Origin of the sequence: Pseudomonas sp. NFACC04-2, assembly GCF_900119265.1 — a bacterium.
GTDB classification, from domain to species: domain Bacteria; phylum Pseudomonadota; class Gammaproteobacteria; order Pseudomonadales; family Pseudomonadaceae; genus Aquipseudomonas; species Aquipseudomonas fluorescens_AA.
The window spans coordinates 1-57,671 of sequence record NZ_FPJC01000002.1; the positions used below are offsets into that span (position 1 = coordinate 1).

General features: G+C 61.4%; 52 protein-coding genes and 2 pseudogenes (1 of these 54 running past the window's edge). 28 read left to right on the forward strand and 26 right to left on the reverse strand.

The annotated features are described in order from the left end of the window. Positions 1-163: 163 nt before the first annotated feature. From BT125_RS02310 to BT125_RS02325, 4 genes are all read right to left on the reverse strand, one after another. On the reverse strand, positions 164-1,012 hold the full coding sequence (locus tag BT125_RS02310; RefSeq protein WP_072404988.1) for an ureidoglycolate lyase: 849 nt from the start codon (positions 1,010-1,012) through the stop codon (positions 164-166). Positions 1,013-1,042: 30 nt separating this feature from the next. Next, on the reverse strand, positions 1,043-1,783 hold the full coding sequence (locus tag BT125_RS02315) for an SDR family oxidoreductase (protein ID WP_072404990.1): 741 nt from the start codon (positions 1,781-1,783) through the stop codon (positions 1,043-1,045). Continuing rightward, positions 1,780-3,159, reverse strand: a complete 1,380-nt coding sequence (locus BT125_RS02320) for an MFS transporter (protein WP_072404992.1) — start codon at positions 3,157-3,159, stop codon at positions 1,780-1,782. The genes BT125_RS02315 and BT125_RS02320 overlap by 4 nt, the downstream gene beginning before the upstream one ends. Positions 3,160-3,484: 325 nt before the next feature. After that, complete coding sequence (locus tag BT125_RS02325) at positions 3,485-4,423, reverse strand: LysR family transcriptional regulator (protein WP_072404995.1); 939 nt, start codon at positions 4,421-4,423, stop codon at positions 3,485-3,487. 114 nt (positions 4,424-4,537) lie between these two features. Here BT125_RS02325 and BT125_RS02330 point away from each other — a divergent pair, with 114 nt between their 5' ends. The 3 genes from BT125_RS02330 to BT125_RS02340 all read left to right on the forward strand — a co-directional run bounded on the left by BT125_RS02330 (position 4,538) and on the right by BT125_RS02340 (position 7,907). Continuing rightward, positions 4,538-5,719 (forward strand): fumarylacetoacetate hydrolase family protein, encoded by a 1,182-nt coding sequence (locus tag BT125_RS02330; RefSeq protein ID WP_072404997.1) that lies wholly within the window; start codon positions 4,538-4,540, stop codon positions 5,717-5,719. 47 nt (positions 5,720-5,766) lie between these two features. After that, positions 5,767-7,551 (forward strand): IlvD/Edd family dehydratase, encoded by a 1,785-nt coding sequence (locus BT125_RS02335; protein WP_072404999.1) that lies wholly within the window; start codon positions 5,767-5,769, stop codon positions 7,549-7,551. 137 nt (positions 7,552-7,688) lie between these two features. Next, positions 7,689-7,907: a tautomerase family protein gene (locus BT125_RS02340; protein WP_003200762.1), complete on the forward strand. Its 219-nt coding sequence runs from the start codon at positions 7,689-7,691 to the stop codon at positions 7,905-7,907. Between the two features lie 134 nt (positions 7,908-8,041). Here the strand turns inward: BT125_RS02340 and BT125_RS02345 are convergent, their stop codons facing one another. The 3 genes from BT125_RS02345 to BT125_RS02355 form a co-directional block, all read right to left on the reverse strand. Next, positions 8,042-10,264: a TonB-dependent receptor gene (locus BT125_RS02345; protein ID WP_072405001.1), complete on the reverse strand. Its 2,223-nt coding sequence runs from the start codon at positions 10,262-10,264 to the stop codon at positions 8,042-8,044. A 111-nt stretch (positions 10,265-10,375) separates the two neighbouring features. Beyond that, on the reverse strand, positions 10,376-10,813 hold the full coding sequence (locus BT125_RS02350) for a ParB N-terminal domain-containing protein (protein WP_256573693.1): 438 nt from the start codon (positions 10,811-10,813) through the stop codon (positions 10,376-10,378). Further along, positions 10,807-11,697 (reverse strand): HpcH/HpaI aldolase/citrate lyase family protein, encoded by an 891-nt coding sequence (locus tag BT125_RS02355; RefSeq protein ID WP_072405005.1) that lies wholly within the window; start codon positions 11,695-11,697, stop codon positions 10,807-10,809. The genes BT125_RS02350 and BT125_RS02355 overlap by 7 nt, the downstream gene beginning before the upstream one ends. Positions 11,698-12,300: 603 nt before the next feature. Between BT125_RS02355 and BT125_RS02360 the strand changes: the two genes are divergently transcribed. The 12 genes from BT125_RS02360 (at position 12,301) to BT125_RS02415 (ending at position 27,538) form a co-directional block, all read left to right on the forward strand. Then, complete coding sequence (locus BT125_RS02360) at positions 12,301-13,695, forward strand: Y4yA family PLP-dependent enzyme (RefSeq protein WP_072405006.1); 1,395 nt, start codon at positions 12,301-12,303, stop codon at positions 13,693-13,695. 14 nt (positions 13,696-13,709) lie between these two features. Then, complete coding sequence (locus tag BT125_RS02365) at positions 13,710-14,753, forward strand: PLP-dependent cysteine synthase family protein (RefSeq protein ID WP_072405007.1); 1,044 nt, start codon at positions 13,710-13,712, stop codon at positions 14,751-14,753. Between the two features lie 28 nt (positions 14,754-14,781). Next, positions 14,782-15,930, forward strand: coding sequence for an NAD/NADP octopine/nopaline dehydrogenase family protein (locus tag BT125_RS02370; RefSeq protein ID WP_072405008.1), 1,149 nt, complete (start codon positions 14,782-14,784; stop codon positions 15,928-15,930). A gap of 45 nt (positions 15,931-15,975) precedes the next feature. Then, positions 15,976-17,823, forward strand: a complete 1,848-nt coding sequence (locus BT125_RS02375; protein WP_072405009.1) for an IucA/IucC family protein — start codon at positions 15,976-15,978, stop codon at positions 17,821-17,823. A 16-nt stretch (positions 17,824-17,839) separates the two neighbouring features. Next, the gene (locus BT125_RS02380) at positions 17,840-19,084 is read left to right on the forward strand and encodes an MFS transporter (RefSeq protein ID WP_072405010.1); all 1,245 of its coding nucleotides are present in this window, start codon (positions 17,840-17,842) and stop codon (positions 19,082-19,084) included. Positions 19,085-19,099: 15 nt separating this feature from the next. Further along, positions 19,100-20,284, forward strand: coding sequence for an aminotransferase class V-fold PLP-dependent enzyme (locus BT125_RS02385; RefSeq protein ID WP_072405011.1), 1,185 nt, complete (start codon positions 19,100-19,102; stop codon positions 20,282-20,284). Positions 20,285-20,474: 190 nt separating this feature from the next. Next, entirely contained in the window at positions 20,475-20,990 is a 516-nt protein-coding gene (locus tag BT125_RS02390) for a sigma-70 family RNA polymerase sigma factor (RefSeq protein ID WP_072405012.1), read from the forward strand. Next, entirely contained in the window at positions 20,991-21,968 is a 978-nt protein-coding gene (locus tag BT125_RS02395; RefSeq protein WP_072405013.1) for a FecR domain-containing protein, read from the forward strand. A gap of 99 nt (positions 21,969-22,067) precedes the next feature. After that, on the forward strand, positions 22,068-24,479 hold the full coding sequence (locus BT125_RS02400) for a TonB-dependent receptor (RefSeq protein ID WP_072405014.1): 2,412 nt from the start codon (positions 22,068-22,070) through the stop codon (positions 24,477-24,479). A gap of 64 nt (positions 24,480-24,543) precedes the next feature. Then, a complete protein-coding gene (locus BT125_RS02405) occupies positions 24,544-25,731 on the forward strand; it encodes an ABC transporter substrate-binding protein (protein ID WP_072405015.1) in 1,188 nt (395 codons plus the stop codon). Next, a complete protein-coding gene (locus BT125_RS02410) occupies positions 25,728-26,789 on the forward strand; it encodes a FecCD family ABC transporter permease (protein ID WP_063321700.1) in 1,062 nt (353 codons plus the stop codon). The genes BT125_RS02405 and BT125_RS02410 overlap by 4 nt, the downstream gene beginning before the upstream one ends. Then, positions 26,783-27,538: an ABC transporter ATP-binding protein gene (locus BT125_RS02415; protein WP_072405016.1), complete on the forward strand. Its 756-nt coding sequence runs from the start codon at positions 26,783-26,785 to the stop codon at positions 27,536-27,538. Before BT125_RS02410 ends, BT125_RS02415 begins: the two co-directional genes overlap by 7 nt. Positions 27,539-27,565: 27 nt before the next feature. On the opposite strand, the pseudogene BT125_RS29905 reads toward BT125_RS02415, so the two are convergent. Continuing rightward, positions 27,566-27,658 (reverse strand): annotated as a pseudogene (locus tag BT125_RS29905) (hypothetical protein); the annotation flags it as partial. A 97-nt stretch (positions 27,659-27,755) separates the two neighbouring features. Between BT125_RS29905 and BT125_RS02420 the strand changes: the two are divergent. From BT125_RS02420 to BT125_RS02430, 3 genes are read left to right on the forward strand one after another with little or no spacing between them, the layout of a single operon-like run. Next, positions 27,756-28,553, forward strand: a complete 798-nt coding sequence (locus tag BT125_RS02420; RefSeq protein WP_072405017.1) for a MipA/OmpV family protein — start codon at positions 27,756-27,758, stop codon at positions 28,551-28,553. Beyond that, positions 28,553-29,239 (forward strand): response regulator transcription factor, encoded by a 687-nt coding sequence (locus BT125_RS02425; RefSeq protein ID WP_072405018.1) that lies wholly within the window; start codon positions 28,553-28,555, stop codon positions 29,237-29,239. The genes BT125_RS02420 and BT125_RS02425 overlap by 1 nt, the downstream gene beginning before the upstream one ends. After that, complete coding sequence (locus tag BT125_RS02430; protein ID WP_256573694.1) at positions 29,232-30,602, forward strand: sensor histidine kinase; 1,371 nt, start codon at positions 29,232-29,234, stop codon at positions 30,600-30,602. The genes BT125_RS02425 and BT125_RS02430 overlap by 8 nt, the downstream gene beginning before the upstream one ends. Positions 30,603-30,635: 33 nt before the next feature. Here BT125_RS02430 and BT125_RS02435 read toward each other — a convergent pair whose 3' ends face one another. The 5 genes from BT125_RS02435 to BT125_RS02455 all read right to left on the reverse strand — a co-directional run bounded on the left by BT125_RS02435 (position 30,636) and on the right by BT125_RS02455 (position 37,402). Beyond that, positions 30,636-31,892, reverse strand: a complete 1,257-nt coding sequence (locus BT125_RS02435) for an MFS transporter (RefSeq protein WP_139271663.1) — start codon at positions 31,890-31,892, stop codon at positions 30,636-30,638. Positions 31,893-32,156: 264 nt separating this feature from the next. Continuing rightward, on the reverse strand, positions 32,157-33,410 hold the full coding sequence (locus BT125_RS02440) for an OprD family porin (protein WP_072405021.1): 1,254 nt from the start codon (positions 33,408-33,410) through the stop codon (positions 32,157-32,159). Positions 33,411-33,505: 95 nt separating this feature from the next. Then, complete coding sequence (locus BT125_RS02445) at positions 33,506-34,810, reverse strand: CitMHS family transporter (RefSeq protein WP_060742757.1); 1,305 nt, start codon at positions 34,808-34,810, stop codon at positions 33,506-33,508. 142 nt (positions 34,811-34,952) lie between these two features. Beyond that, entirely contained in the window at positions 34,953-36,278 is a 1,326-nt protein-coding gene (locus BT125_RS02450) for a dicarboxylate/amino acid:cation symporter (RefSeq protein ID WP_072405022.1), read from the reverse strand. A 41-nt stretch (positions 36,279-36,319) separates the two neighbouring features. Beyond that, complete coding sequence (locus BT125_RS02455) at positions 36,320-37,402, reverse strand: 4-oxalomesaconate tautomerase (protein ID WP_072405023.1); 1,083 nt, start codon at positions 37,400-37,402, stop codon at positions 36,320-36,322. 167 nt (positions 37,403-37,569) lie between these two features. Here BT125_RS02455 and BT125_RS02460 point away from each other — a divergent pair, with 167 nt between their 5' ends. Further along, positions 37,570-38,460 (forward strand): LysR family transcriptional regulator, encoded by an 891-nt coding sequence (locus BT125_RS02460; RefSeq protein WP_003200706.1) that lies wholly within the window; start codon positions 37,570-37,572, stop codon positions 38,458-38,460. Positions 38,461-38,487: 27 nt separating this feature from the next. On the opposite strand, the gene BT125_RS02465 is transcribed toward BT125_RS02460, so the two are convergent. Together BT125_RS02465 and BT125_RS02470 are read right to left on the reverse strand one after the other, a co-directional pair. Further along, on the reverse strand, positions 38,488-39,393 hold the full coding sequence (locus BT125_RS02465; RefSeq protein ID WP_072405024.1) for an EamA family transporter: 906 nt from the start codon (positions 39,391-39,393) through the stop codon (positions 38,488-38,490). Further along, positions 39,390-40,607, reverse strand: coding sequence for an MFS transporter (locus tag BT125_RS02470; protein ID WP_072405373.1), 1,218 nt, complete (start codon positions 40,605-40,607; stop codon positions 39,390-39,392). The genes BT125_RS02465 and BT125_RS02470 overlap by 4 nt, the downstream gene beginning before the upstream one ends. Before the next feature lie 275 nt (positions 40,608-40,882). Between BT125_RS02470 and BT125_RS02475 the strand changes: the two genes are divergently transcribed. Next, on the forward strand, positions 40,883-41,341 hold the full coding sequence (locus BT125_RS02475) for a winged helix-turn-helix transcriptional regulator (RefSeq protein ID WP_072405025.1): 459 nt from the start codon (positions 40,883-40,885) through the stop codon (positions 41,339-41,341). 6 nt (positions 41,342-41,347) lie between these two features. Here BT125_RS02475 and BT125_RS02480 read toward each other — a convergent pair whose 3' ends face one another. Continuing rightward, a complete protein-coding gene (locus BT125_RS02480) occupies positions 41,348-42,223 on the reverse strand; it encodes a LysR family transcriptional regulator (RefSeq protein WP_072405026.1) in 876 nt (291 codons plus the stop codon). Positions 42,224-42,365: 142 nt separating this feature from the next. Here BT125_RS02480 and BT125_RS02485 point away from each other — a divergent pair, with 142 nt between their 5' ends. Next, positions 42,366-43,235 carry an SDR family oxidoreductase gene (locus BT125_RS02485; protein WP_072405027.1) on the forward strand — a complete coding sequence of 290 codons (870 nt, stop codon included), beginning with the start codon at positions 42,366-42,368 and terminating at the stop codon, positions 43,233-43,235. A gap of 127 nt (positions 43,236-43,362) precedes the next feature. On the opposite strand, the gene BT125_RS02490 is transcribed toward BT125_RS02485, so the two are convergent. The 3 genes from BT125_RS02490 to BT125_RS02500 form a co-directional block, all read right to left on the reverse strand. Then, complete coding sequence (locus BT125_RS02490) at positions 43,363-43,617, reverse strand: creatininase family protein (RefSeq protein WP_256573695.1); 255 nt, start codon at positions 43,615-43,617, stop codon at positions 43,363-43,365. A gap of 207 nt (positions 43,618-43,824) precedes the next feature. Then, positions 43,825-44,376, reverse strand: a complete 552-nt coding sequence (locus tag BT125_RS02495; RefSeq protein ID WP_225613445.1) for a VOC family protein — start codon at positions 44,374-44,376, stop codon at positions 43,825-43,827. Positions 44,377-44,411: 35 nt separating this feature from the next. Beyond that, positions 44,412-45,842 (reverse strand): purine-cytosine permease family protein, encoded by a 1,431-nt coding sequence (locus BT125_RS02500; protein ID WP_072405028.1) that lies wholly within the window; start codon positions 45,840-45,842, stop codon positions 44,412-44,414. Between the two features lie 330 nt (positions 45,843-46,172). On the opposite strand from BT125_RS02500, the gene BT125_RS02505 reads away from it, so the two are divergent. Beyond that, positions 46,173-46,841, forward strand: a complete 669-nt coding sequence (locus BT125_RS02505; RefSeq protein ID WP_072405029.1) for an FMN-dependent NADH-azoreductase — start codon at positions 46,173-46,175, stop codon at positions 46,839-46,841. Between the two features lie 184 nt (positions 46,842-47,025). Here the strand turns inward: BT125_RS02505 and BT125_RS02515 are convergent, their stop codons facing one another. Together BT125_RS02515 and BT125_RS02520 are read right to left on the reverse strand one after the other, a co-directional pair. Continuing rightward, positions 47,026-47,967: a LysR family transcriptional regulator gene (locus BT125_RS02515; RefSeq protein WP_060742766.1), complete on the reverse strand. Its 942-nt coding sequence runs from the start codon at positions 47,965-47,967 to the stop codon at positions 47,026-47,028. A 41-nt stretch (positions 47,968-48,008) separates the two neighbouring features. After that, on the reverse strand, positions 48,009-48,623 hold the full coding sequence (locus BT125_RS02520) for a DUF1989 domain-containing protein (protein WP_072405030.1): 615 nt from the start codon (positions 48,621-48,623) through the stop codon (positions 48,009-48,011). Between the two features lie 127 nt (positions 48,624-48,750). Here BT125_RS02520 and BT125_RS02525 point away from each other — a divergent pair, with 127 nt between their 5' ends. Next, positions 48,751-49,641, forward strand: coding sequence for a LysR substrate-binding domain-containing protein (locus BT125_RS02525; protein ID WP_072405031.1), 891 nt, complete (start codon positions 48,751-48,753; stop codon positions 49,639-49,641). 28 nt (positions 49,642-49,669) lie between these two features. Here BT125_RS02525 and BT125_RS29600 read toward each other — a convergent pair. Together BT125_RS29600 and BT125_RS02530 are read right to left on the reverse strand one after the other, a co-directional pair. Beyond that, positions 49,670-49,844, reverse strand: a pseudogene (locus BT125_RS29600) (M42 family peptidase); the annotation flags it as partial. A 55-nt stretch (positions 49,845-49,899) separates the two neighbouring features. Next, positions 49,900-50,169 (reverse strand): YceK/YidQ family lipoprotein, encoded by a 270-nt coding sequence (locus BT125_RS02530; protein ID WP_072405032.1) that lies wholly within the window; start codon positions 50,167-50,169, stop codon positions 49,900-49,902. Between the two features lie 252 nt (positions 50,170-50,421). Here BT125_RS02530 and msuE point away from each other — a divergent pair, with 252 nt between their 5' ends. The 5 genes from msuE (at position 50,422) to BT125_RS02555 (ending at position 55,447) form a co-directional block, all read left to right on the forward strand. Further along, positions 50,422-50,985 (forward strand): FMN reductase, encoded by a 564-nt coding sequence (gene msuE, locus BT125_RS02535; protein WP_072405033.1) that lies wholly within the window; start codon positions 50,422-50,424, stop codon positions 50,983-50,985. Positions 50,986-51,044: 59 nt separating this feature from the next. After that, positions 51,045-52,232, forward strand: a complete 1,188-nt coding sequence (locus BT125_RS02540) for an acyl-CoA dehydrogenase family protein (protein ID WP_072405034.1) — start codon at positions 51,045-51,047, stop codon at positions 52,230-52,232. An 8-nt stretch (positions 52,233-52,240) separates the two neighbouring features. After that, entirely contained in the window at positions 52,241-53,344 is a 1,104-nt protein-coding gene (locus BT125_RS02545; RefSeq protein ID WP_072405035.1) for a sigma-54 interaction domain-containing protein, read from the forward strand. Positions 53,345-53,471: 127 nt separating this feature from the next. Further along, positions 53,472-54,602, forward strand: a complete 1,131-nt coding sequence (gene ssuD, locus BT125_RS02550; RefSeq protein WP_072405036.1) for an FMNH2-dependent alkanesulfonate monooxygenase — start codon at positions 53,472-53,474, stop codon at positions 54,600-54,602. Next, positions 54,599-55,447 (forward strand): amidohydrolase family protein, encoded by an 849-nt coding sequence (locus tag BT125_RS02555; protein WP_072405037.1) that lies wholly within the window; start codon positions 54,599-54,601, stop codon positions 55,445-55,447. The genes ssuD and BT125_RS02555 overlap by 4 nt, the downstream gene beginning before the upstream one ends. Before the next feature lie 131 nt (positions 55,448-55,578). Here BT125_RS02555 and BT125_RS02560 read toward each other — a convergent pair whose 3' ends face one another. The 3 genes from BT125_RS02560 to BT125_RS02570 form a co-directional block, all read right to left on the reverse strand. Then, positions 55,579-55,974: a hypothetical protein gene (locus BT125_RS02560; RefSeq protein WP_072405038.1), complete on the reverse strand. Its 396-nt coding sequence runs from the start codon at positions 55,972-55,974 to the stop codon at positions 55,579-55,581. 9 nt (positions 55,975-55,983) lie between these two features. After that, positions 55,984-57,216, reverse strand: a complete 1,233-nt coding sequence (locus BT125_RS02565; RefSeq protein ID WP_072405039.1) for an SfnB family sulfur acquisition oxidoreductase — start codon at positions 57,214-57,216, stop codon at positions 55,984-55,986. A gap of 159 nt (positions 57,217-57,375) precedes the next feature. Then, positions 57,376-57,671, reverse strand: the final stretch of a protein-coding gene (locus BT125_RS02570) for an ABC transporter ATP-binding protein (RefSeq protein ID WP_072405040.1). Its footprint extends 481 nt past the window's final position; the window shows 296 of its 777 coding nt (coding positions 482-777); its start codon lies beyond the right edge, outside the window; its stop codon occupies positions 57,376-57,378.

Consider the following 57,671-nt stretch of genomic DNA (forward strand, 5'->3'; position numbering starts at 1 on the left):
CCGCGTGCATCCGCAATCCTTCTGTTCTGTGGGAGCGGGCTTGCTCGCGAAGAGGCCAGCACATTCAATATCTTCATTGACTGTGACGCCGCCTTCGCGGGCAAGCCCGCTCCCACAGGGGCCTGAGGGGCCATTGATCAAACTGTGGGAGCGAGCCCAGCCATCAGTCCACCTGCACCGTGACCTGACGCTGTTCGCCCAAGCCTTCGATTCCCAGGCGAATGGTCTGGCCCGGTCGCAGGAATACCGGGTCGGGCTTGATGCCCAAGCCGACGCCGGGCGGCGTGCCGGTGGAGATCACATCCCCCGGTTGCAGGCTCATGCAGCGGCTCAAGTAGGCAATCAGTTGCGGCACGCTGAAGATCAGCGTTCGGGTATTGCCGTTCTGGTAGCGGTGTCCGTCAACCTCCAGCCACAGATCCAGCGTATGCGGGTCGGCGATTTCATCCCGGGTCACCAGCCAGGGGCCGAGAGGGCCGAAGGTGTCGAAACCCTTGCCTTTGTCCCAGGTGCCGCCGCGCTCCAGTTGCCACTCGCGCTCGGACACATCGTTGATGACGCAGTAACCGGCGACATGCTCCATGGCATTGGCTTCGTCGATGTAGCGCCCGCCTTTACCGATGACCACGCCCAGCTCGACTTCCCAATCGGTCTTGAGCGAGCCGCGCGGGATCTGAATGTCGTCGTTCGGCCCGCAGATGGCACTGGTCCATTTGTTGAAGATGATCGGCTCTTTCGGCACCTCCATGTTCGACTCGGCCGCGTGATCGGCGTAGTTCAGACCGATGCAGATGAACTTGCCGACCTGGCCGACGCAGGCACCGATGCGCGGCTGGCCGGCAACGAGCGGCAGGCTGCGCGGGTCGAGGGCGGCGAGCGCTGCCAGGCTATCCGCGCCCAGGACCTGCCCGGCGATGTCCGGCACATGGCCGGAGAGGTCGCGCAGCTGATTGTCGGTATCCAGCAGCCCGGGTTTTTCCGAACCCTTTTCGCCGTAGCGCAATAGTTTCATGTCGTGCTCCTGCTCAAGTGAAGACCGATTTCAGAGGCTCATGCCACCGTCGATGACGTGAATGGTACCCGTGGTATAGGCAGACGCATCGCTGCCCAGGTACACCGCCAACTGGGCGATCTCTTCAGTGCTGCCGATGCGCCCCATGGGCTGGCGGCCGAGGAACTGCCGATAGACCTGCGCCTCATCGACGCCCTGTTGCACGGCCTGGTCGGCGATGCGCTGGCGCAGCGAAGGCGAGTCCACGGTGCCCGGGCAGATCGCGTTGCAGCGGATGCCCTGACTGACGAAGTCGATGGCGACAGCCTTGGTCAGACCCACCACCGCCGCCTTGCTGGCGGCATAGGCGAAGCGATTGGGCACGCCCTTGACGCTGGAGGCCACCGACGACATGTTGATGATCGAGCCGCCGCCACGGGCCAGCATCCCCGGAAGGAAGGCGCGGATCATGCGGTACATGGCCGTGACATTGAGGTCCATCGAGCGTGTCCAGGCTGCTTCGTCGCATTGCAGTATGTTGCCACTGTGCACATAGCCTGCGCAGTTGAACAGCACGTCGAGCCCGCCGATGCGCTCGCAGGCGGCGCTAATGGCGACGCTCGAGGTGACATCCAGGGGCATGGCGGTGACCTCTTCGATCCCCGCCAGCGCATGGATATCGATGTCCGTGGCAAACACCTCGGCCCCGGCCCGGGCGAAGGCAATGGCGCTGGCCAAGCCAATGCCCTGCCCCGCTGCCGTTACCAGAACGCGCTTGTTCTGCAGGTTCATGCGGTCTCCAGTTGCGCTGACGTGGTGGCGTGCTTGGGGGTCCTGCCGAGCATCGAAGCGGGGATGGCCAGGATCAGCCCGCCGCTGACCAAAAGACACAAGGCCAGTACATAAGTGCCGTTGTTGATGTTACCCGTGAGGGTTTCGGCCACGGCGGTGATCATCGAGCCGGTGAAGCCCGACAGGTTGCCGATGGCATTGATCATGCCGATGCCGGCTGCCGCGGCGACCCCCGACAGCACGGTGCCTGGCAGGGTCCAGAAAATCGGCATCAGGCTGAGGATCCCCGAAGCGGAGACGCTGAGAAAGAGCACGGACAACACCAGGTTGTCAGCGAAGAAGGCACTGAGGATCAGGCCGACGCCGCCAATGAATGCCGGGATCGCCGCATGCAAGCGCCGCTCACCGGTGCGGTTGGAGTGCCGGGCGTTGAGCAGCATCGCCACCACCGCCACCGAATAAGGGATGGCGGTGAGCAAACCGATGTGCAAGCTGTTGGTGATGCCGGTGCTCTTGATGATCGAAGGCATCCAGAACGCCAGGCCATAGAAACCGGTATTGAAGGTCAGCAGGATCAATACCAGCAACCACACCCGCGGGTTGAAGAACACTTCGCTCAAGCGCGTGGCCTTGCCCTGGTTGTCGGTTTGCAGATTGGCCTTGAGCAGGGCTTTTTCCGCGACCGTCAGCCATTTGGCTTTGTCGATGTTATCGGCCAGGCAGACGATCACCACGAACGCCATGATGATCGACGGAATGCCTTCGATGAGCAGCATCCATTGCCAACCAGACAGGCCATGCACCCCTTGCATGCTGTTCATCAGCCAGCCGGAGAGTATGCCGCCCAGGGTCAGGCTGACGGGCAGCGCCAGCAGGAACCCGGACATCACCCGGCTCTGCCGGTGGGTCGGAAACCAGTAGTTGAGATAGAGGATCACGCCAGGGAAAAAGCCCGCTTCGCAGATGCCCAACAGGAAGCGCAGCACATAGAACATCGTGCTCGATTCGATGTGGAAGAACGCCGCCAGCGGCACGGTGTAGGCCACGGCCATGGAAATCACCGCCCAACTGAGCATGATCCGGGCGATCCAGAACCGTGCGCCAAAGCGATGCAGCAACAGGTTGCTGGGCACTTCGAAGAGGAAATAGCCCCAGAAAAACATACTGGCGCCCAAGGCATACACGGTGTTGCTGAATTGCAGCTCGTTGAGCATGTCGAGCTTGGCGAACCCGATGTTCACCCGATCGAGGTACGCTGCCATGTAGCACAACAGCAACACGGGCAGGATCCGCCAGATCACCTTGCGGTAGGTCCGGTCTTCGAAATCCGGTTCGCAAGCGGCCTGGGCGGGCAACGGCTCGGAGATGGTTTGCATGAGGTAACCCCTGATTGTTTTTATTGGGTCACGTCGAATGATTGACTCATCCGGCGATTGAACGAGGACTCTACTGTCGGGGATCGATTCTTCCCAATGGCATTTTTGGATTAGTCGATAACGTATTGTTATCGAGACTTGGGTTTGGCAAACGGGTTACTGCGTAGCCCAGCGGGAGCAAGCTCCCTCGCCACAGGGTTCAGTGCAAGCTGATCCGCCGCCATCGCGAGCATGCTCGCTCCCACAGGGGCGGGAGTGTGGCGAATCTTTCAGTCAACACCAAACAACTGTGGGAGCGAGCTTGCTCGCGATGGCGGCGGCACATTCAACCGCTCAGACGGGCGTTGTCCTTGAGAATCTCGGCGAACTCCAGCGCCGCACCTACCAGCGGTTCATCCTTTCGCGTGAGGATGCCGTAGTCCTGCGGCACCAGGTGCAGCGGGGTATCGAGGGTCTTGAGCTGGCCGCTTTCAAGCAACGGATCGACCATGGCATTGGGCAGCATGCCGATCATGGGCCCGCGTTGAAGCACCTGGAGAAAGGTCTGCATGGAAATGGTGTCGATGGTATTGCGCGGCATCCCCACCCCGGCCTCGGCGAAGGCCAGTTCCATGCGCGCACGGATCGGCGTGCCGACCGGGTAGAGAATCCACGGCAGGTCCACCAGTTGCTGCAGGGAAGTCGGCCCGGCGTTCGCCAGGGGATGGCGGTCATTGACCACGATGCAGAACGGTTCCGGGGCCAGGGGTTGGAAGTCGTAGCGCTGTTGCTGGCTTTGCTCGGTAAACCGGGCTACCGCCAGGTCGAGTTTTTTCTCTTCAAGCATCTTCATCAAATGGTTGCTGGTCTGCTCCACCACCTCGATGGACAGCAAGGGCCAGCGTTGCTTGATCTGCAGAATCGCCTCGGGCAAGGCCACTGCCGTGGCGGCAAAGATACCGCCGACCTTGAGGTAGCCATGACCGCCTTCGCGCAGGCTGCTGATTTGCTCGACGAACGAACGGGCATCGTTCAAGGCGATCTGCGCGTAACGCAGCACATGTTCGCCCAATGCGGTGGGCGGCATGCTCCGGGGGCGGCGCTCGAACAGAGCGAAGCCGAGCAGGCTTTCGATTTCCTTGAGCATCTTGCTCACGGCGGGCTGGCTGAGGTTCATCTGCTCGGCCGCCAAATGCATGTTGCAGGTGCGCCCCAAGGTATCGATCAACAACAGATGACGGAATTTGAGCCAGCCGCAGAAGCTGGAAAAAGACAGATCGGACATGGGCAATCCTCGGCGATGCAATAACCGGACGTTATCAGATACTGAATATATCTCATTGGAGTTCATCAACCGCGCGCCCTAGCTTGAAAGCTTTACGAACCAGGAAAACTGCCCATGTCGCTGATGCTTACTCCCGAGAACACCCTGCCCGTCGATGGCGTCGCCGGCACCCTCATCGGTCGTGCCTGGGTGCCTGGCCGTGTCGCCGGGCCTTCACCCGTCGTGCTGCGCAGTGATGGGGTGTTCGACCTGTCGGATCGTTTCGCGACCTTGAGCGATTTGCTGGAAACGTCCTCACCGTTGGCGGCGGTCAGGCAAACGCCCGGCACTTTCATCGCCAGCGTCGAAGCGCTGCTGGCCAACACCGGCATTCATGCCGACCCGGCCAAGCCGTTTCTGTTGCCGCCGCTGGACTTGCAAGTGATCAAGGCCGCCGGTGTGACCTTCGCCGCCAGCATGATCGAGCGGGTGATCGAGGAACAGGCAGGCGGCGACGCGGCAAGGGCCGAGGCGGTACGCGTCACCGTGCACAGTGTGATTGGCGATAACCTGCGGGCGATCGTGCCGGGTTCCGAGCAAGCCATGCGCCTGAAAGCCTTGCTCATCGACCAGGGCATGTGGTCGCAGTACCTGGAAGTTGGCATCGGCCCCGATGCGGAGATCTTCACCAAAGCACCGGTCCTGGCCGCCGTGGGCAGCGGCAGCCAAATTGGCATTCATCCGATATCGCAATGGAACAACCCGGAACCGGAAGTGGTGCTGGCAGTAAACAGCCGTGGCCAGATCCACGGCGCCACCCTGGGCAATGACGTCAACCTGCGAGACATCGAAGGTCGCAGCGCGCTGTTGCTGAGCAAGGCCAAGGACAACAATGCGTCCTGCGCCATCGGGCCGTTCATTCGCCTGTTCGACGAGCACTTCAGCCTGGATGACGTACGCGCCTGCGTGGTCGACCTCCAGGTGCAAGGCGAAGATGGCTACCGCCTGCACGGTGCGAGTTCCATGAGCCAGATCAGCCGTGACCCGCAGGACCTGGCAAGCCAGACACTCAACGCCAACCACCAATATCCAGATGGTTTTGTACTGTTTCTCGGTACCCTGTTCGCCCCCACCGAAGACCGCGACCATCCCGGCAGCGGTTTCACCCACAAACGCGGGGACCGGGTCAGCATCAGCAGCCCATTGCTCGGCAGCCTGCATAACCAAGTGACCCACAGCTGCGACGCCGCCCCCTGGACCTTTGGCGTCAGCGCCTTGTTGCGCAACCTCGCCGCCCGCGGACTGCTGGGCCGCTGACGCTACGACCGTGATCGATTCATCCAATTACAAGAGAGACATGAATCATGAGTGACACGCCTAAACGCCGCCTGCGCAGCGAGCAATGGTTCAATGACCCGGCTCACGCGGACATGACCGCCCTGTATGTCGAACGCTACATGAACTACGGCATGACCCGCGAAGAGCTGCAATCGGGACGCCCGATCATCGGCATCGCCCAGACCGGCAGCGACCTGACCCCCTGCAACCGTCATCACCTGGAACTGGCCCAACGGGTCAAGGCCGGCATCCGTGACGCCGGTGGCATCCCCATGGAATTCCCGGTGCACCCGATCGCCGAACAGTCGCGTCGGCCCACCGCTGCCCTGGACCGCAACCTGGCCTACCTGGGCCTGGTGGAAATCCTCCACGGCTACCCGTTGGACGGCGTGGTGCTCACCACCGGTTGCGACAAGACCACGCCCGCCTGCCTGATGGCGGCGGCGACCACCGACTTGCCCGCCATTGTCTTGTCCGGCGGGCCGATGCTCGACGGCCATCACAAAGGCGAGCTGATCGGCTCGGGCACCGTGCTCTGGCATGCGCGCAACCTGATGGCCGCCGGCGAGATCGATTACGAAGGCTTCATGGAAATGACCACCGCGGCATCGCCATCGGTGGGTCACTGCAACACCATGGGCACCGCCTTGTCGATGAACGCCCTGGCCGAAGCCTTGGGCATGTCGCTGCCCGGTTGCGCGAGCATTCCGGCGCCCTATCGCGAGCGCGGGCAAATGGCCTATGCCACCGGCAAGCGCATCTGCGAGTTGGTGCTGCAAGACATTCGTCCGTCACAGATCATGACCCGCCAGGCCTTCGAGAACGCCATCGCCGTCGCCTCGGCCCTGGGTGCTTCGAGTAACTGCCCGCCGCACCTGATCGCCATCGCTCGGCACATGGGCGTCGAACTGAGCCTGGATGACTGGCAACGGATTGGCGAGGACGTGCCGCTGCTGGTCAATTGCATGCCCGCGGGCAAATACCTGGGTGAAGGTTTCCATCGGGCCGGCGGTGTGCCCTCGGTCATGCACGAACTGCAAAAAGCCGGGCGCCTGCACGAAGACTGCGCCACGGTCAGCGGCAGGACCATCGGCGAAATCGTCAGCAGCAGCCTGACCAGCAACGCCGACGTGATCTATCCCTTCGATACCCCGCTCAAGCACCGTGCCGGCTTCATCGTGCTCAGCGGCAATTTCTTCGACAGCGCGATCATGAAGATGTCGGTGGTGGGCGAAGCGTTTCGCAAGACCTACCTGTCCGAGCCCGGTGCCGAGAACAGTTTCGAAGCCCGGGCCATCGTGTTCGAAGGACCGGAGGATTACCACGCCCGCATCGACGACCCGGCGCTGGACATCGACGAGCGCTGCATCCTCGTCATTCGCGGTGTCGGCACCGTGGGCTACCCCGGCAGTGCCGAGGTGGTGAACATGGCGCCACCGGCCGCGCTGATCAAACAAGGCATCGACTCCCTGCCCTGCCTGGGCGACGGTCGCCAGAGCGGCACCTCGGCGAGCCCATCGATCCTCAACATGTCTCCTGAAGCCGCCGTGGGCGGCGGCCTGGCGTTGCTGCAAACCAACGACCGGCTGAAAGTGGACCTGAATACACGCACCGTGAACCTGCTGATCGACGACGAAGAGATGGCCCGGCGCCGACTCGAATGGACACCGAACATCCCACCGTCGCAAACACCTTGGCAGGAACTGTACCGGCAACTGGTCGGGCAATTGTCCACCGGGGGCTGCCTGGAGCCTGCGACGCTGCATCTGCGCGTGATCGCCCGCAGTGGCGAGCCGCGTCATTCGCACTGAGTCCAAGCGGCCGATTGTTCACGTACGTTGAATTGAGATGCCAATCCAGAAGGGTTTATTCCACAGGCGTAAAGGAGAAAGATGCGCGCCAGGGGCCATCGCCCCTGGCGAATCTTTCACACCTACGGAGTCGATCCATGCCATTTGCCAACTACAAATTCCCCGAAGGAATCCTGGACCACGCCCGCAAGGAAGAGATCATCCATCGCACCACGGAAATGTTCGTCGAATACTTCGGCGAAGGGGTCCGTCCATTCACCATGGTCCTGGTCGAAGAGGTGGCAGACGGTGGCTGGGGACGCGCCGATGAAACGCTGACGCTGGCGAAGATGGGGCTGCCTGCCAAAGGCCAATAATGCTGTTCGCTTAAGGTTGGTCTGGCCACAGGCTCATCGTTTTTCTTAAGTGAACAGCATTACCTTATATAGAAGAGATCGGGAAAGAAAAGTGAGAGGGGTGACCCTGTGCTAGAGCCACCCCTCGCCATGCCTCAGAAATCCACCGTGGCCGACAATTGCAATGTGCGCGGAGAACCTGGGGAGAAGGCATCGTACGAGGCAACCCCCGACCAGTACTCGCGATCAAAGACGTTCTGAACCGTGGCTCGGAAAGTCGTCGGTCGACCTTCGATCTTGGTGGCGTAGCGAGCGCCCGCATCGAAACGGGTCCAGGCATCCAGCTCCTGGGTGTTGGCCTGGTTCACGTATTGGCTGCTGGTGTAGATCGCGCCACTGGTGAGGGTAAAGCCTTCCACCCACGGGGTGTCCCATTCGGCCCACAGGTTGGCTTGTACGTCTGGCACGCCCACCGGCTTATTGCCACGGTTGGCCGCTGTGGCTGAATCCGTCAGCTCACCGTCGAGCAGTGTCACGCCACCCATCAAGCGTGTACCGGGGGCCACTTCGCCGAACACGCTCAGCTCCACGCCACGGTTGCGCTGCTCAGCCTGTACAGAGAAAACATTGTTCGCACCGATTTCGCCACTGGGCTTCTCGATCTGAAACAGCGCCAGGGTGGTCATGAACGTGCCATGCTCGTACTTGACCCCTATCTCATGCTGCTTGGATTCATAAGGTGCAAACGTTTCGCCGGCATTGCTCGCGTTGCCTGGCGCGACGTCACCTTTACTCAGCCCCTCGACATAGTTGTAGTAGAGCGACACATCCTCCCAGGGCTTGACCACCATGCCGACCATCGGGGTCGTGGCGCTGTCGTCATAACGGGAACTGACCGAGCCGCTGGCATTGTAGTTGCGCGACTCGATATTTTGCCGACGCAGCCCCAGGGTCAGTTGAAGGCGGTCATCCAGTACCGACAAGGTGTCGGTCAAGGCGAAGCCGGACAGCTGCGACTCGGAAACCCGCAGCACCTTGGGCGCATTGATGGCCGGCTTGGGCACGTCCACCGGGTGATAGATATTCGAGCGGACCTCCGGCCCGTTGTTGATCCCCCGGGACAGTTCATCCTGGTAAGTCGTCGCCATCAGCGTGGTCGTGTGGCTGACAGGGCCGGTGTCGAACACCCCACGAACCCCCACATCGGCTGTCGAACGGTCTACGTTGAATTTGTAATACCCCGGCGTGTTGCTGATATCGCCGGCGTTGTTGAGGATTCTTGGTACTTGGTCGGACATCCGCTTGACGTCCGAGCGACCACCACCTGCGTGGGCAAACACCGTGACCGCGTCCGTCAGGTCGTATTCGCCACCCAACAAGGCCGACTGCTCCTTGGTGTCGGACCAGCCCCATTTCTGTGACGCATTGGTACGACCGTTGGGGGCCGATGGGATTTCAACGCCAGGCGCGACGGTGAAGGGTCGCGAGGCGCCGTCAAAGCTCTCTTTCTGGCTGATGAAGTCGAGATTCAAGCGCAAACGCTCGCCCCGATAATCCAGGGCGATAGCACCGATGTCGAGTTCGCGTTCCTGGTCGTCGATGGCCGTGTCGCCCCCCTCGAGGCTGCCGTTGAAGCGCACGCCAAACTGGTTTTCCGAGCCGAATCGACGGCTGACATCCAGATGCCCGCCCACTTGGGAATCGGACGCGTAGCTGCCGGTAAAGCGCGTCAGGTCTTCGTCCAACGGACGCTTGGGAACGATATTGATCACCCCGCCCACCCCGCTGTTTGGAGAAATACCGTACATCAGTGCACCCGGCCCCTTGAGCACTTCGACCCGTTCGGCGTAGTCGGTGAACACCCGGTAGTTGGGTGCCACGCCGTATACGCCGTCGTAGGCCAACTCGCCGAGGTTGCCCTCGCCGATGGGAAAACCACGGATGAAAAACGAATCGACGATGCCGCCCACCTGCCCAGTCGAGCGCACCGAAGGATCTCGTTGCAGGGCGTCGGCCACGGTCACGGTTTGCAGGTCGGCCAGGGTCTTTTCGGTGTAGCTGGTCACGCTGAACGGTGTGTCCATCACGTCCTTGTTGCCCATCATCCCCAGGCGTGCACCACGCGCCACCTGACCGCCGGCCAGCGCCGGCGGCAGTGCGCCTGGGTCGTTGTGGGTGCCGCTGATGGTGGTGGCGTCAAGGGTCAAGCCTTGCCCGTTGTCCTTGGAGACGTCCAGGGTTTTATCGGCGGCAGGCGCCTGTTCGGGGGTTGCCGCCCAGGCGGTGGCGCTTCCTGCGACCAGAATGAAACTCAGCGTGGCGCTCCGAATCGCGAGGGATAACGCAGACTCACCACAAGGTCGACGTGCAACAGACATGGCTTAAGGATCCTTTCCAACGAGAGAAAATGGTAATCACTCCTATTGCCAGTCGACCTGCGGAAAAGTATCACCTCCCTGGGATTATTTTTTCAGACTGCACCGGATCCCTCAGGCATACAGGCGTTCCAGCGGTATCGCGACAACGGGCAGGGCCGGGTCGAACGCGTGCCGCGTGGTCTTGTAGGGGAACAGCTCGCCCCGGGCGATGGTGCTGAAAATCCGCGCCACCTCGAACGCCTTGCCGGTCTGCCAATGCCGCACACACACCCGCGGATCCGCGTAGTCGAGCTGGATGCACGGGACCCGCTTCAAGCCCAATTGCAGCGCCGCATTGAAGCGATGATTGCCGTCCATCACGATGCCTCGCGAACGCTCGACGATGATCGGTTCCAGCCAATGCCCGGCACGGACGATCGACTCCCGCAGCCATTGCACATTGGCCGGATCGACCTGCTCCGATTGCAGCACTTCGCACAGCGGTCGTAGCGCAATTTGATAACCCTGGTATTCCATGGCGAATCTCCTGGCCGGCAGCGGGTTCAGCAAGCGTCCGCCTTGGCGGGCACCGCGTAGAGGCTGGCCACATCCAGCAAACGCTGGGCATGTTCGATGAGCGGCAGATCCACCATCTCGCCGTCCACCTGCACCGCATGGGAGCCGCTGGCCACGGCACGCATCACGCGGTCGGCCCAGGCCAGTTGACCTGCATTGGGCAGGAAGGCCCGCTGGACGGTGTTCAACTGCACGGGATGGATACACAGCTTGGCGCCAAAGCCCAGGGACCTTGCGTAATGCGCATCGTGATTGACCATCGCCAGGTCGCTGATGGCCGGTGTCACACCATCGATCGGCGCAGGCAAACCGGCCGTGCGCGATGCCAGCACGATCCGATTGCGGGCGAACAGAAACGCCTCGGGCACCTGGCTGCAGTTGATGTCGAGGGAAAAATCCAGCGAACCGAACGCCAGGCGCGACAGCCCGGCAATGCCGGCAATCGCCTCGACCTGCTGCAAGCCCTTGGCCGTCTCGATGATGGCGACGATCTGCAACTCGGGCTGCCACGACAGCAACTGCTCGACCACTTGGCACAAGGCCTCGCCGTACTGCGCCTTAGGCAAGAAAATCCCCGCGCAACGCTCGGGATAGCGCATGTCTCCTAGCCATGTCAGGTCTTGGCGCAGGAAGGTGCTGTCAACGCTGTTCAGGCGGATGTAACGCTGGCAAGCAACACTCGGCACGCTTTCCTGCCAAGCCCAAATGGCCGCTCGGGCCGCGGCTTTGCTGTCGGGATGAACGGCATCCTCGAGGTCGAGAATGATCGCATCTGGCGTCGCGTCGACCGCCTTGGCGAACCGTTCGGGGCGGTTGCCGGGAACGAACAGGTAGCTGATGGGAAGCGTGGCGACGGTATGGGGACGTTCAGTTGTCATGGAGCTCTCCTGGGGGTGCGTCAATGGTGATCAGCGAAAATTTCATGTACCTCAGGCAGGGAAATCCCGGTCTCGGCTGTGGCCTGTTCCAGCGCTCCTTAATTCCTTTTCCATCAAGGCATTAAGGTATTTCTTCAACTGCGCAAGAACGCTTACAAGCACCTGCAAACAAGCGTTTATGCACGCTCGTTCAGCGAGTAATTATTTAAAATTTTTGAAAACCTTACTTGATAATCGTTCGCGTTAGCAATATGGTTCTCGCCATCGAGCTGATGCAAGCCACTCTTCAAAGGAAGTTTTCGTCATCACAGGAAGTGCATAGCAATGATGTCATTTGAATGCCAGTCATTGGCTGTTTAACACGGACCCGCCATCCGTCGATGGCGGCTATTCCGCTCTTCGGACAAACCTTAGGGAATGGGTTTCTTATGCCGTATTTCGTGAAATATCTATTACGTCCGGCCTGATGAATTTATCGTCAGGCTTGGTTTGGTTTACACCGCCAAACACTGAAATTTTCTTACGCCTGAAAATTTACATCTGTCTCGACAACAGCGGTTGTCGAACTATGAAAAATGGCATGTTCGACGCCAGGGGTTAACTATGCCTAACGTTTCTACGCCACTGTCCAACAATCGAACCAAAGTGCACCAACCCACACTATTGACGCCCCTACTCGACCCGGCGATCGGACAATTCATTCATGATCATTCACAAAGACTTATAGAACTTGTTTCACAACATGGATCGCCCCTCAACCTGATGTGGCCCCACGCATTTAAAGCCAATACGGCGGCGCTGCAGAGCGTATTGAAGAAATACGACGTGAATCACCTCATCTTCTATGGCGCCAAAGCCAACAAGTCCCAATGCCTGCTTCGCGCGGCAGAGGATTTGGGCATCGGCGTCGATGTCTCGAGCATTCACGAACTGAACGCAGCCCGGCGCGCCGGCACGGCGGGAGCGCTTTTGTGCGCAACGGGGCCGGCCAAAACGACTGTTTTCCACCGGGCACTGGTGGAGGCCGGTTCACTGATTTGTGTGGATTCACTGGAAGAATTCGCTCATCTCAAAACGCTGGTAAAAACCACGCGCCCTCCCCTACAGGCCAGGGTTTTACTGCGTTACCGGCCGCAGAGCTGCCTGGCGAGCCGCTTCGGAATGGGCACCCATGACTTGCTGGAGTGCCTGCGACAATTGACCGAAGAGGGCGAATATTTTCATTTCGAAGGCTTCCATTTCCATCTGGGCGGCTACGGGTACGAAACCCGCGTACAGGCCTTCCGTGAGGTGACCGCCTTTGTCGAGGCGGCGCACGAGATGGGCTTGAATCCCAGCATGATCGACATGGGTGGAGGGCTGCCTATTCGTTATGTCGATCCCGAGATCTATAACAGTTTTCTGCGGAACAACAATAAACCCGGTCATTACTATAACCATTCGGTGCCCGAGTCGTTTTATCCCTATGGCGGCACTTTGACGGCCAGCCAGTGGTTGGAACTTTTCCTGGAATCCGATCATTCATCCGATCATTCCATAGCGAATTACTTAAAGTCGCGCAATATCACTTTATCGTTGCAGCCTGGTCGTAGCCTGGTGGATCAAGCCGCCCTCTCGGTATTTCGAGTGACCCGCACCAAAAAGCTGGCCGACAATAAAACCGTGATCTTCGTCGAGGGCAGTAGTTTCAGCGCGTGTGAAACCTGGTTCGCGTCTGAATATCTGGTCGATCCCATCTTGATAAGCGCATCGCAATCGCCCCATAACCCGACTCAGGCATACATCGCCGGCCATAGTTGCCTGGATGATGACGTCATCAGTTACCGCCTTATCAACTTCGAATATTTACCCCAGCCCGGCGACTTATTGATCTACGCCAATACCGCCGGTTATCAGATGGATTTGCTGGAAAACGAATTCCATCGCCACCCCCTACCCCGTCGATTAATGGCAACTTGTTGTACACAAGGCCACTACGCGTTTTCACCTGACTGCTAAAGGGAGTACTTCACATGATACTTAATAAAGTTTCCGATCTGATCGGTAATACCCCCATGCTGGGCATTGATATACCCGACACTCATGCCAGGCTGTTGCTCAAGATTGAAAAGAACAACCCCGGCGGCAGCATCAAGGACCGCATGGCGCGGAACATGGTGCTGGCCGCGCTCAAGTCCGGACGCTTGAAGCCCGGCGGCGTGGTCGTGGAGTCCTCTTCCGGCAACACCGGCATCGGCCTGGCCATGGCCGCTGTCGAATTCGGCCTGCATTTTATCGCCGTGGTCGACCACCACGCCGCCCAGGACAAGATCGCCGTCATGAAAGCGCTGGGCGCCGACGTTCGATTTGTGGCAGGCCACTATCGCGAGGATGAAGTCGCGGTAGTCGAGCGCCAACGGATGGCTGCCGAACTCGCGCAACAGATCCCGGGCGCGGTGTTCATGAACCAGTCGGACAACGCCGCCAATGCCGGCGGCTACAGCGACTTCGTGCGCGAAACCATTGCCCAGGTGGAAGGCAAGGTCGGCGCCTACGTCGGTTGTGTCGGCACCGGCGGCTCGATGACCGGCATCGCCCGCGGGCTGAAACTGCACAACCCCGACACCGTGACCGTCGCCGTGGAACCCGCCGGCTCCATTGTCTTCGGTCATCCCGGCTACCCGTACTATCAATCCGGCACCGGTACCCCGGCCGGCGACACCGTGGGCCTGGTGCTCGACTACAGCTGCATCGACCTGGGCGTCCAGGTCACCGATTCCCAAGCCTTCGAAACCGCCCGTTATATCGCTCGCAACCTGGGGCTGCTGGTGGGCGGCTCTACCGGCGGGGCGATTTTCAAGGCCCTGGAATTCATTCACAAAGGTGTGCTGACCGGCAATGTCGTGGTCCCGATCGCCGACGGCGGCGAGAAGTACCTGCACACCGTGTTCGACGATCGATGGCTGCAAGAGCGCGACTTGCTCGACCCAGGCGTCGCCGTGCAACTGGACGGCTGGCTGGGCAAGACCCAGTGGCTGGAATCCAGTTCTGCGCCGCTGCAATTGAGTGTCGCATGACCCTCCACCCACACAGGAACGCCTCTTCATGAACGTGCTGAAAGTCGCCATTTGCGGCGGTGGCAGAACCGGCCATCTCAATGCCGTCCTGTTCAAGCAATTGCCTGATGTCCAGGTGTCGCTGCTCACCAGCAATCAGGACATCGTCGACCTCCACGCCCGCCAAACCCCCATGCAGGCGTTGATGCCCGATGGTTCGACGCTGAGCGCGCGGCCGGACCGGGTGACCACCGAGGCAAAAGTCGCCGTCGAAGACGCCGACATCGTCATCATCACAGTGCCGGCCCATGCCCGGCCGCAGGTCCTGCAGGACATCGCACCGTACCTGAGCACGACCAAGCCGGTGTACGTCGGTGCCATTCCAGGCTTCTGCGGTTTCGACTGGCTGGCCCAAGCCACACTGGCGGATAAACCGAACCTGGTGATCTGGGGCATGAAGGACGTCCCGCACACGGCGTTCGACCTGAAACCCGGAGGCTCGGTGAAGATGGGCGGCGGCAAAAGCCAGTTGTATGTCGCCACCCACGCCCGGGAAACCCAAGCGTCGCGCCAGCAGCTCCAGCAAATGCTCAGCAGGCTGTACGGCCCTTGCGTGACCCTGCTCGACCATTTCCTGGAGATCACCCTGACCCCGGGCAATCCGATCATGCACAGCTCGGTGATCTACGGCTTGATCGGCCCTTACGGCCAGTGGCACCGCAAGATCTTCCCGCAACGCCTGTGCTGGTGGACCGAGTGTCCGGAACTGGGCGCCTATTTCCTTGAACGCATGGATGAAGAAAGCCAGAACCTGTGCGCAGTCATCAGCCAGCGCATGGGCGTGGACCTGTCCTCGGTCAAGTCCTTGAAACAGGAGATCGTCGAGGCCTACGGCGAGCAGATCCGCGACCGCAGCAGCATGCTTTCGATCCTGCGCACCAACCGGGCCTACAACGACATCCTGGCGCCCATGGTGCCGGCCGACGGCAACCGCCCCGGCTATGTGATCGAACGCCAGAGCCGAGCCTTCAATGAAGACGTCGCCTATGGCCTGGTCCTGCTGGTGGAAATGGCCAAGCGTTTCGAACTGAAAGTCCCCTACATCGAGGAAGTCCTGCAGTGGAGCATCGCCTACATGGAAGGCTTGCGCGACTCGGCGCTGGACTACTTCCCGACCCACTGGCCGCGCTCGGCCTGAACCGGGCTTCACCCTCTTCTTATTCATCGACGAGCAGATACCGATATGGATGACTTCAAGACACTGGTCACTTACTCACGCAAAAACGCCATGCGACGCTTGGTTCGCTGCCTGTTTGCCGAGAACATTCTGGACCGTTCAGCCCTGAGCTTTTCCGCGGACGGCAGCGAGGCGACCTACCCGTTGAAAAATGCCCGGGCCCAGCTGTTTTTCTCGCAGATTACCCTGGCCCCCGCCGACACCTTGATCAGTGACGGCGACGTGGTCCTGCTGACCGACGAAGGCGTACGCCAAGTCATTCACAGCCATCAGGACTTGCTGGACGTGCTGCGCGACAGCTTCGACTTCGAACCCAGCGACGAAGGCGTGGCCGGCCTCAAGTCGGACATGGAAAACAGCCTGATGAACGATGCCAACGCCCGCCAGCATCGCCAGCAATGGAACGCGCGCCTGGCCCAAGCCGCCGAAAGCCACGGGCTCGCCAGCCTGACCGACTACTTGCGCCGATACACCAGCACCAAGGACGCCGCGATCCTGTTGGACCAATGGGGGTCGCTTGAAGGCCATCCGTATTATCCGACCTGGAAATCCCGTCCAGGCCTCAGCGATGCGGAAGTCGAACAACTGTCCCCCGAGTTCAACACCCAGGTCCCCCTGCGCATTGCCGCATTGCGCGCCGACATGGCCAAAAGTGAGAGCATGCCCCATGTCACCAGCTACCACCGATGGTTCGCCAGCAACTTCCCGGCGCAATGGGCGCAATGGACCGCCGCCCTCAATGCCAAGGGCCTGGACGAAAACCAATGGCTGCCGCTGCCCATCCATGCCTGGCATCTCCAGGCCTACGTGCTCAAGACCTTTGCCGCGGAAATCGAAGCCGGCATCCTGATCACCGAGGGCCCCGACCTCCAGACGCTGCCGACCATGTCCTATCGAACCATGATGCCGGTGCTGGACGAGACCGCGCCGCTGATCAAGTTGCCCATCGCCGTGTGGATGACCAGCGAGCTGCGCAGCCTGCAAGCCAAGTCGATCCACATGGGCCCGCGGATCAGCACGGTGATCACGAAAATCCTCGCCGCCGAAAACGGCTTCGACCAGCGCCTGGAAATCTTCCCGGAAGAGATCGGCGTACGGTACCGCAACGCGATCACCCAGGACGATGCCCCCGGACGACACCTGTCAGTGGTCTATCGCGCCAGCCGGGCGGCTTTCGAACGCAACGACGATTGCCTGCCCATCACCGTGGCCTCGTTGTTCACCCGCCTGCCTGGCGGCCGCCCGCTGTTTACCGACCTGATCGAGCGCGATGGGATTCGGGCCGATGCCCAGGGCGTTGAAGACTGGTTCCGGCAGTACGCCGCCGTGGTCACCCGTCCAGTGGTCGCGATCTACCTGATGTACGGCATCGGCCTTGAAGCCCATCAGCAAAACACCATGGTGCTGTTTGCCCCCGACGGCAAAGCGCGTAGCCTGCTGATCCGCGATTTCGGCGACGGCAGGACCTACGCGCCCCTGCTGGAAGAACGCGGGTACACCTTGCAACCTCATGTGCAGCCGGGCATCTTGCCGACCGTGTTCGTGGAAGATATCGAACCGGTGCGAATGTTCGTGCTCGACGCGGCGTTCCTCACTCACTTGCACGAGGTCGCCTTGTGGCTGACACGGGAATACGGGTTGGACGACACGCGACTGTGGAGGGTACTGCGCGAGGAAACCGAGGCGGCGTTCGAAGCCGTACGCGAGCGTGTCGCCGCACCATTGTGGGAGGCTGAACGCCAGGCGTTCATCCAGGACCCGTGGCCGACCCGGTCGTTGTTGCGCATGCACCTGTTGCAGTACTCCAACTATCGTTTACAGCACACGCTGACCAACCCGCTTGCGAGCGTTTAACCACCGAGGCTGAGTCATGTCCCACGCAGGTGCCATCCAGGGTTCGAACATCAGGTTCCTGATTTACCTTCTATTCGCGATCCAGCTCATCTCCATGGGCGCGATGGAAATGAGCGGGCCGTTCTGGCCGGTCCACCTGCGCGGGCTGACGTCCTCGGAGTCGGTCTTCAGCTTCGCCAGCATCGCCGTGTATGTCGGGCCGATGCTGGGCATCATTCTGACCAGCGCCTTCTGGGGTCGTATCGGTGATCGCTACGGTCATAAGTTGATGATGATCCGCGCCCTGGCGGGCCTGTCATTGACGCAGCTCGGGCTGGCGCTGTGCAACGACATCTGGCTCATCCTGGTGCTGCGCTTCCTGCAGGGCGCCTTTGCCGGGTACATCGCCCCGGCCCAGGCCTATGGCGTTAGCATCGAGGCCCCCTCGCGACGGGCGCGGCTGTTCGCGATCCTGCAAATATCCACCAACGTCGGCTCATTGCTCGGCGCGGTGGTCGGGGGCCTGATCCTCGACTACGCCACTTTCTTCTGGATCAACATCATCGCCTCGGCCTTGTGCGCGGTATGCACGGTGGTGGCCGCCGTGACCTTGCCGGACGTGCCACCGGTGAAAAAAACCGCGACCATCCAGGCCCCGACGACCGCGAGCCGTACCGACAGCGTCTGGCAAGGAACGCCATTGCTGTCATTGCTGTGGGTCATGGGCATCCTGCTGTTGGCAAGGATGCTGCCACAGACCTCATTCTCCTTGTATGTGAGCTCGGTATTCGACGTCAGCAACTCGGTGGTCGGCCTATGCTACGGCTTGCTGGCGTTGGGTTTCATCCTCTCGGCCACGACCTGGTCGCGCTATTTCGAACACCGTACCCAGCAGGACACCTTGCACCGCATCATCTACGTCGTGCTCGGTTGCATCGCCCTGACCGCCCTGGCGGGGGTCACGCGCAATGCCATCGTCTTTGTCGTCGTCTACTTCATCTGGGGGGTGCTGCTGGGGGCTACCACGCCGGTGCTGATGGCGCTGATCTCGAAATCCGCCGACAGCGCGCGCCAAGGCCAGGTGCTGGGCATTGCCCAGGGCACCGCGCAGTTCGCCTCGATCGCGGGCATCTCGGCCGGTGGGTTGCTCAGCCAGGTCTATGGATTGCAGTACACCTACCTGTTCGTTTGCCTGGCCTATGTGTTGGCACTGATTCCCATCGTCGCCTTGCGGTACTGGCCCGCGAGCTTGCAAGCCAGCCCCGCCCCGCCCGGGGACTGATCAAGGAGTTTCCCTTTGAACATTGAACAACTGCGCGCCGATACGCCCGGTGTCGCGCATCTGGTCCATTTCAACAACGCCGGTGCGGCACTGATGCCTGAACCGGTGATCGAGGCCGTGACCAACCATCTGCAACGGGAGGCGCGCCTCGGTGGTTACGAGGCCGCCGGGCAACAGGCCGCGGCGCTGGACAATGTCTATAACGCCATTGGTCGCCTGATCAACGCCCAGCCCGATGAAATCGCGGTGATCGAAAACGCCACCCGTGCCTGGGACATGGCCTTCTATTCATTGCCGCTGCGGCCCGGCGATGTGGTCCTGACGTCCACCACCGAATACGCCGGCAACTACATCCCCTACCTGCAACTGAAAAAACTCCGCGGTATCGAGCTGCGGATCATTCCCAACGATGAGCACGGCCAGGTGTCGCTGCCGGCCCTCAAGACGCTGTTGGAGGATGAGCGCGTCGCCTTGGTGTCCTTGCCGGTGATTGCCACCAACGGCGGACCGGTCCAACCCATCGAACAGATCGGCGCCCTGGCACGGGCCGCCGGGGTGCTGTTTCTGCTCGATGCCTGCCAAGGGGTCGGGCAAATGCCGATCGATGTGAAACGCATCGGCTGCCACATGCTCGCCGCGACCAGCCGAAAGTACCTGCGCGGCCCCAGGGGCATGGGTTTTCTCTATGTCGAAAAGGCCCTGTGCCGGAACCTTGAGCCGGCTTTTCTCGACCTGCACGCCGCCTCGCTGCAAACACCTGACACGTTCAGCCTGCGTGACGATGCCAAGCGCTTCGAGAACTGGGAGTGCAACGTGGCAGCCAAGCTGGGGCTCGGCGCGGCGGTGGAGTACGCACTGGCCCAAGGCATCGAGCCGATGTGGCAGCGCATTCAGCACCTGGCCAGCCATTTGCGCGAACGCCTGGCGGTGATTCCGGCGATCACGCTTCAAGACCAGGGCACGCTCCAATCCGGCATCGTCACATTCACCCACCGCCACGGCAGCGCGACCCAGGTCCAGCAATGGCTGGCGGGCCAGGCCAAACGGATCAACGTCAGCACATCGACGTTCCACTCGACGATGCTCGACATGCAGCAACGCGACTTGCTGGAAGTCAGCCGCGCCTCCGTACACGCCTACAATACCGAAGCTGAAATCGACACGCTGGCGGCCGCGCTGACGCACCTTCCGCGCCCCTGAGGGATGGTTCAGGGCTTTGCTCAAAACGGTGGGAGCGAGCTTGCTCGCGATGGCGCCGGCACAATCAACATCCCCGCAAGCTGACACATCGCTATCGCGAGCAGGCTCGCTCCCAATCGATGCCGCTTGCGTCGCGAGCAAGTTGTCCTTTAGCATTGGGAATACTTCTCAATTGCAAAAAACCGCAGCCATGAGCGAAACCCTGCCCGCGAACAACGACCAGCATCTGCGCGTGATCGAAGACCTGTACGCCGGCCATCACGGCTGGCTGTACAACACGCTGAAGAAGAAGCTGGGCAACGCCATGGATGCGGCGGACCTGGCGCAAGATACCTTCACGCGCATTCTCGCCTCCCAAGTCACGGCCATTGACCAGCCCCGGGCCTACCTGAGCTGCGTGGCCAAGGGCATTCTCATCAACTGGTATCAGCGCAAGGCCCTGGAACGTGCCTATCTGGAGGCGCTCGCGCATTTGCCGGCCCAGGAAGTGCCGTCCCCTGAATTGCGCTTTCTGGTACTGGAAACCCTGCACGAAATCGACGCCATGCTCGACACCCTCCCGGCGCCGGTCAAGCGGGCGTTCCTGCTGTCGCAGATCGGCGGCCTGAAATACGACGACATCGCCCAACAGCTGAACGTCTCGCTGATCACGGTCAAGCGCTACATGAAGCAGGCATTCGTGCAGTGCTTGATGCTGGTGGAATGAATGCTCACTCGTCGCCGTGAGCCGCCGCTCGACCCCAAGGTTCTCGAAGAAGCCGCCGAATGGCTGATGCGCTTGAGCGAAAGCGACCTCAGTGACACCGAGCGCGCCGAATGGGAATGTTGGAGGGCCAGCAGCCCCGAGCGCGGTCGGGCCTGGTCTCGTGCGCAATTGCTGCAAAGCAAGCTCGGCGGCTTGCCACGCGCGTTGGCGATGTCGGCACTGGATCGTCCAAGCAGCCCCGAACGACGCGCGGCACTCGGCAAACTGGCGTTGCTGCTGGCAGCAGTGCCTGTCGGTTGGGGCAGTTGGAAACTGGCGCGATCGCAGCAATGGTCCGCCGACTACCGCACCGCCATCGGCGAGCGCCACGAGTTGACCCTGGCCGACGGCTCTCACCTCACCCTCAATACCGGCACGGCCATCGACGTGCTGTTCGACACCCGGCAGCGGCTGCTCCATGTGCGCGAAGGGGAAGTCTTGGTGCAGACCGCGCCGGATGCCTCACCCCAGGCCCGACCGTTCCTGGTCAGCACCCGCGAGGGCCGGATGCAAGCCCTGGGTACGCGGTTCATCGTGCGCCAACTGCCATCGCGCACCCATCTGGCGGTACTCGAAGGCGCGGTGCGGATTGAGTTGGCCGAGGCTCGCCAGGCCGCGCCGCTCATCGCCAACGCCGGACAGCGCACCGACTTCTCGTCCCAGGCCTTCGGCCCGTTGACCCCGACAGATCGCAATGCCAGTGCCTGGACCCAAGGCATGCTGATGGCCGACAGGATGCGCCTGGCGGATTTCGTCGCCGAACTGGCGCGCTACCGCCGGGGCTTCGTGCGTTGCGACCCGGCCATTGCCGAGCTGCGGGTGTCCGGCGCTTTTCCCATCAGCGATACCCAGCGCACGCTCAACATGCTGGTGCAAACCTACCCGGTCCTGGTCACCGGTCATTTGAGCGGTTACTGGGTGACGCTCTCCCCGGCCTGACCCCCACAAAATTATTTGCTGCTCGGGTGATACTTTTTTTGATCTCAACTGGCAAAGAAAGGAATAACCATTTCACCTCGTCCATAGGGTCATCCATCCATGCTCGTTGCACGGCCCCTGCGTCCGGATCGTCCGTCCAAGCCCGTCATGCGCAGTGTGCTGTTGAGCCTTGCGTTGAGCACGGTCACCGGGTCGTTCGCCTTCGCCGCCGTGCCCGCGCAACTGGAAGCCATCGCTCCCCGCGCCTATGACATCGCCCCGGGGCCGCTCGGCCCCGCCCTGTCGCGCTTTGCGGTGACCGCCGGCATTGCCTTGTCGTTCCAGCCCTCGATCACTGAGGGCCTGGTCAGCCCGGGGCTTTCCGGCACTTATCCGGCAACGCAAGCACTCACCCATCTGCTGGCCGACAGCGGCGTGGAAATGGTTGCCCGCGACGATGGCAGCTACACACTGGTGCTGCGCCAGGTGTCCCTGCCGCAGATCAGCGTCGACGCCGCCGGCAGACGCAGCACCGACCTGTCACCTACCGACGCCAACGGCCAGGTCGCCCACGGCGCACGCCTCGGCCTGCTGGGCAACGCCGATGTGATGGATGCACCGTTCAGCGTCAGCAGCTACACCTCGACGATGATCAGGGATCAACAGGCGACCACCGTGGGCGACTTGCTGGAGCGCGACGCTTCGGTGCGCTCCACGGGCCAGGCGGGAGGCATCGTCGACTCGTTCTTCATCCGCGGTTTTCCGCTGGGGGAAGGCAACCTCGGGGAATTGGCTTTCGACGGTGTGTATGGCGTGGCGTCCAATTACCGGGTGTTCACCGATTACGCCGAGCGCATCGAACTGGTCAAGGGGCCCGCGGCGCTGCTCTATGGCATGTCGCCCAACAGCGCCGTGGGCGGAGTGATCAACGTGGTCCCCAAGCGCGCCCTCGACGAGGACCTGACCCGATTCACCAGCCGCTACGCCACGAACTCGCAACTGGGCGGCCACCTCGACGTCAGTCGGCGCTTTGGTGAAGAACGCCGGTTCGGAATCAGGCTCAACGGTAGCCTGCAGCAGGGTGACACGGCCATCGACAAGCAGTCCCGAGACGTCGGTACCGGCGCCATGTCCTTGGATTACCAAGGGGATCGCCTGCGCATGACCCTGGACCTGATCAGCCAGGATGAAAAATTCGACGCCGCCTCCCGCCCTTTCCTGATTGCCCCCGGCGTGCAAATTCCCTCCGCCGCCAACGGCCGCACCAGTGTCAGCCAGGACTGGGGACGCTCCCGGGCCCGGGACAAATCGGCGTTGTTGAGTGGCGAGTACGACCTCAACGACCAGCTGACCCTGTTTGCCCACACTGGCGGCGGAAAATCCGAGGTCGAGCGCATGTCCGACCAGACCCCGACCATCATCAACGCCGCCGGCGACACGTCATCGGTTCCCGGTTATTACAAATTCAACGTCCAACGCTACACCGTCGATGCCGGCGCGCGCCTGGGCTTCGACACCGGGCCGGTCAGCCACCGCGCGGTGCTGCAAGTCAGCCGTTATCGCGATGAATTGTCCCGGGGCATTGTTTCCGGCCCCGCCATCCTCTCGAACATCTATCACCCGGTCGACCGACCCAGACCCAACATCGCCGAACCTTCCACGCCAAAAGTCTCAGAAAGCGAGCTGTCGGGCGTCGCCCTGGTCGACACCTTGTCGGTGCTCGATGAGCGCCTGCAGGTCACCCTCGGGTTGCGCCGGCAAAACATCCAGTCGGACAACTACAACACCACCGTTGCCACCCCGTCCTACGACAAAAGCAAGACCACCCCACTGCTCGGTATCGTCACCAAGCCTTGGGACCATGTCGCGCTGTACTACAACTACATCGAAGGCCTGAGCAAGGGCGACATCGCGCCGGCTGCCGCCACGAACGCCGAAGAAGTTTTTTCACCCTACATCTCCCGTCAGCAGGAGATCGGGGTCAAGGTCGACTACGAGCGGTTCATGGCCACCCTGGCGCTGTTCCAGATCAAGAAACCCAGCGGCGAATTGTCGTCCGGGGTGTTTTCGGTCCAGGCCCAGCAACGCAACCGTGGCGTGGAACTGAACCTGTCCGGCGAGATTGCCCGGGGCACGCGCCTGCTCGGTGGCGTGACGCTACTCGATGGGGAACTGACCCGCACCAACGTCACCGCCAACCGCGGCAATACACCGGTGGGCGTCCCCAAGGTCCAGGCCAACCTCTGGGCCGAGTGGGACACCCCGGGCATCGACGGGCTGACACTGACCAGCGGTGCGATCTACACCGCCAGCCAGTACGTCGACCAGGCCAACACCCAGGAACTGGATGCCTGGACCCGCTTCGATGTCGGTGCCCGCTATGCCACGCGCATTGCCGAACGCCCCACGACATTTCGCGCCACGGTGCAGAACGTCTTTGACCGCGCCTATTGGTCGGGGGTCGCGTCCTATGGCGCGTTCTCCCAAGGCGCACCGCGCACGCTGTTGTTATCCGCCACCGTTGATTTCTGAAACCTGCGGGCCGGGGCGGCGACTTGCGCCGTTGTCCGGTCCGGCTTTTGTAAAGGCCTGAACCATGGTTACCGTTTTTCGCCGCCCTCACACCCTCGCCGCCCTGCTGTTCGCCGGGCTGCTCGGTGTGTCGTTTCTTTCGCTGACGCCCCGCAACGCCCTGGCCGCCGAGGCGGACCCTGCCCTGGGCAGCGTGACCGACCTGCTCGGGCGCCAGGTCAAGGTCCATCTCCCGGTCAGGCGGGTGATCCTCGGCGAAGGTCGCCAGTTGTATCTGGTGGCGGCGCTGGACACGCAAAATCCCATCGAACGCATCGTCGGTTGGCGCAAGGACCTGATCCAGTCAGACCCGGACACCTACGGTGCCTACCTGCGCAAGTTTCCCGAGATTGCCAAGATCCCGACCTTCGGCGGGTTCGAGGACGGCACCTTTGACATCGAACAGGCGATCTCCCAGCGTCCGGATGTAATCATCCTCAATATCGAAGCCCAGCACGCCACCGAGGATGCGCGCTACATCGAGAAGCTCGACGCCTTGGGCATCCCGGTGGTCTACGTCGACTTTCGCAACAACCCGATGCAGAACACCGAGCCGACCATGCGCCTGTTCGGCCAACTGTTCGGCAAGCAAGCCCGCGCCGAAGCCTTCATCGATTTTCGCAACCAACAGATTCGACGGGTCACCGACGTCATTGAAGCGCGCCACCCTGCCCGGCCCAAGGTCTTCATCGAGCGCATCGGCGGTTACACCGATGATTGCTGCCTGAGCTTCGGCAACGAGAATTTCGGCCTGTTCGTCGAAATGGCCGGTGGCGACAACATCGCCAAAGGCATCATCCCCACCACGTTCGGCCAGTTGAATGCCGAGCAAGTGGTGGTCGCCAACCCGGCGCAGGTGGTGGTCACCAGCGCCAACTGGGAAGCCTTTGCACCCGGTGGCCATTGGGTCGGCGTCGGCCCCGGGGCGGACATGGCCCAAGCCAGGAAAAAACTGGCGTGGTACACCCAGCGACCGGCCTACGCCGGCATCAAGGCCCAGGACGACCAGGCGTTCCACGCCATTTGGCATCAGTTCTACAACAGTCCCTATCAGTTCGTGGCCATCCAGCAATTGGCCAAGTGGTTTCACCCGACGTTGTTCGCCGACCTGGACCCGGGCGCCTCGTTCCGCCAATTGCACGAGCAGTTCCTGCCGGTCCCTTATGCGCCGGGTTACGCCGTCAGCCTGCGCCAGACTGAGGACCAGCCATGACTTCGTTGAACGAAACCTTGGTGATGCAGCGTGACACCTACCGGCGCCTGGTGCTGCGCAAGCGGCTTATTCTCGGGGGGCTCACGCTGTTGCTGATCTGCAGCGTCCTGCTCGACCTGGCACTCGGACCGGCACGCTACAGCCTCGACGAAGTGCTCGGCGCGCTGTTTTCACCGGACAGCGCATCGCCCCAGGTCCGCGTGGTGATGTGGGACATCCGACTGCCCGTGGCGCTGATGGCCGTTGCGGTCGGCGCCGCGTTGTCGCTGGCCGGCGCGCAGATGCAGACGATCCTCAACAACCCGCTGGCCAGCCCGTTCACCCTGGGCATTTCCGCCGCCGCCAGTTTCGGTGCGGCCATGGGGCTGGCGTTTGGCGTGGCCTTGTTCCCGCTGGCGGCGCAGTACATGGTGCCGGTGAACGCGTTCATCATGGCCATGCTGTCGGCATTGCTGATCCACTTCCTGAGCCTGCGCCGCGGTGTCACCGCCGAGACCATCGTGCTGCTCGGCATCGCCCTGGTGTTCACCTTCAACGCGTTGCTGGCGCTGGTGCAATTCTTCGCCACCGAGCAAGCCGTGGCCGCCGTGGTGTTCTGGACGATGGGCAGCCTGACCAAAGCCACCTGGCCCAAGCTCGGGGTGATCTGCCTGGTAATCCTGGTCACCTTGCCGATTTTCGCCCGGCGCGCCTGGGCCTTGACCGCGCTGCGGCTGGGGGACGACAAGGCCGCGAGTTTCGGCATCAACGTGCGCAGCCTGCGCTTTCAGACGCTGATCATGGTCAGCCTGCTCGCCTCGTTCCCGGTGGCGTTTGTCGGCACGATCGGCTTCATCGGCCTGGTCGGCCCGCACATCGCGCGGATGCTGATCGGTGAAGACCAACGGTTCTTCCTGCCGGCGTCCTTATTGACCGGTGCACTGATTCTGTCCGCCAGTTCGGTGATCAGCAAAACCCTGATCCCTGGGGCCATTTTCCCCATCGGCGTGGTGACGTCGCTGATCGGCGTGCCCTTCTTCATATCCTTGATTCTCGGCGGGAAAAAAAACTCATGGTAACGATCCGGCTGGAGAATCTCGGCGCCCGCTATGGCCAGCGCACGGTCATTCACGGCGTGACCACGGCAGCTTTTGTCGGCGGCCAGGTGGTGGCGGTAGTCGGCCCCAACGCGGCGGGCAAATCCACCTTGTTCAAGCGCATGGCCGGGTTGATCGACGGCCCCGGACAGGTGGTCTTGGAGGACTCTAAAAAGGGGCCGCTGGGCATCAGCTACATGCCCCAGGGCTTGAACGCCAGCGCCCGGTTGACGGTGTACGAGTCGGTGCTGCTGGCGCGCAAGCAGCTCACGCCGGGCTGGGTCGTTCATGATGATGAACTGAAGCTGGTGGACGACATTCTCGCCGCGCTGGGCATCACTGAGTTGTCGTTCCGTAATCTCGGAGAGCTTAGCGGCGGACAGCAGCAACTGGTGTCGATCGCCCAGACCCTGGTGCGCGAACCGGAGATCCTGTTGATGGATGAGCCGACCAGCGCCCTGGACATGCATCGGCAAGTCCAGGTGCTGAATTTCATGCGGGCCCTGGCGCGCAAACGCCAGGTCATTGTGTTCATCGCCATCCATGACCTGAACCAGGCGCTGCGCTTTGCCGACCAAGTGCTGGTCATCGCCGACAACACCGCCCAGGGCAGCGGCCCGAGCGCCGAGGTGATTACCGAGTCGATGCTGCGCCAGGTCTACGAGGTCGAAGCGCGGATCGAGCAGTGCAGCCGCGGCGAGCGCCACATCCTGATCGACGATATCGTTTGAACGCACAGCCGGGCCTTGCACCAAAGGCCCAGGACTTACCTGGATAACCAGGCCAACGATCTCGTTCACGTTACGATTGATGTCCTCGGACACCGCGCTCTGCTCTTCGGCTGCGCAGGCCTCGAGGTCAAGCTTTCGACAAATAACCGTAAGTATCCGGTAAGGGAAAACGCTCAACGATAGGCGCGCATTTCATCCTGTCCCGTTGGAGCACCCCATGCATTTGCTGCGCTTAGCCGTTTCCACCATCCCGAGCCTGATCCTACTCACTGCGACCCCTTCAGCGCTGGCCGCACAGGCCGCGGAACCTGAAACCGCACAAGCGTCTTCGTCCTGGGGGCTGGGGGTCGGCGCCATCAGCAGCCAGCAGCCCTATACCGGCATCGATCGCGACAACAAGGCGATACCGCTGATCCACTTCGAGAACCAATACTTGCAGGTGTTCGGCCCCAACGCCGAGGTCAAGTTGTCGCAGGTCGAGATCAACGACGCCCAGCACATCGATTTCAGCCTCGTGGGCCAGTACGATTTCAGTGGCTATGATGCCGATGACTCGCGGGTTTTCGATGGCATGAGTGACCGTAAAAGCAGCTTCTGGGCCGGAGTAAAAGTGCAGTGGCACACCGACTGGGCAGACATGCACGCCGAGTGGCTGGCGGATGTATCGGGCAACAGCAAGGGGCAGCGTTTCAACCTGGGCCTGGAGCGGACCTGGCGGCTCGATGACCATGTCACCCTCACGCCCCACGTGACGGCGATGTGGCAGGACAAGAAATACGTCGATTATTATTTTGGCGTGCGCGACAGTGAAGCCCGCATCGATCGCGCGGCCTATGATGGCAAGTCCGCCCTCAATACCGAATTTGGCGTCCGGGGAAACTACATGTTCGATAAGCACCACTCTGTGTTCCTCGATATCAAGGCAACCCGCTTCGCCAATGAGATCAAGGACAGCCCGCTGGTAGATCGTTCTACCGAAAACAGCGCGCTGTTCGGCTACCTGTACCGCTTCTGATGAGCCGCATTCTGCTGGTCGAGGACCACGAACGCTTGGCCCAACTGGTCAGCACGGGATTGACGAACGCCGGGATCGCCGTCGATGTGATCAACCGCATGGACGGTGCATGGGCGGCGATCCAGCGGGTGCCCTACCGGGCGCTGATTCTCGATCGCGGCTTGCCGGACGGCGACGGGCTTGTCTTGTTGAAGCGCCTGCGCAGCGCCGGGCTTGGCTTGCCGTGCCTGGTGCTCACGGCACGGGATGCCCTGCATGATCGGGTACAGGGGCTCGATGCCGGTGCCGATGACTATCTGCCCAAGCCGTTTGCCATGGATGAAATGGTTGCCCGGGTGCGGGCTTTGCTGCGGCGCCCAGTGGACTGTCGCCCACTGGCCCCCAGCCACGGAGACCTGAGCCTGCAACCCGATACCGGCACCATGTGTTGTGCGAATGAAAGCATTACCCTGGCGCCGGCGGAAATGCAGATCATGTTGCTGCTGTTGCGCAAGCCTGGGGAAGTCGTCCGCCGCCCCAGCATAGAGGCGGCGGGCTGGGGCTTGAGCGAGGCGGTTACGCCGAACGCCCTGGATGTGGCCCTGCACCGTATCCGCCGCAAGCTGCTTGCCATCGGCTCCCGCCAACGCATTGTCAACCTGCGAGGTCTCGGTTATGCGCTCCGCCAGGGCGACGTGGTTGAGTAGCCTCAGGTTCAAGGTGCTGCTGGCCTATATTGCCGGCGTGGCGCTGAGCATTCTGTTGATCGTGTCGGCGGCGTTGGCCCTGGTCAGCTCACAGAGCGACATCCTGTCGGTGATGAACATGGCCGAACGCACCCAGGAACTGGCGGAGAAACTCCAGTTCGATGCTGGCGGGCGCCCGGTCGGACTCGACCCCAGCGAGGCGGATCGAATCTGGACCTTTGACAGCATGGGACAGGAGATCGGCTACCGTGTGCTGGATGCCTCGGCAAGCGTGGCCCTGACGTCCACCAACGCGACCTTCTGGCCGGCGAGTGCCTCGCTGCGCCCTCTGGAGCATGAACCGTTCAAGTTCGAGCGCCAGGGCATCTTGATGTACGGTGCCACCGCGCCAGTCGAACACGACGGCCAGACCTGGTTCCTGCAGCTTGCCGTCAGCGAACGGTTGATGGACCTCTTTCACGGAGCCTTCGCGCTGCCCTTCATGGGGGCCGGCATCGTCCTGTTCAGCCTGGTACTGCTCTTCGTCTTTGGCGCCTGCGCCTATGTCATCCTGGGTTATACGCTCAAGCCCTTGCGCGACGTGTCCGAGTCGGCCGCGGCCATCTCGCCTCGCTCGCTGCATTCGCGCTTGCAGGTCAGCAACGTTCCGTCCGAAATCGTGCCACTGGTGGACAGTTTCAATCGGGTCCTCCAGCGCCTGGAAAATGGCTACCGGATCCAGCAGGAATTTCTGGCCACAGCGGCGCACGAGCTGAAGACACCGCTGGCGCTGATACGCGCGCAGATCGAATTGATGGCAGACAGTCCCGATCGCAACGCGCTCCTCAACGACGTGGCCCACATGACCCGCCAAGCCCAGCAACTGTTGCTGTTGACCGAAACCAGTGAGGCCCAGAACTATAAGTTTGCCGCGGTCGAACTGGCCGATGTCGCGAGGGAGGCCACCGACTATTTGCAGCGCATGGCCGAAACGGTCGAGGTGCGCCTGGTACTGGCCGAGGATTGCACGGGCGCTGCCCCCTGGCAGGCTGATCGCAGCGCTCTCTTCACCTTGCTGAAAAACCTGCTGGAGAACGCCCTGCAACACGCCCCTCGAGGCACGGAGGTGCGAGTGGACATCGGCAGGGATCACCTGAGCGTACGCGATTGGGGCCCCGGGGTTGATCGGGAGCAACTGCCGCAGCTGTTCGTGCGCTTCTGGCGCGGCCCCCATCGCCGCGACCATGGCGCCGGCCTGGGCCTGACGATCTGCCAGGAAATCGCCCAGGCCCATGGCTGGACGCTTTCAGCCACGAGAGCGGAACCAGGCTTGCTGCTTCAGCTGTCTCGCCGGGAACACGCCAACGACCCCGCACTGGCTTGAACAGCGCGGGTCCGAACCGGGGTGGACCCGGCCTCAGGCGACCCCGCCGTCGGGCATCGCAAGGGGGTCGACCTGGGTCACGCGGCTTGGCCTTAAGGTCTCCGGCATCGCCAACAACAGGCCCAATGCCAACGCGGCAATCGCCGCCAGGGTCAGGAACGCCGCGCTGTAGCCAGCCCCTTGCACCACGAAGCCGGCCAGGCCGTTGCTCAAGGCAGCGCCGAGCCCGAACACCGTCGACAACACCCCGAGACTGACGTTGAAGCGCCCAGTGCCCTGGGTCAGGTCCTTGACCACCAGGGGAAACAGCGCGCCAAACAACCCGGCACCGATACCGTCCAGCAGTTGCACCGCCACCAACCAGTAGGGGTCGTCCGAGAGCACGTACAACACACCGCGGATGGGCAGGATCAGGAAGCCGGCCAGCAGCAACGGCTTGCGACCCCAGGCATCGGCCTTGACGCCCACCAGCCACGCCATGGGCACCATGACCAGCTGCGCCGCAACGATACAAGCCGACGTCAGCGGCGTGGCCAGGTGCACATTGGCCTGGGCGAGCTTCTGGCTGACCAGCGGGAGCATCGCCGCGTTCGCCAGGTGGAACAGCCCGCAACAAATGGCGAACAACAGCAGCGTACGGTTATCCAGCAGGACCCGCAGCGTCGAGGGGACAGGGCCGTGAACCCGCTGCCCTGCCTCCAGGCCCCGTGCCACGTCATGGTCAATGGCCTCGGCGGACACGCAACCGACCGCCACAATGCTGGCCAATGCCATGGCGGCCATCAGGTAGAACACCGCGATGGGACCGAACAACCAGGCGAACCCGCCCGCCAGTAGCGCGGCGCAGGCATTGCCCGCGTGATTGAATGTTTCGTTGCGCCCTGTGCGCCGTGTAAAGGCCTTGGCGCCGGTAATGCCCAGGGAAATCGCCGCGATAGCCGGCGCAAAGACTGACGCTGCCACGGCGCCGATGGCCTGGGTCACTGCCACTAGGCCAAAGGACGACGTGAACGGAAGTATCAGGCAACCCAGCGTCACCACCAAGGCCGCCACGGCCACCACGGCACGCTTGCTGCGCACCCGGTCGATCAGCGCGCCGGCGGGCGCCTGGGCGACGAGCCCGGCCATGGCGGCCACTGTCATCACCACGCCAATGCTGGCCGGGTCCCAGCGATGCACCGCCAGCAGGTAGATCGCCAGGTAAGGACCCAAACCATCGCGCACATCCGCGAGGAAAAAATTCAGGCCATCCAGGGAAAGGTTGTTGCGTCGGTCTCGGTTTCGATCCACAGCGGCCTCGACGGGCATTGCCCCAAAGAAAATTGACGCAATGATGTCGCAAAGAATCGAACCGGGCCACCGTGATGAACGCGGGGCCACTGAGAAAACCGTGGCGAGGGAGCTTGCTCCCGCTGGGTCGCGAAGCGACCCCAAAACCTGCCGAACGCGTAACACAGACACACCGCACCCGCCGGTTCACGACTGCTTCGCAGCCGAGCGGGAGCAAGCTCCCTCGCCACAGGTCCATCTTTTTTCTTAGGAGAACTGCATGACCTACCAAAGGGCGATGTCGTAGGTAAAGTAGATCCGGTTGCTGTCACGGCCACGGGAAAAGTCCGAGCGATAGACGTAGTTTCGCAGCTTCACCCCCACCCCCTTGAACGTCCCCTGCTGCACCACATAGGCGATCTCTGCGTCGCGCTCCCACTCTTTGACCGTGGTGTCGGACTTACCGTCGTTACCGCTCAGATAGCGGGTGGAGAACGTCAGGCCGGGCACACCGAGGCGAGCGAAGTCGTAGCCGTAACCGAGCATCCAGGTCTTCTCGTCTTCCTCGATGAACTTGCCGATCCCGACGTTGCTGAAGGAGTACACCGTGGCGCCGCTGATGTAAGGCAGGCCCGCCTCACCGCTGAGGGTCTGGTAACCGGCGCTCAGTGTGTGACCGGCAACGGCGTAGGACAGCGACCCGCTGAGCATGTCGTTGTCGATCTTGCCGCCGTAGGCCGACCCCGAATCGACGCTGTTGAAGTAGCGCAGGTCGCTGGTCAATACCCCGGCGCCCAGGGGCAGATCATGCTGGATGCCAACAAAGTTCTGTCGATAGAAATTCTCCAGCTCGCCATAGAAGTAACTCAGGCGGATGTGCTTGCCCAGCTTGTAGTCGGCACCGGCATAGCTGAAGTCACCGGACTTATCGCCGCCGTAGCCGTCCGGCACGATCGGCATGCTGTCGCTCGAATCCCGCAGCTTGAAACGCTCCAGGTGCCCGCCGGTCACGGTGAGGTTGTCAATGTCATTGCTGCTGATCTGGGTGCCTTGGTAAGTCTGGGGCAACAGCCGCGCATCGTTGTAGACCAGCACCGGGGTCTTGGGCAACAAGGTGCCATATTTGAGCGTGGTCTTGGCCACCCGGGCCTTGGCGGTCATGCCCGCACTGGCGAACTCGTCGGCGGCGCGACCGTCGTCATGCACCGGCAGCAGGCCGGTGCCACTGCGGCCACGCCCGGAGTCGAGCTTGACCCCGAGCAGGCCCAGGGCATCGACCCCGAAGCCGACGGTACCCGGCGTAAAGCCTGACTGGTAATCCAGCAGGAAGCCCTGGGCCCATTCGGTGCGCTCACTCTTGGCGGTCCTTGCCGCCCGGGCGCTCATACCGTGCTCGTCGCGGAAGTTTTCGTTGAAGTACACGTTGCGCAATTGCAGCTTCAGCTTGCTGTCATCGATGAAACCTTCGGCGCTGGCCGTGGCCAGGGGCAACAGGCCAAGGATTGGAAGCAAAGCCCCGCGGGTCAGCAAAATGTTCATGTCTGGCTACTCGTTGTTGTTATTGGGCATGCACGCGTGCGCACTCCCCCCTTGCGGGGGGACGTGTCAGGCAGGAAAACAAGGTTGTCGGGGAATCAGGAAAACAGCGTCAGTGCCCCGGTCAGCAGGGCCAGCGCGGTAATCACCAGGGACGTGAGCACCGCCCATTTGACGGTGGCTTTCTGGAAGTCGCCCAAGTCGCGGTCGACCATGCCCACCAGCAACAGGGTCGAGGCCACCAGCGGGCTCATCAGGTGCACCGGCTGGCCGAGAATGGAGGCCCGGGCAATTTCCACCGGATCAATCCCGTAGGCAGCCGCGGCGTTGGCCAGGATCGGCACGACACCGAAGTAGTAGGCATCGTTGGACAATACGAAGGTCAGCGGCATGCTGGTAATCGCCACCACCAGCGGGAACAGATGCCCCCAAGAAGGCGGAATCCAATCGACCAGGGTTTGCGCCAGCGCATCGACCATTTTCGTTCCGGAGAAGATCCCGGCGAAGATGCCCGCGGCAAACACCAACAGGACCACGGTCATGGCGTTGCCCGAATGGGCGAGAATGCGCTCCTTCTGAATATCCAGTTGCGGATAGTTGATCATCAGCGCCAGGACGAAACCGATCAGGAACAGAATCGCCGAGTGCATGAGCCCCATCACCAGCGCGACCATCACCGCGACCACCAGCAGCAGGTTGACGTAGGCCAGTTTCGGACGCTTGTGTGGCGTGTCCTCGATGATCGCGTTGATGTAGCAGTCACCGCCACCGCTTTGCAGCTGGACGTTGCCAATACGCTTGCGCTCGGCACGGCCCAGCAGGAAGGCCGTGAACACCACCCACATCGCACCGCCGATCATGGTCGGCAGCAACGGCACGAAATACTCACCGGCATCCAGGCCCAGCGCTGCGATCGCACGGGTCGCCGGGCCGCCCCAAGGGGTCATGCCGCTCATGATGCTCAAGGAGAGCATGGAAATGGTCGCCAGGATCATCGGGTTCATGCCGATGCGCTTATACAGCGGCAGCATCGCGGCACAGGTGATCATGTAGGTCGTCGTACCGTCGCCGTCCAGCGCCACCAACAGCGACAGCAGCGCAGTGCCCACGGCGATTTTCATCGGGTCGCCATTGACCCGCTTGAGGATCTTGCGGATCAGTGGATCGAACAGACCGGCGTCGATCATCAGGCCGAAAAACAGGATCGCGAACAACAGCAGCGCCGCCGAGGGCGCGACCATTTTCAGGCCGTCCAGCATCATCTTGCCGGTGGTCCCGCCAAAACCGCCGAGCACGGCAAAGACGATGGGCACTACCGTCAAGGCGACGATCGGGGACAACCGTTTGGTCATTATCAGGAAGGTGAAGACCACCACCATGGCCAAGCCAAGTAAAGCGAGCATATGTCAGATCTCTTGTTGTTATGAGTAGCTTGGCAGACACCCGGACGCACGCTCCCCCACCCGCCAGGCAACACGCTGAAGTGTGCCTGGCGCAGAGGTATCGAGTGAGCTTGCGTGGTGCTGTCGAGTCAGCCGTGAGCGGCTAGATGTGTCTGGCGGCCTTCGTGCCGTCCCAGCCCGAGTCCGTTGCCGGGGTCTGTGTCAGGGTGGGTTTGCCATCCAGGGTCTGCAACAGCACTTCGCGGTCACAGGCATTCTCCGAGAGGGAGATCACCACGGTCGCAACGGCGTTGCTCGCCAAGCTGGTCAACGCCCGCGCTTCGGACATGAACCGGTCGATCCCGATCAATAGGGCCAGGCCCGCCAGGGGAATGTCGTGGATGACCGTCAAGGTCGAGGCCAGGGCGACAAACCCACTGCCGGTCACACCCGCGGCACCCTTTGACGACAGCAGCATGATCGCCAACATGGTGATGACCTGGGTCAGCGTCAGGTCGATGTTGCAGGCCTGGGCAATGAAGATCGCCGCCAGCGACAGATAGATCGCCGTACCGTCGAGGTTGAACGAGTAGCCCGTCGGCAGTACCAGCCCCACGACCCCTTTCTTGCACCCCAGGGCCTGGAGTTTTTCCAACATCCGCGGCATTACCGGTTCGGTCGAGGACGTGCCGAGCACCACCAGGAACTCTTCACGCAGGTAACGCAACAGCTTCCACAGGCTGAAACCGTGGGCCCGGCAAAGGCTGCCCAACACCACGAAGACGAAGAAGGCGCAGGCGATATACAAGGTCATGATCAGCTTGGCCAGCGAGCCCAGCGACGTGATGCCGTACTGCCCCACCGTGAAGGCCAAGGCCCCAAAAGCGCCAATCGGAGCGAAACGCATCAGGTAGGAGAAAATCTTGAACACCATGTGCGAAGCTGATTCCAGGACCTCCAGCACAGGCTTGCCGCGCTCGCCCAGGGACGATAGGGCAAAACCGCAGAGCACCGCGATAAACAGCACCGGCAACACCTCGCCTTTATTGAAGGCGCCGATGAAGGTGTCGGGAATGATGTGCATGAAGAAGTCCACCACGCTCAGTTTCGCGGCGGATTCGGTGTACTGCGACAGCCCCTGGGTACTCAACTGCGTCGGGTCGATGTTCATGCCCGCGCCGGGCTTGAACAGGTAGACCGACACCAGGCCAATGATCAGGCTGATCACCGTCAGTGCCAGGAACAACAGCATGGTCTTGCTCAACAAACGCCCCAGGGAGCGCTTATCGCTCATACCGGCGATGCCAGTGACAATGGTGCAGAATACCACCGGCGCGATCATCATCTTGATCAGCTTGATGAAGGCATCACCCAGCGGCTTCAAGGCAATTGCCTGTTGCGACCAGAAGTGCCCGACGACCACGCCCAGCAGCACGGCGCAGATGATCTGGAAGTAGAGCGATTTAACAACTTTCATGGCATCACCCATTTTTAGAATTGTTCTGATGCAAAAGACCCTGGCGGCCTGGGCTATCCGGCCAGCCGTTGGGACGCCGTGGCGTAGACGTAACCTGAGAAAAGCCGGCGCGCGGTACGTACTACCGAAGCCCGAATGGTCTCACCCTTTTCACCGGTGTAGGACAGTACGACATCAATACCGCCGCTTGGGTGTTCGATCCGAACCTGTTGCAAGCGCGGCTCACTGACGTTGCCGAGCAACTGTGCAACGACGCTGCCTTCGGTTACGCACGCCGTGGCCAGGCCGATGGAGCCGGTGATCGCCAGGGCGCGGTGACAGTTGTGCGGCATGAAATAACGCACCTGGACCGTCCCGCCGCACTTGGCCGGAGACACCAGCACCGGCTTGGGAATGACCTTGTCGCTGACATCACCCAGGCCCATCGCCAGGCCGGCTTTCAGCCGCAAGGACTCCAGCCGCTGCAGGAAGGCTTTATCGGCGTCCAGTTCGGCGGGGCTTTCATCGCCGCGTTTGCCGAGCTGGCTGGCCTCGACGATCATCATCGGCATCGCCATGTCGATGCAGGTCACCGGGATGCCGTCGATCAGGTCCAGGGGCTGCCCGGTCGGGAAAAGTTTCCCCGTCTTGCTGCCTGCCGCGTCGAGAAACGTCAGTTGTACCGGAGCGGCTGTGCCAGGCACACCGTCGATGGCGGTGTCGCCTTCATAGCTGACCTTGCCCTGCGGGGTTTGCACTTCGGCATTCACGAAAGTCCCGGTGTTGAGGTTGCGAATGCGTACCCGGGTCAGGTCGCCGGAAGGCTTGACCAGCCCCTGCTCGATGGCAAAGGGGCCGACGGCGCAGAGCATGTTGCCGCAGTTGGGGGCGGTATCGACACGACGCTGGGAAACCATGACCTGGACGAACAAATAATCGACATCCGCGTCTGGGTGCAGCGATGGGCTGACGATCGCCACTTTGCTGGTTTGTGGGCTGCCACCACCGATGCCGTCGATTTCCAGCTCGTGGCCGGAGCCCATCAGGTTGAGCAGCAGCTCGTCACGTTCGGCGATGGCGACCGGCAGATCCCAGGCGAGGAACACTGGGCCTTTGGACGTACCGCCGCGCATTAGCACACAAGGAATTCGCTGCATGTTCACTAACTCTTGGTGATCAATCTGGATAATTGATGCTCTGGACACAAGAGTGGCAAAGTTTGAAAAGTGTTTCCAATGCAAAGATCAGAGAGATTATTGCGTTTCGCAAATGAATTATTTTACGATGATTTGCACAGCGCATCCCCTCTCCGGTGAGGTAGAACATGGAATATGAGCTCCAGGACATTAGATCTTTCGTGAAAATCGCCGAACTGGGCAGTTTCCACGAAGCCGCCGATGCGCTGCATCTGTCACAACCGGCCCTGAGTCGAAGAATGAAAAAACTCGAAGAAGGCCTGGGAACCGCTTTGCTTGATCGCACGACCCGCAAGGTCAGCCTGACGAGTGTCGGCCGTGATTTCCTGCCCAAGGCGCGGCGCCTGCTGGATGATTTCGACGACTCGATTCTCAACATCCGCGAGCTGGCGGAGCGACAGATCGGCCGAGTGACCTTGGCGTGCATCCCCACGGCGGCGTTCTATTTCCTGCCTTCGGTGATTCGCCTCTACAACGAGCGCTACCCGAAAATCCGCATCCGCCTGCTCGACCTCAGCGCCAACGAAGGGCTCGAAGCGGTACTACGCGGCGAAGCCGACTTCGGTATCAACATGATGAGCGGCCAGCACCCGGACATCGAGTTCGTGCCCCTGGTCAACGAACCCTTTGTGCTGGCCTGCCGACGCGACCATGAATTGGCTGAACGCAGTGCGGTCACCTGGTCGGAACTCAGCGACTATCGGCTGATCGGGGTCGGGCGCCTGAGCGGCAACCGCATGCTGTTGGATCACGCGTTGTCGGGCCTGAGCTGGCGCCCGCAGTGGTTCTACGAAGTGCAGCACTTGTCTACGTCGCTGGGATTGGTCGAGGCCGGCCTGGGCGTGTCGGCGATGCCCAGCCTGGCCATGCCGGCCGGGGATCATCCAACCCTGGTCAGCGTGCCGCTGATCGAGCCGGTGGTAAACCGCTCCCTGGGCCTGGTCTACCGCCGGGGCGCATCGCTCTCCCCGGCCGCGGAGAAATTCGTTTCGATCCTGCTTGAGCAGTGGCCGCAATGAAGCGAGGCCGAATCCCTGGATCGATAATCACCTTGAGAGGTTGCCCGCTCGTTCCGAACGCTTGAGCAGCGCAATGAGAACACGCTGTCCGTACAAGCCGACGCCAAGCCCCGACACGATGAGCACGACGGCAATAAGCGTGTTGAGGGACAGACGCTCATCAAAAATCAGCACCGAACCCAGCAGGCCGAACACCGGCACCAGGAGCGACAAGGGCGCGACGGTCGACACCGGGTAGCGCTTGAGAAGCGAGTTCCACACCCAGTAGCCGAACAGTGTATTGGGGTAGACCTGGAACAGGATCGACAGGACGGCGCGGTAGTCGAGTTGATTCACCAGCGCGCTGTAGCCCGTCGAACCATTCACCGCGTAATCAAGCGCGAACAGCGGAATGGGCGAAAACGCGCTGGACCACACCAGGAACGCGAAGACCTGCGTAGTCTTGGCTTTTTTGCTGATGACGTTGGCCACACTCCAAGCCACCGCCCCCAGCAGCGCCAGGCACAGCCCCGCCGTGGTCACGGTGCCGTCAGCAATCGAGAGAATGCTCAACAAACCACAGCAAGCGATACCGATCCCCGCCAGTTGGTAGCGGGAAAGCGCTTCCTTGAAGATCCACGAGCCCAGCACAAGGGTGAAGAACGCGCTGAACTGCAGCACCAGCGATGCGATGCCGGCTGAAAGCCCGGCCTTGATGCCCATGTTGACGACACCCCAGAGTCCGATGCCGAAGACCAGGCCGTAGCCGATGATATAGCGCCACTGCACATCGGGTTTCGGAATGAAAAAGATCGCCGGCAGTGCGCAGAGCGTGAAGCGAATACCCGCCAGAATCAGCGGGTCAACGGCGATGAGGCCCAGCTTGATCACTGAGAAATTCACGCCCCATATGGCCGTTATCGAAATCGCGAGTAGCAGGTGTCCGGCTTTCATGCTGATCTTCCAGGCAGGGTCGTTGAAAAATGCATCGAGGCAATCCACAGCGCCAACGCGGCGAGGCTGATCGAGGCGCCCAACAGGCTGACCGCCATCCAGCCCCATAGCGCATAGACCTGGGTCGCAGCGGCCGCTCCCAGCGCGCTACCCACCGAGTAGAAACACATATACGCACCGACCATGCGACTTTGGGCGTCGGGCCGCGCGGCGAAAATCAGGCTCTGGTTGGTGACGTGCACGGCTTGTACCGCGAAGTCGAGTAGCACCACGCCGCAGACCAGCGCGATCAGGGAGCTCTCGGTAAACGCGATGGGCAACCAGGAGAACGTCAGGAGCCCCAGCGACCAGCCGGTAACCCGTTGCCCCCAGCCCTGATCGGCCCAACGACCGGCGCTTCTGGCCGCCAGGGCACCGGCGACACCCGCCAGGCCAAACAGGCCGATAGCCGTGTGTGAAAGTGACAGCGGCGCGGCGCTCAACGGCAGCACCATCGCAGTCCACAGCACCGAAAAAGCGGCAAAGATCAGCAAGGCCAGCAGGCCTCGGGTCCGTAGCATCGGCTCGGTCACGAACAGCAGGAACAGCGAGCGGATAAGCGCCAGGTAGGGCTGCCGGTCACGGGGCGACGCAGCGGCGGGCACCACGGCCCAGAACACTGCCGCGATGGTCAGCATCAAGCCCGAGGAAACGAAATAAACCCCGCGCCAGCCCGCCAGATCGGCGATCGCCCCAGAGGTAAAGCGCGCCAGGAGAATCCCCAGGACCACGCCACTGGTGACGGTACCCACGGTCTGTCCTCGTTGGGAGGGCGAGGACAGCACGGCGGCATAGGCCACCTGCACCTGGACGACCACCGCCAGCAACCCCATCACGACCATGGCGCCCAGCAAAGCCAACCAATGCTGGGCTGCGCCGACGGCCGCCAGCGCGATGGCAGACAACGCCAATTGGGCGAAAACCAGCCGTTTACGGTCGACCCGGTCCCCCAGCGGGACGATGAACAGCAACCCCAACGCGTACCCCACCTGGGTGGCCGTCACCACTCCCCCGATCAATCCTGAAGCGACACCCAGGCTCTCGGCCATCGAGGCGAGCAAGGGCTGGGCAAAGTAGACATTAGCGACGGCCAGTGCGCAGGTTACGGAAAACAATAACGTGAGCGACGGCGAAAGCCCCGATGACCCCGTGTAGGAGCTGCCGAAGGCTGCGATCTGTTGATCTTTCGCTTGAGACTCAGGCGTCGAGGGAAAGATCGCAGCCTCGCTTCGCTCGTCAGCGCCTACACGCCGGCGAGAGCAAGCTCCCTCGTCACCCTGACTTTCCGAAGGCTGTTGGGTGAAACAGTCGGCCTCTGCTGTCATGCACGTCTCCTTGGCGCTAAACTGGTTTCAATTTAAAACCTGGCTGAATTGTTGCTCGATCAGGTTTCAATTTGCAACCACAAGATTCCGGCCAACTTGGCAATGCTTTCCAGAGGGTCAATAAAATGGAAACCGCTTCATCGCAAAACAACGAATGCCCGGTTGCCAGGACACTGGATGTGATGGGTGATCGCTGGTCGCTGATGATCATCCGCGACGCGTTCGACGACATCCGTCGATTCAGTGAATTTCAAAAGAGCCTGGGCGTGGCCAAGAACATTCTAGCTTCGCGACTCAAAGCCTTGGTCGAGGCCGGCGTATTTGACATTCGACCCGCCTCGGATGGGAGCGCCTACAAGGAGTACGTCCTGACAGAGAAAGGCCGGGAGATCTTTCCGGTGGTGGTCAGCCTGCGGCAGTGGGGCGAACGTTTCCTGTTCGAGCCGGGGGAAACGCGTTCGGTGCTATTGGACAACGCGTCCGGGCAAGCTCTCATGCCGATGGAGGTGCGCTCGGCTAGCGGTCAGAAACTCGGGCCGACCGATTGCCACAGGGTAAGACTCATGACCGACGACCTGACGTGAGCGTTCTTATCCCTGCAAAACCAGGGACAGGTCCGGGTACCTGGCACACATGAAATCGACAAACGCCCGCACCTTCGGCGCAGCAAGTCGGCGGGACGTGTGCAGGACCCACAGTTCGGCTTCTTTCCCTGTTGCCGTGCCCCACTGGACCAACTCGCCACTGGCCAGCTGGTTCCATGCCATCGACTGTGGGATAAGGGCCGCTCCACCACCGGCGATGGCCGCATCGCGGATCATCAGGAACGAAGAGAACCGCAGCCTGGGGATCGGTTCCAACACCAGGTGGCCGCCATCGAGTGTCCACTGGGTGGGCTCGAAACCGGACGCAACGATGCCGGGAACCGAGCGGATGGCCCCTGGTGCAGGCATTGGCAGCTCAGGCGCGGCCACCACCACCAGCCGGTCCTTGGCGAAACAGCGACCGACTAAATCGCTGTCCGGGCTGGGGTTGATCCGGATGGCGACATCAAATTGTTCCTCGACGAGATCCACCACACGATCCTCCGCAATGACCTCGATCGTGACGTCAGGGTAAGCCGCGCAAAACTCTGCGCCGATGCGTCCCATCGCCAGCTGCGAGAACAGGACCGGAGCAGCGACACGCAAGCGCCCGCGCGGCGTCGATACGCCCTCCTTCGCCGCCGCCATGGCTTCGGCCACCTCGGCCAGCGGCCCTTCGGCCCTGGCCATCAGCAGCGCACCGGCTTCGGTGAGCTTCAGGCCGCGGGCGCTGCGCTCGATCAGCCTGACACCCAACTGCTCCTCAAGGTCGGCGATGCGACGCGACAAGGTCGCCTTGGATATTCCGCTGGCACGGCTTGCCTTGCCCAACCCCTCGTTCGTGGCCACGAGGGTGAAATCGATCAGTGCGTTCAGGTTCATGGTGTTCCACTTTTGCAACGGAGTGTCTACATCCTGAAGCCTTCGATTTATTCCTGCAACACCCTATCGTTTCTCCATCGCAACGGGCCGACCAGGTCGTAGCGGACTTTCTCACTTACCCACCCTTTGCAGGAGATTCAAAATGAGCATTCTCGTCACCGGTGCCACGGGCACCCTCGGTTCACTCATCATTCAACGCCTCGCCAGCGCAGGCGCCGAGGTCAAAGCCCTGGTGCGCCAGCCGGGCAAGGGCACTTTCCCGGTGGGCGTCACTGAAGTTGTTGCCGACCTCACCGACGTCCCTTCGCTGCGCAACGCACTGGCATCGGTGCGCACGCTGTTCCTGCTCAACGCTGTGTCGCCCGACGAGGTGACGCAAGCCCTCATTACCTTGAACCTCGCCCGCGAGGCCGGCATCGAGCGCATCGTCTACCTGTCAGTGATCCACGCCGACAAGTTCACCTACGTGCCGCACTTCACCGGCAAGCATGCGGTGGAGCGCATGATCGAAAGCCTCGACATCCCGGCAACCATCCTGCGCCCGGCTTACTTCATGCAAAACGAAGCCATGGTCCAGCAGACGATTCAGGATTACTCGGTGTACCCGATGCCGATCGGCTCGGCGGGCGTGTCGATGATCGATACTCGGGACATCGCCGATATCGCCGCTGCCGAGTTGCTGCGACGCGACAATGCATCTTCGGCCCTGGATCGGGTCACCCTGGAGTTGGTCGGCCCGCACGCATTGACCGGTACCGCCGTGGCGAAAATCTGGAGCGCCGCCCTGGGTCGCGAGGTCGCCTACGGCGGTGACGATGTGGTCGCCTTCGAAGCACAATTGGCGGCGTACGGCCCTGCCTGGCTGGCTTATGACATGCGCCTGATGATGTCCGGTATCCAGACGTTTGGCATGCAGGCCGCTGAAGGCACCGTGGACCGGCTACAGGCGATTCTGGGACGCCCGCTGCGCACCTATGAAGACTTCGTTCGCGAGGCTGTCGCCGGGGTTTGAGTAACCACCACACCGCCCACCATCCGATCTCCCCTTCATCGTCCCAAGGGAAATCGAACTGAAGAAAATGCATCGGCCAGCCGCCTAGGGCGGCTGCAGCCTGCAGGAGGAGAAAATGGAGCAATGCTCAACATACTAGGCCAACGGGCCGCTGGATATCGAGCCCGAACTCTGACTGGACCGCTTGGACAATGCCGCTGATGACATCGGCCACCAACAGCTTTCCCTTGTTGGCGCTGGACCCCAGCGCAGAGGACAGAACCCCGCTGGCAGGCACCCACTCGATCCGCGTGGGGTACATATCATAGACCGGGAACTCGGCCGGCCCGTGCTCTGGAATCTTGTCCAGGGCAACCATCTCCGGGTAGTAATGCAACATCATCGAAGTTTCAATGACCGCTGCATGTTTCCAGAGCGATTCCCGGAAAGCCGTTCACAAAAATCTTGTCGAGCGTCCGTGGGTTGACGAACTCCCAGTGTTCCAGGCGCATGACTTCCCGTTCATGAGGTTGTCCTCCTGATGTCATTTCAAGGTGGCGAGCACCTCGGCGCATGACAGCCATCAGCGCCGAGGTGATGCCGCGTGGGCTTATGCGCGCGGCGGGTACCACGACTCTGGTTCCGGATAATCCCAATCGGAAGGAAATGCATAGGTTTCAAATACGGTGGTGGTATCGGCCTCGGTACCAAAGAACGCGAAATGATTCACGCCCATCCAAGAACCTGACTGAACGCATTTGAAACCACGTCGCTCCAGTTCAGCGAGGCGATCTTCGAACGGAATGTTGTTGCAGTCATAGGCGACGTGTTGAATGCCTTCGCCATGCTTGTCCAGGAAATCGGCGAAGATTGTTGGTCCGGAAACAGGCTCCATCAATTCCCAGACCATGTTTCCGGACTGTGCGAAACAGACTTTCAGTACAAAGTCGGCCGGCTCACCGTGGTAAGTCTGGTTCTGGGTGTTTTCCGGGCTGAAGGTGTAGACCCGCCACGGGCCGATCCCTAGCTTGAGCAAGCCATCCATGGTGCGTCTGTGGTCACGCGTCACGATCGCGATTTCCACGACATTGCCCAGAAACGCATCGATCTCGGCACCGCCGTTCAACGCCGCCAATACATTGGTTTGTTCAAGATGAGACATTTGCATAACCTCGCTTAATGAATAACAGCATCGTCTTACTTAGCCATGGCCGACGATTGAGTAACTTCCGCCTGCCGGGATCGGTGCAACACATAATAAATACTGCCGCCGACAGCAAACCCTGCCAACCAAGACAGATCAATACCGCCCAATGCCATTGCCAACGGACCTTGTAGTGATTTAATAGTGCCTACTTGGAATAACCAAGCCGCCAGCACACCCGCTGCAAGTGCAAACAGGCCTTTCCAATTCACGTCCGTGCAGGCACTTTCCAAGTGATGACAATAAAGCGATTGAAGATCGAGCTGACCACGGCGAATCAGAAAGAAATCAACCAGTGTGATACCCGCCCAGGGACTGATCCACACCACGAAGAAAACCATCAGGTTCTCAAAGGTATGCACGAACTCACCTGATTGCAGGAACAGATAGAGGATGAACAGCGCGACCACGCCCGAGACGGTTGAAACAACCCAGCGTGGCACTCGCAGATCCAGCGACAACGTTGCCAGTGCCGCCGAATAAATGACCACGATGTTAGTGGCCACCGGACCATGCAGCAGCACCAGAAGCACCGGCAACGCCATGGTTCCGAACACCGCGATGATGAGCTGCGCCGGGTCCGAGCCTGCGCCCGCAGAAGCAATGGCAGCGCCAAGAAAGGCCAGCCATACCGTGGGCAGGAACATGCCGAGGAATGTCGAGCGGAACACCTGGCCATCGGAGAGTTTGCGCTGGGTGAAGCGGGTGTAATCCGAGGCATATACCAGCCAGGAGATGCCCCAGCCGATCCCGATCGCCGTCATCAGGCTGCTCATGGCCGACAGTTTGCCAATGCCCTCGGTGGTCGAGGCCTGCCATTGGATGTCCACATGAGTGAAAGCGAGCCCGGTCATCACGACCATGATCAGTAGAATCACCGGCATGGTGTAGCGCTCGAAGCACTTGATAGCATTGAAGCCCCAGGCTGCGATACCCACCTGGATGACCATGACGCCCAAGGCGATACCGTACTTGAGCTCCATGCCTGCGCTAATACCGACCTTTTCCAAGGCCGCCATCGCCAGGTCCAGGACTATCCAAGTGTTGGTGGCGACCCAGCCCATCGGCATCAGTATTTGCATTATGGTTGGCAGGTAGGCGCCGCGTCGGCCGAAGGCCAGCCGGGAAAGCACCATTTGCGGCACGCCCGTGCGGTGGCCCATGATGCAGATAGCACCGAACAAGGCGGCGCCCAACAGGTTTCCGACGATAATCACCAGCAGGGTTTCAATCAGGCTCAAACCCAACTGGATACCGATTGCCCCCAGGACCCAGTTGATCGGCGCGACATTCGCTCCAGCCCAGATCCAGAACTGGTCCAACGGCGTAGAAGTACGATGGCTATCGGGCACCGGCTCAATGCCCAGCGCATCGTAGTTGGCCTCGTTCGTTAAGTTTCTTGTAGATTCGCGACGCATTGACATTATTATTTTCCTCGCTGACCGGCGACACATGAATCGCCCCGAGTCATTAAAGCGAGGTCTGTATTTTTATGTAATTGACCATAACTAAACTACCCTTTAGAAAAATTGCCGGATAAAGCTTTTCTCAAGCGCATCATTCATCCAGGCATGAAATACCCACGCCGTGTCAAAAACAGAAAGCATTTCAACCCAACCCGACAAATAAAAATCGCTTATTGAGTTTTATTTAACGCTCTTCAAATAAACATCAATAGCCGAAGCGACGAGGGACGTGCCAATTTGTTGCAGTCGCTGAAGTAACTCCACTTCAGGGTTAACAGGAATGATGAAATGACCACCCTTCTTCATATTGATGCCAGTGCGCGATCCGACCGCTCCCTAAGCCGTAAACTGTCCCAGGCTTTTGTCCAAGCCTGGGTCGAACGTGATGGCAAGGCACAAATCATCGCCCGTGACGTTGGGCGCAACCCTCCTCCATTCGTGACCGAAGCTTGGATCGCCGCAGTTTTTACCCCCGAAGAACACATGACGCCAGAAAAACGCGAGGAAATCCGCCTCTCGGATGAACTGATCGACGAGATCGACCGGGCCGACATCATTGTGATCGGCACGCCGATGTACAACTATGGGATGCCGGCGGCCCTTAAGTCCTGGTTCGACAAGGTGATTCGGATCGGCAAGACTTTTACCTTCGATCTCGAGCGCGGCGACTACCCACTGGAACCCATCATGAGCGGCAAGAAGCTGGTCATTTTATCCTCCCGTGGCGAATTTGGATTTGGCCCAGGTGGCGTTCGTGAAGCCATGAACCATCTGGACACGCACATTCAGACCTGTGCGCATTACCTGGGCGTGAATGAAACCCATGTCATCTCTATCGACTACCAGGAATTTGGCGACGCTCGCCATGAAGCCTCCATCGCGAACGCGTTCGATGCCGTTCCGGTCCTGGTCAGGCAAATGATCGAGGCACGGCAAAGCCAGCTCTCTCCGGCTTGATGCCGCGTATCGCCGCCAAACCAATGATGGGGAAGTCTGCTGAACATGCCGGGCGTGGCAATCCCATCCGCAAAGAAAAGTACCGGGTTTGCCACCTCGACCCTGTTTTCGACAACCCGGGGTCACGACGATCAACTGCTCGGTGCAGCCCTGACGATAGAGTCGAGCTTATCTGCCTCAGCTCTCAGGACGTCAGCGCCATTTGATGCCCTGCCACCTCATCAAGCGTGTGCTCCCTGAACGACTTTGCCTCGCCCAGCAGCCATTCCCTGAACAACGAAAGGCTATGGCGAGGATTGCAATGGTTATCTTCAATCAGGTGGTAGGTAAAACCGGCCAAGGTCGGCCCCACCACCCGTCTAATCCGACCAGAGCGAAGCTCATCGTCAATCAATACGTTGCTGCACAGCAAGGGGCCTAATCCCCGCTCCATCGCATGCAGCGCAAGCGTTTCCTCGCTGTACCAGGAGGTGCGCAAGTCCCGGGAGGCACCGTGCTCGGCCCGGGCCAGCCAGGCTGACCACGCGGGAGCTTCGAGAGCCTGATTTTTCCATTTGAACGCCAGCAGCGGTCGATTATGAAAGTCATCGATCGTTGCCATGCGTTCGACTGGACAGATGCTTTTATCCGCGACCGCAATGTACCGATCCTCGAACAGCACCGGACCTCGCACATCGGCCTCGACTGGACCATATCGAATCGCCAGATCAATCGTCTCGGAACGCAGATCCACCAGTTTCTCCGAGGCGTGGATCGACACCACGATATTCGGATAGATCTCGTTGAACTTCACCAGGCGCGGCATGAGCCATCGCTCCGCAAATGCACGCGTGGTGGACACCTGGATCGCATCGCCCTCCTTCGCCCCATTTAACAGGGCAAAGGCCTGAGCAATCTGATCGAAGCCGTCCCGCAACAGCGGATAGATGGCTTTGCCCGCAGGTGTGAGGGTCACCGTCCGCCCCCGCTCAAGGAGCTTTTGTCCCAACCCGTCCTCCAATTGCCGGACTTGATGACTGACCGCGGCGACTGTCACGGAGAGCTCGTTCGCTGCCACGGAAAAACTCTGGTGGCGTGCAACCGCTTCGAATGCTCGCACCGAATTCAGAGGGGGTATCTTGCGCATGATGGTCTCCTGGCATCTGGACGGTATTGCGTGCGGCGGATTCAGAGAATGCAATAGTGAACGTCCCGGGGCTCCATTCCATTTACGGCAGTAATGTCCTGGGGACAAGCAGAGAGCACCACAATCGCGTCCATTTCCGCCGTAAGGCACACATACTGCCCAGGCTCACTGACCGGCGCGGCGAACTCGATACGTCCGTCCTGATGAACCGGCACGTTCATGAACAGGTTCAAGGGACTAGGGGTTTCAGTCACCACCAGGCCGAGGGCGTCCAGAGCCAGGAAGAGATTTTCATTACAGCTATCGTGATGGCCCACTACCCCCAACTGCACGTAACGCGTCGGGTCGCAAGCGGCCACCAGCGTGTCATGCACACCGGGCGAGCTGTCTTGCGTAAGCGTGAGGATTTTCCGGCGTTTGTTGGTCACTAGGCTGTCCCCCTTGCACGGGTTGAGCTTCAACCAAAAAGGTCGACTGTGCTCCATCGACATGACTTCGCAAAGGTCATTCGGGTTGAACGCCCAAGTATCGACGACCTGCTTGCCATGGGTGTTGATGAGCTTGAGGGTTCGCCCTTGATGCAACCGGAGCGCAACACCTCGCCGGGCAGGCAGACGGACCAGCTCTGTGCTGTGGATTCTATCTACTGCATTCATGTTCTTGTTTTCCTCGCGAGACTAAAGGCCGACGGCCGAGTACTTGCCATCAAGGAAAACACAGCACAAAACCGCAAACCAATAATATAAAGTGGCCTCGGTATAAGTTGAATTTATAGGGCAAGCCATGCGAATCCGTCAGCTTGAGTGCTTCAGGACCTTGATGATCCACGGCACGATGACCCGTGCCGCAGAGCTTTTGAACATCTCCCAGCCGGCCATAAGCAGCACCATCGCCAATCTGGAGCATGAGACTGGCCTCAAGCTATTCGTGCGCAAGGGCGGTCGTCTGCAACCCACACCTGAAGCCCGACTGTTTTTCGTCGAGGCTGAGCGTGCGCTGGAAGCGGTGGAAAAAACCCATCGCATCGCCAAGGAAATCAGGACAGGAAAACGCGGCCACCTGGCAGTGGCTGCCTACGCAAGCATCTCGATCAATCTGCTGCCACGATTGATGGCCGAGTTCGCCAAAGAACGTCCAGGGCTGGAACTCAAGATCATCACCCGAAATTCCCAGTCCGTCCGGGAGCTGATGACGACGCAGCAATTCGACCTGGCCATCGCCGAACTGCCGCTCGATTACCCCACCTCCCACATGGAGGTGATTTCGTATGAGTGCCAATGCATGATGCCGATAGGTCACCCTCTTGCCGCGTTGGACGTGATTACCCCGGCAGACCTGCATGGTGTACCGTTCGTTTCGCTGTTCAAGGGCGATCCTGTCTATCAGCAGTTGGCCATGGCTTTTTCGGCCTATGGATCATCCTGGAACGTGGTGGCCGAGACAGAGTTTTTCTCGACAGCATGCGAACTGGTCGGCGCCGGCCTGGGTGTGGGCATCGTCGATCCGGTGGTCAGTAGGTCCTTCACTCGGCATCTTGTCCTGAAACCCTTTTTACCAGCGATCAGGTACGAAATTGCGTTGCTGCTTCCCATACAGGAAGAGTCATCGCAGTTGGCACGAGAATTTATCCAGTACCTTGGAGAACACCTTCAAGTGCGTGTGCATTCATCCTGAAGGCTGGATCAGGTATTCGGTGAGCGTCGCCCTCCACCACCGAGCGGGTGTAATAACCTTTCTGATCCCCCGTATTGATAATCGGGGCCGCCGATAAAACCGTTCCGTATTTCGTCCAGTACCGGGCCCACCTCGACCGCGATGGTGGTATCGCCCAGCACGCGGGAAGCGGCCTAGAGCGCACCGGCGTTGGATTCCTCCTCCGCCGGGGGTTGAATCCCCAGGGCGAGGGAGCGGGTTCGAATCATTCAGAGAGGCCTACTCCTCGGCAGGCCTCATATGAAAAATCGTATAGGGCAGAATCAACGTATCGGCCACGACACTGAAAGGCAGGTCAATGATTGCAAACGGTGCCAGCGCGCGTGAATACACATCGTTGTCGTTCATCGAGCCCTTGATGATCTTGATATCGGTCGCCGCGCCGCAATAAGGCTGACGGCCGCAAAGCTGCCCCATGCCAAAGGTTTCGTTGGCCGTCGCGCATCCCCCCAGCAGCGCCATCGTCAGAGCCAATAATACGATCCGCATGACGCTCTCTCCCCGGGAAAGACGGGACTGTAGCACCGATGGCGGACGACCTGTAGGGCTGAAGACTGTTGCCCCAGAAACAGCGGATCGATTGTTGCCTGAGCAACAGCCATTCAACAATTCATTCGCCAGACCAACAGTCGCTCCTCCTTCCTGCCCGGCCAAGCCCAGTGAACACTGGGCTTTTCGCGTTGGTACGACCCTTGCTCAAGCCTATGTACCTCGATCAACAGTCCAACAGGAACACCTAGGATGAGCACTCCCTTGAAAGTCGTCGCCGTCTCCGGCGGTACCGCCCGCCCCTCGCGCACTCTGGCACTGACCGAAGCCATCCTGGGCGAGCTCGGCCAGCACCTGGTCATCGATTTCCATCTGATCGAACTGGGCAACATCGCCCGCCCGCTGGGCGGCGCGCTGTGGCGCAAGGAATTGCCGGAAACCGTCGAGCACGAACTGCGCCTGATCGAGTCTGCCGATTTGCTGGTGGTGGCCACGCCCGTGTATCGCGGCACCTATCCGGGCCTGTTCAAGCATTTGTTCGATCTGGTCGGCCAGGACGCCCTGATCAACACGCCGGTATTGCTGGCCGCCACCGGAGGCAGCGAACGCCATGCCCTGGTCCTCGATCACCAACTGCGTCCGCTGTTCAGCTTCTTCCAGTCACTCACCCTGCCCATCGGCGTGTACGCCAGCGAGACCGACTTCGCCGACTACCGCATCGTCAGCGCGGCCTTGCAAGCCCGTGTCGAACTGGCCGCCGAGCGAGCCGCCCGCCTATTCGCCAGCCAGACACATGCGCTGCGCAAGATCGCCTGAGGAGCCCGCATGAATCTCGATTGCATCTGCCTGGAAGGCGTTTTTGCGAGGGACATCGCATGAGAATCCAACCACACCCCACCGTGCTGACCCCACTGCAGACCGCCCGGCGCCTGGCTGCGGAATTCGCCGAAACAGCCGTCGAACGCGACGAGGCCGGCGGCACGCCCAAGCTGCAACGCGATGCCATACGCCAGAGTGGCTTGCTGGCCTTGAGCATTCCCACCCAGTTCGGTGGCCTCGGGGCCAGTTGGAGCGAAACCCTTAGTGTGGTGCGCGAGTTCGCCAAGGTGGACAGTTCCATCGCCCACGTCTTCGGTTTTCAGCACCTGATGCTGGCCACAGTGCGCCTGTTCTCGCGCCCCGATCAGTGGCAACCCTGGTTTGAACAGACCGCACGCAAGAACTGGTTCTGGGGCAACGCGCTGAACCCACTGGACACCCGTACCGTGGTCAAGACCTTCGACGGCTGGCGCGAATTCTCCGGCAAGAAGAGCTTCTGCTCCGGTGCCAGCGACTCGGAAATGCTGATCGCCTCGGCCATCGACGAAAGCGCTGGCGGCAAACTGCTGATCGCCGCGATCCCCAGTGGCCGCACCGGCATCACCCTGCACGGCGACTGGGACAATATGGGCCAACGCCAGACCGACAGCGGCAGCGCCACTTTCGAACGGGTGCGGGTAGAAGAGAACGAATTGCTGCTCGACCCCGGCCCCTTGAGTACGCCCTTCGCCTGCCTGCGCCCGCTGATCGCGCAATTGCATTTCTCCCACATCTTCCTCGGTATTGCCGAAGGCGCCCTGGAAGAAGCCCGGCACTACACCCTCAAGGAAGGCCGTCCGTGGTTCCGTTCCAAGGCCCAGCATGTCAGCGAAGACCCTTATGTGTTGCGCCACTACGGCGAGTTCTGGGTTGGCCTGGAAAGTGTGCGACTGCTGGTGGAACGCGCCGCCGACCAGTTGGATGAGGCCTGGCACAAGGGCCACGCCCTGGGTGCCGAGGAACGCGCCCAACTGGCGCTCTCCATCGCCACCGCCAAAGTGGCCGCCGTACGCACCGGCCTGGATATCTGTAGCCGCCTGTTCGAAGTCACCGGCGCCCGTGCCACCCATGCCTCGCTGCGCCTCGATCGCCATTGGCGCAACCTGCGCACCCAGAGCCTGCACGACCCCGTGGATTACAAACTCCATGAACTGGGTGAATGGGCCCTGAACCAGACGCGGCCCACCCCCACCTTCTACTCATAGGGATGCCCATGCAACTGCTGACTCTCCCCCCTTCGCCGACACTGGCTACCTCGATCCGGGCGACCGCACAGGTCTTCGAAGACCCTAGATCACAGGCGCTACTCGCCCACGTACAACAGGTCGCCCCCAGCGAGGCCAGCGTCCTGATCATTGGCGAGACCGGCACGGGCAAGGAGCTGGTCGCACGCCACATCCACAACCTCAGCGGCCGTCGCGCCGGACCCTTCGTCGCCGTCAACTGCGGGGCTTTTTCCGAATCGCTGGTGGAGGCGGAGCTGTTCGGCCATGAGAAAGGTGCCTTCACCGGCGCCCTCGCCGCCAAGGCCGGCTGGTTCGAGGAAGCCAACGGCGGCACTTTGTTCCTCGACGAGATCGGCGACCTGCCAATGGCCATTCAGGTCAAGCTCCTGCGTGTGCTGCAAGAGCGCGAAGTGGTGCGCCTGGGTTCGCGCAAGAGCATCCCGATCAACGTGCGCGTGGTCGCTGCCACCAACGTGCAACTGGACAAGGCCATCGGTGCCGGCCACTTCCGCGAGGACCTGTATTACCGCCTCGACGTGGTCAGCCTGCAACTCTCTCCGCTGCGTGAGCGGCCCGGCGACATCCTGCCGCTGACCCGGCACTTCATCAAGACCTACTGCAACCGCCTGGGCTACGGCGAAGTGCGCCTGACTTCCGGAGCCGAGCGTAAACTGACGGACTACAGCTGGCCGGGCAACATCCGCGAACTGGAGAACGTCATCCACCACACCTTGCTGGTGTGCCGCAACGGTCTGGTGCAGGAAGACGACTTGCGCTTGTCGTCCCTGCGCATCGAGCGCCAGGAGCCAGCGCAGGCCGCCCTCGGCGAGAGCGCCGACGAACAACTGCTGCGCACGTTCCACCGGTTGTTCGAAGAACAGGCTGGCGGCCTCCACGAGAAAGTCGAAGACAGCCTGCTGCGCGCCGCCTACCGCTTCTGCCACTGCAACCAGGTGCGCACCGCCAGCTTGCTGGGCCTGAGTCGCAACGTCACGCGAGCACGACTGATCGCCATTGGCGAGTTGGTGGTCAACCGACGTCGCCCTGACACCCACACACGCCCGGATCGGGCGCTGCAACTGTCAATCTGATCAAACTAAAACCAGGCGATGCGGTACCCCCGTGGGTGACCGACAACGCCCCAACATGCCAAGCGTTGCGATGCCGGAAGGGCCCATGCGCCCTTCCATACGCCCAACCGCACAAGGACCGAACCTCATGAGCCTGGATATTTTCTGGTTCCTTCCCACCTCCGGCGACACTCGTTACCTGGGACACTCCGATAGTGGCCGACCGGCGACCAATGCCTACATGCGCCAGATCGCCGTGGCCGCCGATCAGCTCGGCTACGATGGCCTGCTGATCCCCACCGGGGCCAGTTGCCTGGATCCCTGGGTGACCGCCGCCAGCCTGGTTCCGGTGACCCAGCGCATCAAGCTGCTGGTGGCGCTGCGCACCTCGCTGGGCAACCCCACGGCGTCGGCGCGCCAGGCCGCCAGCCTGGACCAGGCCAGTGGTGGCCGCCTGCTGCTCAACGTCGTGCCCGGCGGCGACGCCACCGAACTGGAAGCCGACGGTGTGTTCCTCACGCACGACGAGCGCTATGACGCCTCCGACGAATTCCTGACCATCTGGCGCCGCCTGCTCCAGGGCGAAACCGTCGACTTCGACGGCAAGCACCTGAAAGTGCGTGGCGCCCAGAACTTCTTCCCGCCCGTACAACACCCTCACCCGCCGCTGTACTTCGGCGGTTCATCAGAGGCCGCCCACGAATTGGCAGCCAAGCATGTCGATGCCTACCTGACCTGGGGCGAACCGCCAGCGGCCGTGGCCGAGAAGATCGCCGACGTGCGCGCTCGTGCCGCCAGGCATGGCCGCGGCGTGCGCTTCGGCGTGCGCCTGCACGTGATCGTGCGGGAAACCAACGAAGCCGCCTGGGCCGCTGCCGACGAGTTGATCAGCCACCTCGACGACGCCACCATCGCCGCCGCCCAGGCCAACTACGTCAATATGGACTCCGAAGGCCAGCGACGCATGGCCGCGTTGCACGGCGGCGACCGCAACAAGCTGGAAGTGGCGCCCAATCTCTGGGCCGGTGTCGGCCTGGTGCGCGGCGGTGCCGGTACTGCACTGGTCGGCGATCCGGAAACCGTCGCCGCACGTCTGCTCGAATACGCCGACCTGGGCGTCGACAGCTTCGTCCTCTCTGGTTACCCGCACCTGGAAGAGGCCTACCGCTTCGCCGAACTGGTGTTCCCTCTCTTGCCGGGCAAGGGCAAGGTCACCGTGGAAGGCGCCTTCACTGGCGGCGCCTTCGACGTTCGCGCCAGCAAGGAGAAAGTCGCATGAACGTCATCGACCTGCGTTGTCGCCCGGCCTACCTGCACCCATTCTTCGGCGGGGTCCCGGGCTCGCCGGAACACGCCGTGGCGCGCTGGCTCAACCGGCGCGTCGGCACCCGCGGCCCGGACGATCACTTCGAACGTTCGCTGACACCGGAGGGTTTTCTCGCCGAGGTGCGTGACGCCGGGCTGGACAAAGCCGTGGTGGTGGGCCGCCACACACCGAGCCAGCACCTGCCGAATGAGCGCATCCACGAAATCGTTCGGGATCACCACGAGCTGATCGGCATCGGTTCGGTAGAGCCGGTGCTACAAGGAATCGAAGGCGCCCTGGCGGAAATAGACCAGGCGATCGATCACCTGGGCCTGGCCGGCATCGACCTGGAACCGGGCTTCGCCGAGCCGGCCCGGCACCCCGACGATGGGCTGTACTGGCCGCTCTACGAACACCTGCAAAAGCGCGGTATCCCGTTGTTCCTGATGAGCGGGCCGACTACCCCGGACCCGAGCTACAACGACCCGGCACGCCTGGCAGCCGTAGCCCGTGCGTTCCCGGACCTGACGATCGTCGTCTACCACGGCTACTGGCCCAACGTGCAGCAGGCCCTCGGCGTTGCTTTCCGCTTTGAAAACATTCACCTGGTGCCGGACATGTACCTGTTCCAGCCGGGCAGCGAGGGTTACGTGCAAGCGGCCAACGGCTACCTGGCCGACCAGTTGCTGTTCGGCTCTTCCTACACCTTCCGACCGATCCGTCAAAGCATCGAAGACGCCCTGCAACTGGGGCTGAAAGACGAGGTGCTGGAGAAGTTCTTCCACGGTAACGCGCGCAGGGTATTCGGGCTGGCCTGAGCCGGCGTCGGTTCTGTTCCCCGGAGAACGTTTCCTGCGATTCAAACCGAACCGCAGGAAACGCCAGGTGATCTTCAGCGAACAACCCGGGGAGCACTCCGGCACTCCCCGATTTCATCACGATCCATTGCCTATCCCGCAGCCAGGCGCCCTTCTTGCTCGTCGGCCAACGCGGCGCCGTTGAGGTAGTGGTCCCCCAGCAACCGACGCTGGTTCAGCAATGCCGGTTCGGCGCTGCCTGGCAGGGGTCGCGGCAGGCTTCTGCCGGCCAGTTCGAAGTACACGTCACCCGCCAGGCGCGCCGCCTCGGCGGCGGCCAAGCGAAAGGCAATGGCGGCCGACTGGGACTCATCGGCGTACTCCAGCAAGGCGTCAGCAGCATCGATGCGGATGCGCAGTTCGCCGACGGCGGCGATCACCAGCGCTTCGTGGCGGGCACTTTGCGCACGCAGATAGTCGATCAGCGCCACCTCGACATGCCGAGCATGGGCCAGGTCGCTACGGCCTGGGGAATGTAAGTTGGACATGGCGATACCTCAGTTCCAGGAATGACGTTGCGGCTTGATGCCGTTGAGCAGCTGATTGCCGACCAAGTGATACTTCCAGCGCACCGGATCGTGCAGGGTGTGGGTCCGCGCATTGCGCCAGAACCGGTCCAGCCCCTGGCTGGCCGAGACGCTGCGGGTGCCGCCCAACTCCAACAGGCGGCTGGAAGCCTCCAGGGAAATCTCAGTGGACAGCACCTTGGCCTGGCCGACAATCACCGAAGCTTCAGCAACCCGCTCCTCGCTGGGCTCGGCGACAGCCCGGTCGACCGCGTGCGCCGCGCGACGCAGAATCGCTTCGGCCGCTTGCAGGCGCCAGGCCAACTCACCGATCAGCGCCTGGCCCAGCGGGTCCTGCCAGCCGTGTTGCAGCCCGCTGTCCACCCATGGCCGCGCCTGGCGTGCTACGCGCAAGGTCTCGGCGAACGCGCCACGGGCAATACCGGTGTCCACCGCAGCCTGAATGATTTGCGAGATCGGGCCGTCGGAAGTGGGTTGGTCATAGGCCTTCCAGGCCGGCACCACGTCGCTCGCCGGTACCCGTACACCTTCGATGCGCACCTGGCCACTGGCGGTGATGCGCTGACCGAAGCCGTCCCAACTGTCGATCACCGTCAGGCCTGTCGCATCCCGTGGAACGAGGGCGATATGAACGTGCCCCGCCTCGTCCACCCCGGCGACCGGCACGATGTGGGCGAACAACGCACCGGTGCAGTAGGCCTTCTCGCCGTCGAGTATGGCCATGTCGCCGTCGAAGCGGATCTGCGTCTGGAAGGTGGTGACGTACTGGCTGCGCGCTTCGGAAAAGGCATTGCCGAAACGATAGCCCTGCAACACCTTGGCGTAGTAGCGGCGCTTCTGCTCCTCGCTGCCGGTCAGGCTGAGGTTGCTGAGCACACCGAAATGGTTCTGCGGCAACTGGCCGAGGGACGGATCGGCAGCGGAAATGATCGCGATCACTTCGCTGAGGGTGGCATAGGACACCTCGGCGCCACCGTAGGCCTTCGGCACGCGAATCGCCCACAGCCCGCTCGCGGAAAAACGTTCGAGCTCTTCCCAGGGCAGCCGTCGCTCGCGGTCGCGCAAGGCCGCCTCGCGAGCGAAATCCTCGGCCAGGCGCTGGGCCACCTCGATGGCCTCGGCGTCGCTACGGATGATGTGGGCCGGGCTGAGCGGCGCTGGATGGGCCTGCCCAGGCAGATCGAAAGACGGTGAGTCGGTCATGTGCTACTCCATGCATAACGGGTTCATCCAGCGCTAAAGCACAGCCCGTACCAACATTAAAAAATCTTTATATTCAATAAGTTGAAGGGACAACGGGGTACGTTTGAAAGCCCCGCGAGCGGCAAACTGTCGGTGAACTGTTGCCCAGCGAACAGTTCCTCAGCGAGCCTTGCCACCCAGATAAAAATGCTGGAGGTCTTCCCGTGCCGCCAGCTCAGTGGCGTCGCCCTCGCCCACTACCCGACCGTTCTCCAGGATGTAGGCGTAGCTGGCATGGCGCAGGGCGACATTGATGTTCTGCTCGGCCACCAGAAAGCTCACGCCCTCCTGGGCATTGAGCTGCGCGACGATGGCGAAAATCTCTTCGACGAGAATCGGCGCCAGCCCCATCGAAGGTTCATCGAGCAGCACCAGTCGAGGCTGGGTCATCAATGCCCGGCCGATGGCAAGCATCT

Coding starts and splice junctions, on each gene's coding strand:
- BT125_RS02565 (WP_072405039.1), bottom strand. CDS start 57,216: ATGACCGACTCACCGTCTTTCGATCTGCCTGGGCAGGCCCATCCAGCG.
- BT125_RS02375 (WP_072405009.1), top strand. CDS start 15,976: ATGGATGACTTCAAGACACTGGTCACTTACTCACGCAAAAACGCCATG.
- BT125_RS02395 (WP_072405013.1), top strand. CDS start 20,991: ATGCTCACTCGTCGCCGTGAGCCGCCGCTCGACCCCAAGGTTCTCGAA.
- BT125_RS02415 (WP_072405016.1), top strand. CDS start 26,783: ATGGTAACGATCCGGCTGGAGAATCTCGGCGCCCGCTATGGCCAGCGC.
- BT125_RS02505 (WP_072405029.1), top strand. CDS start 46,173: ATGACCACCCTTCTTCATATTGATGCCAGTGCGCGATCCGACCGCTCC.
- msuE (WP_072405033.1), top strand. CDS start 50,422: ATGAGCACTCCCTTGAAAGTCGTCGCCGTCTCCGGCGGTACCGCCCGC.
- BT125_RS02560 (WP_072405038.1), bottom strand. CDS start 55,974: ATGTCCAACTTACATTCCCCAGGCCGTAGCGACCTGGCCCATGCTCGG.
- BT125_RS02325 (WP_072404995.1), bottom strand. CDS start 4,423: ATGTCCGATCTGTCTTTTTCCAGCTTCTGCGGCTGGCTCAAATTCCGT.
- BT125_RS02530 (WP_072405032.1), bottom strand. CDS start 50,169: ATGCGGATCGTATTATTGGCTCTGACGATGGCGCTGCTGGGGGGATGC.
- BT125_RS02460 (WP_003200706.1), top strand. CDS start 37,570: ATGGAATATGAGCTCCAGGACATTAGATCTTTCGTGAAAATCGCCGAA.
- BT125_RS02495 (WP_225613445.1), bottom strand. CDS start 44,376: ATGTCTCATCTTGAACAAACCAATGTATTGGCGGCGTTGAACGGCGGT.
- BT125_RS02355 (WP_072405005.1), bottom strand. CDS start 11,697: ATGACAACTGAACGTCCCCATACCGTCGCCACGCTTCCCATCAGCTAC.
- BT125_RS02520 (WP_072405030.1), bottom strand. CDS start 48,623: ATGAATGCAGTAGATAGAATCCACAGCACAGAGCTGGTCCGTCTGCCT.
- BT125_RS02445 (WP_060742757.1), bottom strand. CDS start 34,810: ATGCTCGCTTTACTTGGCTTGGCCATGGTGGTGGTCTTCACCTTCCTG.
- BT125_RS02330 (WP_072404997.1), top strand. CDS start 4,538: ATGTCGCTGATGCTTACTCCCGAGAACACCCTGCCCGTCGATGGCGTC.
- BT125_RS02400 (WP_072405014.1), top strand. CDS start 22,068: ATGCTCGTTGCACGGCCCCTGCGTCCGGATCGTCCGTCCAAGCCCGTC.
- BT125_RS02515 (WP_060742766.1), bottom strand. CDS start 47,967: ATGCGCAAGATACCCCCTCTGAATTCGGTGCGAGCATTCGAAGCGGTT.
- BT125_RS02410 (WP_063321700.1), top strand. CDS start 25,728: ATGACTTCGTTGAACGAAACCTTGGTGATGCAGCGTGACACCTACCGG.
- BT125_RS02315 (WP_072404990.1), bottom strand. CDS start 1,783: ATGAACCTGCAGAACAAGCGCGTTCTGGTAACGGCAGCGGGGCAGGGC.
- BT125_RS02420 (WP_072405017.1), top strand. CDS start 27,756: ATGCATTTGCTGCGCTTAGCCGTTTCCACCATCCCGAGCCTGATCCTA.
- BT125_RS02490 (WP_256573695.1), bottom strand. CDS start 43,617: ATGATGTTGCATTACTACCCGGAGATGGTTGCCCTGGACAAGATTCCA.
- BT125_RS02440 (WP_072405021.1), bottom strand. CDS start 33,410: ATGAACATTTTGCTGACCCGCGGGGCTTTGCTTCCAATCCTTGGCCTG.
- BT125_RS02485 (WP_072405027.1), top strand. CDS start 42,366: ATGAGCATTCTCGTCACCGGTGCCACGGGCACCCTCGGTTCACTCATC.
- BT125_RS02450 (WP_072405022.1), bottom strand. CDS start 36,278: ATGGGTGATGCCATGAAAGTTGTTAAATCGCTCTACTTCCAGATCATC.
- BT125_RS02425 (WP_072405018.1), top strand. CDS start 28,553: ATGAGCCGCATTCTGCTGGTCGAGGACCACGAACGCTTGGCCCAACTG.
- BT125_RS02465 (WP_072405024.1), bottom strand. CDS start 39,393: ATGAAAGCCGGACACCTGCTACTCGCGATTTCGATAACGGCCATATGG.
- BT125_RS02525 (WP_072405031.1), top strand. CDS start 48,751: ATGCGAATCCGTCAGCTTGAGTGCTTCAGGACCTTGATGATCCACGGC.
- BT125_RS02310 (WP_072404988.1), bottom strand. CDS start 1,012: ATGAAACTATTGCGCTACGGCGAAAAGGGTTCGGAAAAACCCGGGCTG.
- BT125_RS02340 (WP_003200762.1), top strand. CDS start 7,689: ATGCCATTTGCCAACTACAAATTCCCCGAAGGAATCCTGGACCACGCC.
- BT125_RS02540 (WP_072405034.1), top strand. CDS start 51,045: ATGAGAATCCAACCACACCCCACCGTGCTGACCCCACTGCAGACCGCC.
- BT125_RS02390 (WP_072405012.1), top strand. CDS start 20,475: ATGAGCGAAACCCTGCCCGCGAACAACGACCAGCATCTGCGCGTGATC.
- BT125_RS02370 (WP_072405008.1), top strand. CDS start 14,782: ATGAACGTGCTGAAAGTCGCCATTTGCGGCGGTGGCAGAACCGGCCAT.
- BT125_RS02405 (WP_072405015.1), top strand. CDS start 24,544: ATGGTTACCGTTTTTCGCCGCCCTCACACCCTCGCCGCCCTGCTGTTC.
- BT125_RS02555 (WP_072405037.1), top strand. CDS start 54,599: ATGAACGTCATCGACCTGCGTTGTCGCCCGGCCTACCTGCACCCATTC.
- BT125_RS02455 (WP_072405023.1), bottom strand. CDS start 37,402: ATGCAGCGAATTCCTTGTGTGCTAATGCGCGGCGGTACGTCCAAAGGC.
- BT125_RS02320 (WP_072404992.1), bottom strand. CDS start 3,159: ATGCAAACCATCTCCGAGCCGTTGCCCGCCCAGGCCGCTTGCGAACCG.
- BT125_RS02380 (WP_072405010.1), top strand. CDS start 17,840: ATGTCCCACGCAGGTGCCATCCAGGGTTCGAACATCAGGTTCCTGATT.
- BT125_RS02480 (WP_072405026.1), bottom strand. CDS start 42,223: ATGAACCTGAACGCACTGATCGATTTCACCCTCGTGGCCACGAACGAG.
- BT125_RS02335 (WP_072404999.1), top strand. CDS start 5,767: ATGAGTGACACGCCTAAACGCCGCCTGCGCAGCGAGCAATGGTTCAAT.
- BT125_RS02360 (WP_072405006.1), top strand. CDS start 12,301: ATGCCTAACGTTTCTACGCCACTGTCCAACAATCGAACCAAAGTGCAC.
- BT125_RS02545 (WP_072405035.1), top strand. CDS start 52,241: ATGCAACTGCTGACTCTCCCCCCTTCGCCGACACTGGCTACCTCGATC.
- BT125_RS02345 (WP_072405001.1), bottom strand. CDS start 10,264: ATGTCTGTTGCACGTCGACCTTGTGGTGAGTCTGCGTTATCCCTCGCG.
- BT125_RS02365 (WP_072405007.1), top strand. CDS start 13,710: ATGATACTTAATAAAGTTTCCGATCTGATCGGTAATACCCCCATGCTG.
- BT125_RS02500 (WP_072405028.1), bottom strand. CDS start 45,842: ATGTCAATGCGTCGCGAATCTACAAGAAACTTAACGAACGAGGCCAAC.
- BT125_RS02475 (WP_072405025.1), top strand. CDS start 40,883: ATGGAAACCGCTTCATCGCAAAACAACGAATGCCCGGTTGCCAGGACA.
- ssuD (WP_072405036.1), top strand. CDS start 53,472: ATGAGCCTGGATATTTTCTGGTTCCTTCCCACCTCCGGCGACACTCGT.